This is a genomic window from Waterburya sp. (assembly GCF_058530065.1).
This window is the reverse complement of the sequence record NZ_JBZNBU010000127.1, coordinates 1-42,666: the sequence shown is the minus strand read 5'-3', so window position 1 is coordinate 42,666 and position 42,666 is coordinate 1. Positions and strand designations below refer to the sequence as shown.

35 protein-coding genes and 1 pseudogene are annotated in these 42,666 nt (G+C 37.7%); 17 read left to right on the top strand and 19 right to left on the bottom strand.

Annotation, left to right across the window (positions count from 1 at the left end; translation table 11 throughout):
• The 3 genes from AC33VI_RS08525 to AC33VI_RS08515 all read right to left on the bottom strand — a co-directional run.
• Nucleotides 1–2,098: two-partner secretion domain-containing protein (locus tag AC33VI_RS08525; protein WP_491781840.1), on the bottom strand; the 2,098-nt coding region annotated here is incomplete at its 3' end.
• Between the two features lie 91 nt (nucleotides 2,099–2,189).
• A complete protein-coding gene (locus AC33VI_RS08520) occupies nucleotides 2,190–3,875 on the bottom strand; it encodes a ShlB/FhaC/HecB family hemolysin secretion/activation protein (protein ID WP_491781839.1) in 1,686 nt (561 codons plus the stop codon).
• Nucleotides 3,876–4,429: 554 nt separating this feature from the next.
• Nucleotides 4,430–6,229, bottom strand: coding sequence for a hypothetical protein (locus AC33VI_RS08515; protein ID WP_491781838.1), 1,800 nt, complete (start codon nucleotides 6,227–6,229; stop codon nucleotides 4,430–4,432).
• Between the two features lie 252 nt (nucleotides 6,230–6,481).
• On the opposite strand from AC33VI_RS08515, the gene AC33VI_RS08510 reads away from it, so the two are divergent.
• A complete protein-coding gene (locus tag AC33VI_RS08510; protein WP_491781837.1) occupies nucleotides 6,482–6,652 on the top strand; it encodes a hypothetical protein in 171 nt (56 codons plus the stop codon).
• 67 nt (nucleotides 6,653–6,719) lie between these two features.
• Nucleotides 6,720–7,607, top strand: a complete 888-nt coding sequence (locus AC33VI_RS08505) for a cation diffusion facilitator family transporter (protein WP_491781836.1) — start codon at nucleotides 6,720–6,722, stop codon at nucleotides 7,605–7,607.
• A 76-nt stretch (nucleotides 7,608–7,683) separates the two neighbouring features.
• On the opposite strand, the gene AC33VI_RS08500 is transcribed toward AC33VI_RS08505, so the two are convergent.
• The 3 genes from AC33VI_RS08500 to thrS all read right to left on the bottom strand — a co-directional run bounded on the left by AC33VI_RS08500 (nucleotide 7,684) and on the right by thrS (nucleotide 12,345).
• Entirely contained in the window at nucleotides 7,684–8,376 is a 693-nt protein-coding gene (locus AC33VI_RS08500) for a hypothetical protein (protein ID WP_491781835.1), read from the bottom strand.
• Nucleotides 8,377–8,432: 56 nt separating this feature from the next.
• Nucleotides 8,433–10,409 (bottom strand): hypothetical protein, encoded by a 1,977-nt coding sequence (locus AC33VI_RS08495; protein ID WP_491781834.1) that lies wholly within the window; start codon nucleotides 10,407–10,409, stop codon nucleotides 8,433–8,435.
• A 127-nt stretch (nucleotides 10,410–10,536) separates the two neighbouring features.
• Nucleotides 10,537–12,345, bottom strand: coding sequence for a threonine--tRNA ligase (gene thrS / locus AC33VI_RS08490; protein WP_491781833.1), 1,809 nt, complete (start codon nucleotides 12,343–12,345; stop codon nucleotides 10,537–10,539).
• A gap of 184 nt (nucleotides 12,346–12,529) precedes the next feature.
• On the opposite strand from thrS, the gene AC33VI_RS08485 reads away from it, so the two are divergent.
• The 3 genes from AC33VI_RS08485 to AC33VI_RS08475 all read left to right on the top strand — a co-directional run bounded on the left by AC33VI_RS08485 (nucleotide 12,530) and on the right by AC33VI_RS08475 (nucleotide 13,583).
• The gene (locus tag AC33VI_RS08485; RefSeq protein WP_491781832.1) at nucleotides 12,530–12,865 is read left to right on the top strand and encodes a DUF2605 domain-containing protein; all 336 of its coding nucleotides are present in this window, start codon (nucleotides 12,530–12,532) and stop codon (nucleotides 12,863–12,865) included.
• A 71-nt stretch (nucleotides 12,866–12,936) separates the two neighbouring features.
• On the top strand, nucleotides 12,937–13,242 hold the full coding sequence (locus tag AC33VI_RS08480) for a DUF2973 domain-containing protein (RefSeq protein ID WP_491781831.1): 306 nt from the start codon (nucleotides 12,937–12,939) through the stop codon (nucleotides 13,240–13,242).
• A gap of 89 nt (nucleotides 13,243–13,331) precedes the next feature.
• Nucleotides 13,332–13,583: a hypothetical protein gene (locus AC33VI_RS08475; protein WP_491781830.1), complete on the top strand. Its 252-nt coding sequence runs from the start codon at nucleotides 13,332–13,334 to the stop codon at nucleotides 13,581–13,583.
• Nucleotides 13,584–13,644: 61 nt separating this feature from the next.
• Here the strand turns inward: AC33VI_RS08475 and AC33VI_RS08470 are convergent, their stop codons facing one another.
• A complete protein-coding gene (locus AC33VI_RS08470; RefSeq protein ID WP_491781829.1) occupies nucleotides 13,645–14,019 on the bottom strand; it encodes a c-type cytochrome in 375 nt (124 codons plus the stop codon).
• A 267-nt stretch (nucleotides 14,020–14,286) separates the two neighbouring features.
• Between AC33VI_RS08470 and petG the strand changes: the two genes are divergently transcribed.
• Nucleotides 14,287–14,403, top strand: coding sequence for a cytochrome b6-f complex subunit V (petG, locus tag AC33VI_RS08465; protein ID WP_015144708.1), 117 nt, complete (start codon nucleotides 14,287–14,289; stop codon nucleotides 14,401–14,403).
• 99 nt (nucleotides 14,404–14,502) lie between these two features.
• Here the strand turns inward: petG and tsaE are convergent, their stop codons facing one another.
• Nucleotides 14,503–14,994 carry a tRNA (adenosine(37)-N6)-threonylcarbamoyltransferase complex ATPase subunit type 1 TsaE gene (gene tsaE / locus AC33VI_RS08460; protein ID WP_491781828.1) on the bottom strand — a complete coding sequence of 164 codons (492 nt, stop codon included), beginning with the start codon at nucleotides 14,992–14,994 and terminating at the stop codon, nucleotides 14,503–14,505.
• A gap of 429 nt (nucleotides 14,995–15,423) precedes the next feature.
• A complete protein-coding gene (locus tag AC33VI_RS08455) occupies nucleotides 15,424–16,767 on the bottom strand; it encodes a gluconeogenesis factor YvcK family protein (RefSeq protein WP_491781827.1) in 1,344 nt (447 codons plus the stop codon).
• A 152-nt stretch (nucleotides 16,768–16,919) separates the two neighbouring features.
• Between AC33VI_RS08455 and ruvC the strand changes: the two are divergent.
• Nucleotides 16,920–17,416: pseudogene (ruvC, locus tag AC33VI_RS08450) on the top strand (crossover junction endodeoxyribonuclease RuvC).
• Nucleotides 17,417–17,497: 81 nt separating this feature from the next.
• On the opposite strand, the gene AC33VI_RS08445 reads toward ruvC, so the two are convergent.
• Nucleotides 17,498–17,731, bottom strand: coding sequence for a hypothetical protein (locus tag AC33VI_RS08445; protein WP_491781826.1), 234 nt, complete (start codon nucleotides 17,729–17,731; stop codon nucleotides 17,498–17,500).
• 163 nt (nucleotides 17,732–17,894) lie between these two features.
• Here AC33VI_RS08445 and AC33VI_RS08440 point away from each other — a divergent pair, with 163 nt between their 5' ends.
• From AC33VI_RS08440 to alr, 5 genes are all read left to right on the top strand, one after another.
• Nucleotides 17,895–19,868, top strand: coding sequence for an NAD(P)/FAD-dependent oxidoreductase (locus AC33VI_RS08440; RefSeq protein WP_491781825.1), 1,974 nt, complete (start codon nucleotides 17,895–17,897; stop codon nucleotides 19,866–19,868).
• Nucleotides 19,869–20,119: 251 nt separating this feature from the next.
• Complete coding sequence (gene lhgO / locus AC33VI_RS08435; RefSeq protein ID WP_491781824.1) at nucleotides 20,120–21,304, top strand: L-2-hydroxyglutarate oxidase; 1,185 nt, start codon at nucleotides 20,120–20,122, stop codon at nucleotides 21,302–21,304.
• A 387-nt stretch (nucleotides 21,305–21,691) separates the two neighbouring features.
• Nucleotides 21,692–21,856 carry a hypothetical protein gene (locus AC33VI_RS08430; RefSeq protein ID WP_491781823.1) on the top strand — a complete coding sequence of 55 codons (165 nt, stop codon included), beginning with the start codon at nucleotides 21,692–21,694 and terminating at the stop codon, nucleotides 21,854–21,856.
• Between the two features lie 44 nt (nucleotides 21,857–21,900).
• Nucleotides 21,901–23,316: a hypothetical protein gene (locus AC33VI_RS08425; protein WP_491781822.1), complete on the top strand. Its 1,416-nt coding sequence runs from the start codon at nucleotides 21,901–21,903 to the stop codon at nucleotides 23,314–23,316.
• A gap of 198 nt (nucleotides 23,317–23,514) precedes the next feature.
• Nucleotides 23,515–24,702 carry an alanine racemase gene (gene alr / locus AC33VI_RS08420; RefSeq protein ID WP_491781821.1) on the top strand — a complete coding sequence of 396 codons (1,188 nt, stop codon included), beginning with the start codon at nucleotides 23,515–23,517 and terminating at the stop codon, nucleotides 24,700–24,702.
• Between the two features lies 1 nt (nucleotide 24,703).
• Here alr and AC33VI_RS08415 read toward each other — a convergent pair whose 3' ends face one another.
• Together AC33VI_RS08415 and AC33VI_RS08410 are read right to left on the bottom strand one after the other, a co-directional pair.
• Nucleotides 24,704–26,917 (bottom strand): two-component system response regulator, encoded by a 2,214-nt coding sequence (locus AC33VI_RS08415; RefSeq protein WP_491781820.1) that lies wholly within the window; start codon nucleotides 26,915–26,917, stop codon nucleotides 24,704–24,706.
• Entirely contained in the window at nucleotides 26,918–29,353 is a 2,436-nt protein-coding gene (locus tag AC33VI_RS08410; RefSeq protein ID WP_491781819.1) for an ATP-binding protein, read from the bottom strand.
• A gap of 352 nt (nucleotides 29,354–29,705) precedes the next feature.
• On the opposite strand from AC33VI_RS08410, the gene AC33VI_RS08405 reads away from it, so the two are divergent.
• Together AC33VI_RS08405 and AC33VI_RS08400 are read left to right on the top strand one after the other, a co-directional pair.
• Nucleotides 29,706–30,557, top strand: a complete 852-nt coding sequence (locus AC33VI_RS08405; RefSeq protein WP_491781818.1) for a M48 family metallopeptidase — start codon at nucleotides 29,706–29,708, stop codon at nucleotides 30,555–30,557.
• 24 nt (nucleotides 30,558–30,581) lie between these two features.
• Complete coding sequence (locus AC33VI_RS08400; protein ID WP_491781817.1) at nucleotides 30,582–31,226, top strand: bifunctional 4-hydroxy-2-oxoglutarate aldolase/2-dehydro-3-deoxy-phosphogluconate aldolase; 645 nt, start codon at nucleotides 30,582–30,584, stop codon at nucleotides 31,224–31,226.
• 59 nt (nucleotides 31,227–31,285) lie between these two features.
• Here AC33VI_RS08400 and psb30 read toward each other — a convergent pair whose 3' ends face one another.
• A complete protein-coding gene (gene psb30, locus AC33VI_RS08395) occupies nucleotides 31,286–31,426 on the bottom strand; it encodes a photosystem II reaction center protein Ycf12/Psb30 (protein WP_491781816.1) in 141 nt (46 codons plus the stop codon).
• Nucleotides 31,427–31,593: 167 nt separating this feature from the next.
• Nucleotides 31,594–32,322 carry an ABC transporter ATP-binding protein gene (locus AC33VI_RS08390; protein WP_491781815.1) on the bottom strand — a complete coding sequence of 243 codons (729 nt, stop codon included), beginning with the start codon at nucleotides 32,320–32,322 and terminating at the stop codon, nucleotides 31,594–31,596.
• Between the two features lie 394 nt (nucleotides 32,323–32,716).
• Here AC33VI_RS08390 and AC33VI_RS08385 point away from each other — a divergent pair, with 394 nt between their 5' ends.
• Nucleotides 32,717–33,262 carry a COP23 domain-containing protein gene (locus AC33VI_RS08385; RefSeq protein WP_491781814.1) on the top strand — a complete coding sequence of 182 codons (546 nt, stop codon included), beginning with the start codon at nucleotides 32,717–32,719 and terminating at the stop codon, nucleotides 33,260–33,262.
• Nucleotides 33,263–33,323: 61 nt separating this feature from the next.
• Here the strand turns inward: AC33VI_RS08385 and AC33VI_RS08380 are convergent, their stop codons facing one another.
• Nucleotides 33,324–34,883 carry a protein kinase domain-containing protein gene (locus AC33VI_RS08380; RefSeq protein WP_491781813.1) on the bottom strand — a complete coding sequence of 520 codons (1,560 nt, stop codon included), beginning with the start codon at nucleotides 34,881–34,883 and terminating at the stop codon, nucleotides 33,324–33,326.
• A gap of 203 nt (nucleotides 34,884–35,086) precedes the next feature.
• Nucleotides 35,087–36,511 (bottom strand): NADP-dependent isocitrate dehydrogenase, encoded by a 1,425-nt coding sequence (locus AC33VI_RS08375; protein WP_491781812.1) that lies wholly within the window; start codon nucleotides 36,509–36,511, stop codon nucleotides 35,087–35,089.
• Between the two features lie 401 nt (nucleotides 36,512–36,912).
• Here AC33VI_RS08375 and AC33VI_RS08370 point away from each other — a divergent pair, with 401 nt between their 5' ends.
• Nucleotides 36,913–37,623: a response regulator gene (locus AC33VI_RS08370; protein ID WP_491781811.1), complete on the top strand. Its 711-nt coding sequence runs from the start codon at nucleotides 36,913–36,915 to the stop codon at nucleotides 37,621–37,623.
• Between the two features lie 184 nt (nucleotides 37,624–37,807).
• A complete protein-coding gene (locus AC33VI_RS08365) occupies nucleotides 37,808–39,178 on the top strand; it encodes an MATE family efflux transporter (RefSeq protein WP_491781810.1) in 1,371 nt (456 codons plus the stop codon).
• Between the two features lie 142 nt (nucleotides 39,179–39,320).
• On the opposite strand, the gene AC33VI_RS08360 is transcribed toward AC33VI_RS08365, so the two are convergent.
• From AC33VI_RS08360 to AC33VI_RS08350, 3 genes are all read right to left on the bottom strand, one after another.
• Nucleotides 39,321–39,548 carry a hypothetical protein gene (locus AC33VI_RS08360; protein WP_491781809.1) on the bottom strand — a complete coding sequence of 76 codons (228 nt, stop codon included), beginning with the start codon at nucleotides 39,546–39,548 and terminating at the stop codon, nucleotides 39,321–39,323.
• Between the two features lie 117 nt (nucleotides 39,549–39,665).
• Complete coding sequence (locus AC33VI_RS08355; protein ID WP_491781808.1) at nucleotides 39,666–41,288, bottom strand: PfaD family polyunsaturated fatty acid/polyketide biosynthesis protein; 1,623 nt, start codon at nucleotides 41,286–41,288, stop codon at nucleotides 39,666–39,668.
• Between the two features lie 20 nt (nucleotides 41,289–41,308).
• Nucleotides 41,309–42,666, bottom strand: a 1,358-nt coding sequence (locus AC33VI_RS08350) for a beta-hydroxydecanoyl-ACP dehydratase (protein WP_491781807.1), incomplete at its 5' end; no start/stop codon positions are given.

The following is a 42,666-nucleotide window of genomic DNA, read 5'->3' as shown; positions in this document are numbered from 1 at the left end:
GAAGAGTTAAACGATTTTCAATCAGAAAACTTGTTTGACCAAAGTTAATTACATTCCCAGTCAGTATAGTATTTGAGCCTCCAATTCCAGAGACTTCAACGCTAGATCCCGAAGCGAAATTGATTACATTTCCGATGATAGTAATATTATCAGAATTACCAAAAGCACCATCAAAATCGGAATTAGACGTATTGCCATCAATACCGCGATCCCCACCACTAGTTACAACACTTTGAGCATTAACTGTATCCGTAGCAGTTACAGTTACAGAACCAGCATCACCTCCGTCTCCACCGACGATACTGCCATCAACCCCCGCACCACCATCAATCCCCCTAGTATCAATATTTCCCGTACTTACCGAACCAGCATTCGCCGTTAGTTCTACAGCACCTCCCGAACCTCCATCTATCCCATCAGCAGGAGTAAGATTTGCCGATCTAGTATCAATGTTTCCTGTAGTGATACTCGCACCAGAAATAGTTACCGAACCCCCTTGAGTTTTGATAGTGTCGTCGGTAGCCATTTGGAATTGTCCAGCACCGCTATTGTCGGAGTCGGCGGTAAAAGTGACAGATCCAGAGTTATCGGCTTGTAAGGTTAATTCGTCATCTCCTAGATCGTTAATCGTAATGTTATTGGTTGCTTCTAAGGTAAGGTTGGCATTGGCAGCTAATCCTTCTAAAGCAAATTCGGAAATAGTAAAATCGCCTCCAGAATTATCCCCTGCCAGGATTTGATTGTCGCTAAGTTCGCTATCATCTGCGGCAACGCTACCCTCAATAATGGTTATATTTGCGGGATCTAAGAGTACTTCCCCTGTTTTTCCTTGAGGTGCGGAAACATCTACTTCTCCTCGATAGGCTAAGTCTTCTTTCCCAGATACTTCGACAAAACCACCATCGCCAGATTCTGCACCACCACTAGCGGAAATGTTGCCCTCAAACCTAGTATTGCCATCCGCCCAAGCAATTACTTTACCACCTTCGCCAGTTTCTAGGGCATCGGCATTAATAAAAGATTCGCTGTCGATATAAGTAATATCGGCAGTGGGTGTATCTCCCTCGCCTTTGTAGTCTCCGCCGATTAATGCCGTACCGCCACCGTTCGTACCCGAAACATCGATCGCGCCACCGATTAAACCGATTCTATCTCCCAATACATTAACTTCTCCACCAACATCCCCCGAAGCATCTAGTTCTCCTGCAACTATATTTACTCCTTCATCATTGGGAATGGTAGTTTCGGAATCTGCTAGGGTAACATTATTATTCTCGGCAACTTCTACCCCTGTTTCCAGATCTACAGGCAAACCCCGCAAAAGATTGGGTAAGTCAGTAACTTTGACTGGTAATTGTTCCCCAGATTCATTAGTAGGGATTTCTACTTCTAGATTTAAGATCTGCCCTTCTTGGGAAATACGAACCCGATTTGTACCTGGAATGGCAGCGACGGTAATATTGCCTCCTGGTGCTTGAATCGTACCTGTATTAATTACAGTTCCTGCGGTGAGGGAGATGTTATGCCCTTCAGCTATTTCTAAGTTACCTGCATTAATAATCGTTCCCCCATCGGTGGCGGAAAAATCAAAGCTGTTGGGGTTTCCTACAAGATTGAGATAGTCATTACTTCCTACCGCATTAAAGAAGCCATCTCCAATACCGATACTGGTAGCGGTAGTCGCTGCAAAATCCCCAGGTACGTTGAGACTGGCATTATCCCCAAAGACAATTCCCGCAGGATTCATTAAATAGAGATTGGAATTGCCTCCCGTAACTTGCAATAAACCATTAATTGTTGAAGGATTACCACCGTTGATTCTGCCGAGGATATTTTGAATGTTGGGATTGGAGAGAAAGTTAGCAATTTGCCCCGCATCTAAACCAAATTCCTGAAAAGAATGAAACAGGTTTTTTCCATCTTGGGATAACTTACCCCCATCAATATTAAAGCTATTGCCATCCTTGGTAATTACCGTCATCGTACCGTCATTGTTGGGTACGATTTGCTGTGCCATCACGGGCAAAGAACCTAAGATAAAGCTAAAAGGTATGGTAGCAAGAATTATATTTTTAAGATTGCGAATAGGATTAAACATAATATTTGAAAGGATAAAGAATGAAAAATAATTACCGTAGGGGCTGCTCGCTGGTAAGGGCTGTTCGCGAACAGCCCCTACAGACAAATAACTAAAATGAATATCCAGCACTAAAATGGAAACCGTCGTCTTGGATGTCGTCGCCGCGATCTTCTATATCGATGATGGGAGGTGCGTAGTCGAGGCGTAGATTGAGGTTTTCAATGGGTTGCAGCAACAAACCCAAACCCGCACTAACAATAAATTCATCCCCCAAAATTCGATTGGGATTTCCCGAAGTATTCCAGACATAACCGAGATCGGCAAAGGGCGCGATCACAAACAAAGAATCACCATTTCCATTACGGGCGACGGTAATCCGATCTTCTAGGGAAAAACGAATTCCCGCATCGCCAGATCGAACGTTTTGCCGATATCCCCTAACGGATTGTCCGCCACCAATACTAAACTGTTCGGAAGGTAGTAAAGTATCGGGAGTGGCTTGCAAATCTAATTGCAGAATTAAAAAGTTGCTGTCATTGATTACTTGCAGTCGTTGTAGTTGGGTCAAAAAGCTAATAAACTTGCCGTCGGGAATGGGAGACTCGTTATCAGTCGCCCCAAATAGCCCAGTACCAAAACGCAGTCGAGAATTCCAGCCCCAAGCACCAGTCATATCTCGCTTGGTATATTCATAGCCGAGGTGAAAAACGCTAGTGGTGCTAACACCATCTTCATCAGGACCAACGCCAAACGGGAAACCCCTTTGAAAAGTAAAGGTTTGTCCGTCTTGATAGTCGAAACCAATAGATATAGCCGATTCGATCGCAGGAGTTAAAACTAGAGGCTGCCGATATACTAAAGAAAATCTTTCCGATTCTCCGCGAATGTCAAAGGCTTCTGATTCTCCTTGAATTACCTTGTTGCGATTGATACTCCCACTAGCTTGAATAGTCCCATTCATGGAATTGATGGGTACTCTATAACTAAAATCTAAACCATAAGTACTAAAGTTTTCTAGTCTGGGACTATAGCTCAAGGCAATTTCGTCTCCCAATCCTGCTAGATTGCGATAAACTAAGCCCAAACCAAAACGTTCGCCCCCAATACTGGGAGGGGAATAGTTATCGATGCCCACACTTCCTGAAAAGCGATTCGCTTCGGTAACGGTAACTTTGAGTTGAGTCCGATCTTCGGTTTTTCCAGGTTGCAGAGTTGCTTCAATATTGTCAAATAGGGGATTGTTTTTTAACAGTCTTAACTGGTCTTCGAGTTTTTTAGTATTTAAAGGTTCAGTCGCTCTTTGTAGGCGCGATCGCACGTATTTCTTAAGACTATTTGTTCCTTCAATGACAATATCTACTTTGCCTTCGTCAACCACAATTCGAGCAATCTCGGTATCGTTATCAATGGTCGGAATAGCGCGAGAGTTTATATAACCGCGATCGATATATATTTTAGTTATTTTAGAGCTTATTTCTTTAATTTTTTCTGTATTCAAGATAATATTTTTTGCTGGTTTAAGGCTAATTATCTGCTGGGGACAAGATACAATTTCAGAAACCTTATCTTCTGTATTCTTTTGCTGTTTCTGAGAATCTTTTTCCCTATCTATTTGGAAATTAGGCAAAACTTTGTTTAATTCTCCAAGAGATAAATTAGTCGTACAAAAAATTCTTATTTCTCGATAAACTATACTCGTATTTTCTAACTTTAAGTCGATTTCTTCTATATTTTCCGAACTTTCGCTAGATATTTGGGCGATCGCTCTAGAACTGAAACAAGAATAAATATTCAAAAAAAAGATAGCAAATAACAAAGATCTTATCCTTTCAAAACGGATCGAGCTCAAATAAATATGCGACATCAGTTTATTTGCACCGAAGTATTATAGTTTTACCAATTGCGAACTATTTAACAGACAAAAATAATTTGATTTTGGACTTATTATGTTTATTTAGACAATTAAATCCATTTTCAGCAACACAGTCTAATGTAACCTCTGGAAATATACTTAAAGGTTGATGAAAATTATTTTTTTGTTAGTATAAATACGAAATTTTGAACTGTTTTTCTGATACTTGGCGAAATTTTATTCTGTATTTTTATGGTTAATAATTGTTAAGTTACGATAAAATAAATTATTACCTATTACTTATTACTTATTACTTATTACTTATTTCTTATTTCTTATTTCTTCTATTTCCCTGCCCAAATTTCTAACTGTCTAGATGCAGCAACAAAACAATTAATCCACAGCCATTCAAAGCGATCGCATACTATCTCAACATCAGCAAAGCGAGCGAAAGATTCTTGAAATGCTCGTTCTAGTTATTTTTTGAGATAGAACAATTAAAATGGAAAAGACAAACCAGCACCAATCCCAAGATTATTATCTTCGCGCACTCTTAATTGATGCCAAGTAGAAGAACCAACTCGGTTAGTTAAATATATTTCTAAATAGGGATCTCGATTGGTTTGACTAGCTTTTCTATTTAATATAGATAAGGGCAGCCAACGCACTCCCAAAGTCCAAGGAATTTTATTTTCTCGGCTTCCATCTACCAAGCTGTTTCCTTCCCCAACAAAATTGCCTCCAATTTCGGCGATCGCTCTAATTTCTTCTCCTATAGCGACTGCGCCACCAAGATTGAAGCCTCCAATTTCTAATCCAGATCTTTGGGTATAGCCTAAAATGGGAGTCAACCAAACTGCTGTACCTCGATCTATTTCGTAATGAATCGGTAATGCTAAAGTCAAGATTAATAACTTACCACGATCGCCATCGTCTCCCCCAGGGGTAAAAATAGGGATGGTTTTATCTAAATCCAAGCGATCGAAAGCATCACTATCATTTTCAAAGAAATTAATAAAAGGTTCGTTAGTTAAGCTAGCAGAGATTGCACCACTAACGGTTATGGGTGCGTTTTCTTGTTGGTTTAATAGTCTAACTTTAAGATTGACACCCTGTTCTGATTCGTCGGCTTCCCCTGCCACATAATCGAGAAAAATCCCCCCTTCTAAATCTTTGAGGAATCCATAACGCACTGCTGTTAGAAGCCCCTGACTGCCTCCCTGGAGATGAAAGATCGCATCTCTACTGGGTATAGTCCCTCCATCAAAGAAAGCAAAACCATCTGTAGTAAAAACTTCTGGCTGAGGATTAGCTCTAAAACTATCGGCATATTTTTGATTTCCCGCGATCGCACTGGGCATAAATACTAAATTAGCCCCCAAACCTACAAAGTCTCGATCTGCGGTTAAAGATAACGGTGCAAAGCTAGCAAAACTATTCGTGGCATATAATTCTAAAGCCAAACGGGGGTTAGCCAGAAAACGAAATCCTGCATTATAAGCGATCGCTCGATCTGGTTCGCCCGAATCGCGATTGACACTATTATTTCCCGTGACAGGCAAAAATACATCGCTAATTAAAAATAATTGAGAGTTAATTTTATAGTTAATTCCTCCTCCCAAACCAAATACCGTACCAAAAGAACTATCGTTGTCGTCGGGAGTGCGATAAAAAAATACGGCACTTTCTTCTTTAAAAAAAGCCACAGTGGGAGATATGGTAAATTGCCAGCGATCGCCTACACTAGTAGAAAAGGGAACGGCTAGAGAAACAAAGATATCTCGATTATTGATTTCTGTTTCTTCTCCTCCCCTAGTAAACATAAATCCGCGAGTACCCCAAGAAGCCCCAATAACTCCACTTAAAGCTTGGGTTTCACTTTCATTACTCCAGAAATTATATTTAAGTTCGAGAGCAGCTTCATTATCTTCAGTACGTTCGGAAATGAAATCTCCTTGTTTGGTAGGAGAACTACTATCTACGTGCTGAAACTGAAGGGTTAATTGCAGATCGTCGCTAATTCCCCAACTAAAACCAGTATTAAAATTAACCGCACTGTCTTCATTATCTACTGCACCAGGAACTAGATCGGGAAAAAAGAAAGTACGAGTGTCGATCTCGATCGCAATCTCTCCTTGACCAAGATGTCTGGCTGTCGGTTGACCAAATAGTTGTTCTGCCAGGGGAGTAAAAGTCAGATGTGGAGATGAGTCTTTAGTATCTTGAGCTTTAACAATAGTAGGGCTAAAGATCGGCCAAACAAATAGACAAACAAATCCCACCCAAAAGTTTTTCATGCGATCCTTTTCACCTCAATCGATCGAGAAACTGATTAAGTTTCTATTTCCCCACACAAGGCTAGATTGTATCAGTTAGTACCCTTGACTGTAAGTTATTCGATTAATTTATTTTTTGGAGATCGATCTTAAATGACAGAATTACATTTTTATGGTGATTTTAGTCACGGGTTAGGTATACAGGCAACTTTATACTAACTTTATATAACCAAAGGGAGTTTAAATAAATTTCATATAATCCAGATAAAAATTATGAAACAGCAACTATCTCTTGTCTTATTAACACTCAGTATTTTTAGCATCAATCTACTTCCAGCACAAGCAGCTACTAAAAATAGAGAAAATAGCAAATCTGTAATTTTTGGTGACGGTCAATGGTGCGTACAAGTTCCCTCGATGGGTATATTTTGTTGGGATTTATAATAATCGAGAATTATGCTTTTATTGTGGAGAATATATAATATTAAATCAAAATGTATTCCCTAAAATAATGAGTCACAATCATTCTCATTCTCACGCTCATCAAATTACTAAAAATATGAAAATAGCTTTTTTGCTCAATTTCAGTTTTGCTATTTTAGAAATATTTGGAGGATTGTGGACAAATAGCTTGGCAATTATTTCCGATGCTATACACGATTTAGGAGATAGTTTTTCTCTAGGGCTAGCTTGGTATTTAGAAAATAAATCTCATCAAGAAGGCGATCGGCTTTTTTCTTATGGCTATCGACGTTTATCTTTATTAGCAGCTTTAATTAATACTTTAATTTTATTATTTGGCTCTCTCTATGTAATTAAAGAAGCAATTCCCAGAATTATTAATCCCGAAGTTTCTGATGCTAAAGGAATGATTTTATTTGCTGTTTTAGGAGTAGCAGTTAATGGACTAGCAGCATTAAGATTGTCCCATAAAAATCATCTTAATTCTCGCGTAGTGGCTTGGCATTTATTAGAAGATATTCTGGGTTGGATAGCAGTTTTAATTGTGAGTATTACTTTGCTATTTACCGATTTTTATATACTAGATCCTATTCTATCAATTTTAATCTCAGCTTATATTTTATACAATGCGATCGGCAATCTTCGCAAAACTCTAATTTTATTTTTACAAGCCGTACCCGAAAATATCGATCTATCCCAACTGGAATCTAGCATTATTGCTTTAGACAAAGTTGATTCTCTCCATCATACTCACGTTTGGTCTTTAGATGGGGAACATCACGTTCTAACTACTCATATAGTAGTTGAAAACGACAGTACCAGAGAAGAAATTCAGAGTATAAAAAGCTCTATCAAACAGCTAGGCGATCGCTTTAACTTGGAACACATCACTCTAGAAATTGAATACTCACAAGAACACTGTAATTTGAGGGTTTGACAAGGGACTGATTAATAAGTAATAAGTAATAAGTAATAAGTTAGTTCTTCATTATCTTGAACTTAATTATTTATACTCAAGATTTATCTAGTCTTTGATAGGCTTTATATTTTACTGGCAAACTTTCATAGGTAAGATAATAATCTCGATTCCACTCATCAAGATAATTATGAAACCAAAGGCAATCGGGTATGAGATCGTGAGTATCTGCTTCACCTTGATTGTGACTTAAATGAATTGCTTTTACTGAATATGAATTGAGTAACTTTAAACAAGTTTCTTGAGTTGCTTGGGTGTTACCCTGATGCCAAATATTGACATGAGATACATCTAATAATAAGGGAAAATCAATTAACGTGCGATCGCAAGAACACCAATATTCTGGAGAAGGCATTACTTCCAAATAAATTGGTACTGGTAAAGCTTTTTGCATCTGAAGCAAAGCAATCTCTAATTCTTTTTGGCTACAGTATCTTTTTAGTGGAGGATGAATTGATATCGCTAAAACCTGATGGCGATCAATAAATTTTGCATAAGGATACCAAGTATTAGGTTGCAAAGGATTTAATTTACAACGATAGTGATGTTTATACAAACAAGAATCGTGAAGAATTAAAGGTATATTGTCGTAATCTAAGTCAACATCACACCTACTACCAATCGCCAGTTCTAAATAATCTAAATCTAACGGATTTTTGAGAGTGTGAAAAATATTCAAGCATTCATTTATTTCTCGTAAACCGATTGCTGTAATACTCAAACCTTTCATGTTTGTTAGTGGTTAGTGGTTAGTAGTTAGTAGTTAGTAGTTATCAAACTTGCTTACTAAAAGGGTCTATCGTCTAACAAATATTCTGTAAATTCATCTGTAGGTTCTGAATTATTTGATTCTGCCAGATCGAAAACAGAGTCAATCGCAATCTCTTTCGCGATCGCCCTTTTTGTTTCTTCAGTATCTAGATCTAATTTTTGTAAAAGTTCTTGTGCTTTTAATTTTTGTTTGGCATTACCGCGATCGCTTTCAATGATGTCGATTAAATATTTGCTGGCTAATTCTAAATAGTTGTTTGGTTTGAGAAATGAGTCAAGTCTTCTACGTTCTTTTTTAGATAAATCTTTTAATTCTTTCTCTACAGGAAGATAAATGGTGTCTTGGACTATTTCTTCTTTAATAAAGGCAAAGTTACCGACTCCATCTTTCCAAAACTTACTTAGCAAATTTATATTCTCTGGTAAACATAAAAAATCCAAAACTTGATGATAATTATCCCAATTATCTAAATCATAATTGCACTTTATATCATTATCTTCACACCAAGTATCTATACAATAGGGATGATAGATATATTTACTTCTTATCCAATTATCGTATAAAAGATCGTCTTCTTGTTTATAGGCATATTCTTTTATGTCCCAATCATAAACATCATAATTTATATTTTGTCTATAAGGACTAGTAATATTAACATTATTAGTTAAACACCATTGCTTGGCATCAAAGTTTGGATTTTCTTTTTCCCACTCAAACCCTCCAAAACCAAAACCTACTTTGTTAATCATTTCTCGATGTAAAGCTTCGGCTTTTGCTTCAGCTTGCTCTTTATCTATATAAAGATAAATTCTTTGACGTTTCCTTCTTTGTTCTTGTTCATCTTCTTCAATTTCTTCGTATTGTTCTTTATAGATTTGGCGACTTAGATCGTTGAGGTAATTATCAAAATATCTTTCGTCATAAAGATAATAATATTCGTCGTTAAACCACAATCCCGATCGATAAACGCTATAAATGCGATCGCCTGGATTGAGCTTTAATCCTCCAGATATAGCTTGCTGTGCTGATTCCGAATCGATTCCTGATAATAATTTATAGGCAAGATTTCTAACTTCTAGTTTTGTATGATTGAGAGCTTCTAATAAGAAATTTATTTCTGATTCTTCCGAATTATCAAATTCTTGTGGATCTTCACCCAAAGAATAGCCAAATACTTTAGTTAAATCGAACAGTTGAGAATAATAAGGATCGATTTTAAAATAAGTCGGTTTGGCAAAACTAATTTCTCGAATAGAAGTTAAATTACCTATTAAATCTTGCCACAGTTGATTTAATAGCTGAAAGTTGGAAATAGATTTTAAATATTCTTCAACAGTAGACCAATAAATTTTATCTACATTATTAGGATCGTAAGCTATACCAAAATAACGAGATACTTTATCCATTCCTATTCTGATATTTTTTTCTTGTTGAAATTCCTCTACTGCTTGTAAAATACCGTAATCAATACACCAGTTTTTAATATTCTCTAAACTATCGTTAATTTTAAAATCCGTAATGCTATATTGTGAGATTATTTGGTTATTTATTTCTTGGGCGGCTGATTCTGCTTGCTGGTAATTAATGTAGTGAAAAGCCGATGTAATTATATAGACAGACTCACCGAAACTAATAAATTTATAACCCTGTTGTTGATAATTTTCAATCGTTTTCAAGCATTTAGACTGCTCCCGATCTAAAGCTTGATACACACTATAAAAACTATCGTTAAACCAAAAACTAGGCTTGACTATATAATAAATGCGATCGCCTGGATTTAATAAAAGTCCCGTTGCAATTGCTTGCTGCGCTTCTAGGGATGCAACATTCTCTAACAATTCATAAGCTTTAGCTCGAATAGCTAATTGGCGATCGCTCAAACAATCAATTAAATAATCGATTCCTTCTCCCCCATGTTGCAATAATTGAGGAAATAAGGCTAATTTCTGTTCTATATTCCCGTTTCTAAGAGCATTCAGAAGTTTATCCATGAATAGTTTTTATCTGACCTACAATTCATGGAATGTATTGTAGATTTATATTGAATAAAAAATCAATGCAAATCTACAAAACTTGATGATTAAAGCAACAAGTTTTGAATCACTCATTACTCATTACTTAAAAATTAGTTCGATTGGAAATTGCATCCTGAAGTTTTGACATTACTTCATCTACAGCGATCGCACCAAGTTCTCCCGAAGCACGGGTACGGATACTCAAGGTGTTATTTTCTACCTCTTTATCTCCTACTACCGACATTACGGGGATTTTTTGTTTTTCAGCATTACGGATCATTTTACCCAAGCGATCGCCACCTACATCGGCTTCCGCACGAATACCCACCGCCCGCATCTTAGCAGCAACTTCTTTAACGTAGTCATAGTGGGCATCTCGGACGGGTAACAAGCGCACCTGTGTGGGGGCTAACCACAAGGGAAAATCTCCCGCATATTCCTCGATTAGAATGCCGATCAAGCGTTCCAAAGAACCAAAGGGGGCGCGGTGTAACATAATCGGACGTTGACGAGAACCATCTTCTGCCACATATTCTAGATCGAATCTTTGAGGTAGATTATAGTCTACCTGTACTGTTCCTAATTGCCATTCTCTACCTAAAGCATCTTCAAAGATAAAATCGAGTTTAGGACCATAAAAAGCAGCTTCCCCAATACCTTCAAAGTGATCCATCTCTACCTTCTCTACAGCTTTGCGGATCGCACTTTGGGCTTTCTCCCAAGCTTCATCAGAACCAATATATTTATCTGATGCTGGATCTCTAAAACTGAGACGAGCTTTAAATTTAGTTAGCTGTAAGCTTTTAAAAACAGAAAGAATCAGATCGACTACGTTTAAAAATTCCTCGTCCAACTGTTCGGGAGTGACAAACAAATGGGAATCATCGACAGTAAAACCGCGCACTCTAGTTAAACCGCCCAATTCTCCCGACTGTTCGTAACGATAAACAGTACCGAATTCAGCCAAACGTAAAGGTAGCTCTTTATAAGAACGCAATTCGCTTTGATAAATCTGAATGTGGAAGGGACAGTTCATTGGCTTCAACACAAATCCCTTGTCAGGATCGTCGCTGTCTTCATCTGCCATCAGGGGGAACATATCTTCTTTATAGTAAGGATAGTGTCCCGATATTTTAAATAAATCTGTTTTTGCCAGATGAGGGGTAACTACTGGTAAATAACCCCGTTTGGTTTGTTCTTTTTTAAGATATTCTTCTAATTGCGATCGCAAGATAGTTCCTTTGGGAGTCCATAAAGGCAAACCAGCCCCAACAGAATCAGAAAAGATAAATAAGCCCAATTCCTTGCCCAACTTACGATGATCTCGCTTTAAGGCTTCTTCTTTACGACGCTTGTGTTCCTCCAACTGTTCGGGAGTTTCCCAAGCCGTACCGTAAATCCGTTGTAGTTGGGCTTTGGTTTCATCTCCCCGCCAATATGCCCCCGCAACGCTTTCTAAAGCGATCGCTTTTGGGTTAATATCGCCCGTATTTTCTACATGAGGTCCCGCACAAAGATCCCACCACTGTTCTCCTAAATGATAGAGAGTGATCGGTTCTTCAATACTATCTAAAATTTCTAGTTTATAAGGCTCGCCCAACTCTTCGATACGACGTTTAGCTTCTTCTCGACTAACTTCTTCGCGAATTACTGGTAATTTGCGGTTGACGATTTTAATCATCTCCTTGCGAATTTTTTTGAGGTCTTTTTCCGTAAAAGCATCGGGGCTGTCAAAATCGTAATAAAAGCCATTTTCCGTCCAAGGACCAATCGTTACCTGTGCTTTTGGAAACGACTTTTGCACTGCCATAGCCATAATATGAAACGTAGTATGGCGAATTTTCTTTAATGATTCGGATTCGCTAGTGCGGAGTAATTTTATTGGTTGTTGTGCTTGTTCTGCTTCAGGCATCGATTGTGATCAAAAACTTTCGTTATACCGTTATATTCTACTAGTAGTTTTACCTAGATTTACTTTCTCACTCCACTAAACTGATGCGATCACGCGACAGATTATTAAAATAAATCAAAAATATATTAATTTTTGTAAAAAACGCTAAGATAATTACTGAGATAATAAGCTAATTTTAAATTAAATGTCACCAGAACAACCTACCGAGAAAGAGTTGCTCAAGACAGTTCTAGAACCACTCCTGGAAGATTTTCAATACTGGTTCGAGCGATCGCGAAATTTGCTTGAGTCAGAGCAAATGTCTTTTTTTGAACCTGAAGAACAAACTCAACTCTTAGAGAAAATTGTTAGAAGCCAACAAGAAGTTCAGACGGTACAAATGCTGTTTAAAGCAACTAACGGTTCGGCAGGTATCGATTCTAAGATGCTCCTTCCTTGGCATCAGTTAGTAGCTCAATGTTGGAATGTCGCTCAGAAATGGCGAGAATCTAAACACGACAGTATCCACCCAAAATCTTAAACAACCGTAAAAAAACTCAGACTTAAATCCTGAAGATTGTAGAAAAGAGTTTATTAGTCTAAAAAAAGTATATGTTACATCTAATTTATATCTTGGTATTTACCGTTATTGCTCTTTTAGCAGTAAGTAATCTCATCCGTAGTTTAATTACTCTTAGTGCGGAAACTCAGAAGTTCTATCCCCCTAACTATAACCCTAACAACCAAGAACAACCCCGTAAGCCCAAGAAAGTTCATCCCGAATTACTAGACGAACAAGGCAAAGTAATTGAAGAACCTTTGTTAGTTATGCGTTCTGTATCTGTCGATGATGCTCGGTCTAAATTAGACGCACTTTATGATGCTTCTCCTAGCAAAACTATCGACCCAGAAGAATAGATCGATAAAACCAAGATCGATCTTCTTTATATGGCATTTAAAATAGGATTTTTGGGAACTATAAATATTGCAGTTTTCCATTAATTCTTATGCCCAGAAAAGCAGATGAATATGCAGTCCACCTCTTGATTGCAGGGGGTCACCGAGAAGAAATTAGATTTCAAAACGTCCAAGAGTTTCAAAAATGGTATAGCAACGAATTGATGACCAAATCTGACTCGGAAGACTTTGTTAACGTACCAATTAAAAATATTCAGGGCGAATATATGGTTCTCAGACCAAAAAGCGTCCTGGCTATTAGAGTAGAACCCATCTTTCTGGGAAGTGTGGAAAGATTCTAACTCTCTGTTGAGAATCTAAATCACGGTCAAACCTCGCGGAAGTTAAATTGCGGGCGGAGATTCAAAGCTGACTCAAATAACTCAGTAAATCTGCCATTTCTTGTTGACTAGGCTGGAATTTTGGCATTGGGGGAGTATTGCCACTAGTTACTTGAATAATAGTTTCTTTTGGGGACTTACGTTTAGAAACGTTTTCTAATCTGGGTCCTACATTTTTGTCTTTTTGTAGGCTATGGCAGCCAGCACAATTAATTTGGAAGATAGCTAAACCCTTTTGGGAATCGCCTTCCAAGGAAAGTACTGCATTAATATAAGGGTCTGAAGTTTGTTGCCTATAGATACCCAGAATGCTGAAACCGCCAATAAGCAAGACTGCGATCGCAATTACAAGCAGGCGGTTGAACCAAGTTGGAGATTGAGCTAACTGGTTATCCACTGTTGATTTTATATGTATATAAACGTTTACTTATTTTTATTATGATTTATAAAATAACTTAAAATCTGCGAACAAGCTATATGAAATAAGCAGTTGACTTCTAAAGTCATAGAGTGAACCTCTTCCTAACAAATCTTAAAATTTGGTGAACTCTCAAGCGATTGCTCAAAAATAACATTCAAATCTATGTAAGAGCAAAAGCCAAATTATCGTAGGATATACTAATATATTCAAATAAAAAATTTAATTTACATTGGGAGACTGTCTGTGATCGAACCATTATTGTTGGGTATTGTATTGGGTTTAATCTTTATTACCCTAGCGGGATTATTTTTTGCTGCTTACATGCAATACAAGCGCGGTAACCAGTTGGGTATTGACTAAACATAAAAATTTATTTACATAATAAAATTAATCCTAAACTTGTACTGAAGATGAGAAAGAATTTTGAGCTTTCTCATCTTTTTAATTATGTATCATAAGCTACAATTTATTGGTTTTTTGGTTAGTTTTAAAGAAATTTTGCAGAGATGCTAGATCTAAACTATGTTTACCCTGTTGTTCGATCTTGGCTTCTCTGCCGTTTTGACAATGAACGAGTTCGATTTGCCAGTAGTTTGTCGGTTTAATTGTCAGTCTATCCCACCATTCGATCGCCGTAATACCAGGCTCGACTTCTCTACCTTCCCAATACATTTCGGGATAAATACTATCCACTTGACTTGGTTTTAAACGATATAAGTCTAGATGATATAAAGGCAAGCGACCATCTAAATATTCATTGATTAAGGTAAAAGTAGGACTAACTATCGAATCTTCAATCTCCAACCCCTTACCAATACCTTGAACTAAACTCGTTTTACCCGCACCTAAATTACCAGAGAGAAAAATTACACTATTAGGAGGCAAATGTTTGCCAAGCCAAAAACCAAGACGTTGAGTTGCGAGAAGATCGGACAAGAAGATAGTTAACATTCAAAAACCTTGGTCTTAAAGGAATAGAGACAGATTGAAAATTCTAAAAGTTAATTCGAGTCTAAAAGTTCATTAAAATTTTACACAATAGAAGGGCTCACAACATACTTTCTTTATATTCGATTGATACATTAATAAATAAGCCAAGTAACTTTAAGTCGGGATAGCAAAGTAAAGCAGATTAATAATATTGATTTGTTTTGCTGCTTCCCTTATCTCTTTAAATCACTATGAATATTCTTTGATGTTCGGAAGCCAATCTACACAAAACAGCTTCTGCAACATTAAAATTACCTAGGTCTTTCAACTTATCATTTACGCAAAAAATGAAGGACAAGGAATAAAAGGTAGTAGGTAGTAGGTAGTGTCGTAATAGGTTAGTTGTTGGTTTAATCTCCAAGTCACCCAGTCACCCAGTCACCCAGTCAGTTAAATCTTAGGTTGCCACTTGCCACTGTACCAACGCAATAAAACCCTAGCTAGCTGGCTAGAACTATGACGGACTCGACCTCTGCTTTGGTCTTCCTCCATCACATTTGCCATTACTATACGACGATTTAGGCTGGCAATTTCTTGTCGATCTAAATAGACGGGATGAGAATTTTCTTGGGCATATTTTTTCAGAGATTCAGGGCTTGGTGGCTTACGATGTACCAAAACAGCATCAAATAATTTTTTTTTGCTGACGCGATCGATTTCTTTAATGTGATCGCCCACGCTAAAGCCTTCCGTTTCGCCTGGTTGAGTCATAATATTGCAAACATAAATACGAGGAACATCAGCTTTGGCGATCGCCGTACTAATTTCAGGAACTAAAAGATTGGGAATAATGCTGGTGTAGAGGCTTCCTGGCCCAATAATAATATATTCTGCTTCTTGAATGGCTTTAACTGCTGCGGGTAAAGCGGGGGGATTGGCGGGTATACAGCCAATGTTTCTAATTCTACCTCCTGCAAGAGGAATATTTGACTCTCCTTCAATTATTCTGCCGTCTTCCATTTCTGCCCATAGGCTCACATCGCTGAGAGTTGCGGGTAAGACTTTACCGCTAATTGCTAATACTTTAGAACTAGCCATAACTGCTTGTTCGAGATCTCCAGTAATTTCGCTCATTACTGTGAGAAATAGATTACCAAAACTATGTCCGATCAAACCAGTACCAGCTTCAAAACGATATTGAAACAACTCTGTTAGTAGTTTTTCTTCGTCTGCTAGGGCTGCCAAACAGTTGCGAATATCTCCAGGAGGTAATACACCTAATTCTTCTCGGAGTCTCCCAGAAGAACCCCCATCGTCGGCTACGGTAACGATCGCTGTAATATTGCTGCTATATTCTTTTAAACCCCGTAACAAAGTAGATAGTCCAGTACCCCCACCCACCACCACAATTTTAGTCCCGCGATTGAGACGACGACGGGTTAACAACATATCTACTAATTGCTTGTCGCGATCGACTCCCAAAACATCGGTAATCGAGTCAACAGTCCGAGATTGCCCCCAAAACATCAGAAAAATTCCCGCAATCATGACCAAAGGTCCAGAAATATAGCTGGGGATAATGGTGGTCAGAAATTCTAGAGCCTGAGAAATCCAAGACAGCAAGCGATAAACAGGAGTAAGTTTGCTCCAAATAGCAGTACCAATGGTTGCCATTACAAAACCCGTGGCACTTAATAACAGCCAGCGTTTAATGAATAGACCAGGAGAAAGCCATTTAAACCATTTATTGCCTTGGCGAATCTTTTTTTTACTTGAAGATGATAGATTTTTCATCTCAGTTGATAAATGTTTGCTGTGTATTGATACAGAGCCTTATATGATAAACATAAACGATTCCACACAAAATGATTCTAGACACTGTAATAACTATTAACTCAATTTAACCCACAGATTTTGCCAGATATAAGAATATATTTTGCCAAAACATGGAAATTAAAATTTTAGGACTAGATCCAGGTATAGCTATTGTAGGATTTGGCATCATTATTGGCGATCTCTCTGGTAAAGGATATACACCCAATTTTAATTCGATTAAATTAGATGATTTTGGAGTTATTAGAACGAAAGCTAAAACGCCATTAAGCGATCGCTTGAATATTATTTATGACGATCTTCATACTCTGGTAGACGAAATTAAACCCGATTTAGTGGCGATCGAAAAATTATTTTTTATCGCATGAGTCATACTATTACCGTAGCCCAGGCTAGAGGCGTATTAATGTTGGTATTGGGTCAAGCTCAGTTACCCTATGTAGAATATACACCCCCAGAAATAAAACAAGCTCTGACAGGGTATGGTAACGCCCCCAAAATTGAAGTCCAAGAAGCAGTAGCGCGAGAATTGGCTTTGGATTATATTCCTCGCCCCGATGATGCTGCCGATGCCCTAGCGATCGCAATTACGGCGTTTTTTAATTATTAGTTGTTAGTAGAGGCGAAAGACTATTTTTCTATAAGTAGATTATGAATAAATGACTTATGACTTATTACTTATTACTCCAACTTAGGGAATCATCATCCATGCTTGAGTAACCAATTCACACAGCCATTTACGACGTTCTAGATCCAACAGGCGATCGTCTTGCAAGACGCTAGCAATTAAATCTTCCAAAGATTGACCCTTTTGACGGGCAATATTAACCACACCAGCGATCGCTGTGGCGACGACTTCTTCGTTTACCGAATTTTTTCCTAAGGCTAATATTTCCTCTGTGCTAGCTGGGATGGGATAATCCATAAATAGGGTTACGTTTTGTTGAGATTAGTTACTAGCTATGTACTAATATCGATCTTTGCCCGCGTTATGTTGCAAAAATATTAGTTTCGTCAGTCTAACCTATGACTAATAGATTTAACTTTGATTTTGCAATTTTTTAATGATAAATTAATAATTCCTTTATATGAAAGAATTACTTTACGCCGAAGTACCTACTCCTGAAATTGATCGAGTTCGAGATTGGTTGCAGAAGACTTGGACTCCTCCCCAGGGCAAGAAAATTGGGACTCCCGATGGTATCCGCCTGCAATTTGAGGCGATCGATAGCGAACTATCAATTTTTGTATGGCAATTACAACGCACTACTTATTTAAAAGTCTTTCAATGGGGTAATAAGATAATCGATCGGACTAAGGGAATTACAGAACAACTGTTAGCATCAATTCGTCAAGCTTTTCCCCCACACTATCCTGTTCCTCCAGAAATAGATTTATCTCAACAAGATATTTTTGCAGCACTTCAAGATAGTTATCCTGAAACGGTCAAATACTTTCAGAAAATGCCCAATGGAGAATACGATCTCAATCGGGTTTATTGGTGGGAAAAACGCTGGCGGGATAGTGTCCATAACCCCCAGCAACCCCAAGAAGTAATTTTTTCTGGCGATCGCACTTCTTCAGACAAGCCAGAATACGATTTAATTTATGTTGGCGGTGCGTTAGGAGTAATTCACGCAGCAGTCATGGCGCAAAAAGGCTATCGAGTATTGTTAATTGAAAGATTGCCTTTCGGTAGAATGAATCGAGAGTGGAATATTTCCCGCGATGAATTTCAGAGTTTAATTAATCTGGGTTTATTTACTCCCCAAGAATTTGAGTCGGTAATTGCAGCAGAATATATCGATGGGTTTAGTAAGTTTTTTGATGCTTATAACCCCAGCCATCTCAAAGCCAAAGTCTTACATACCCCCAAAGTTTTAAATGTGGCGATCGATGCAGAAAAACTATTACGAGTATGCGGAGATAAATTATTACAAGCGGGGGGAGAAATTTGGGACGAAACAGAATTTATTCGTGCCGATATCGATCAAGGAAAAGTTACCGTTAAACTAACTCATTTACCCTCTAACACTAGCAAAGAAGCAACAGGAAGACTGTTAATCGATGCTATGGGTACTGCTTCTCCGATTGCTTGGCAACTAAATGGAGGGCGTACTTTTGATAGTGTATGTCCTACGGTAGGTGCGGTAATTGAAAGGGGATTTGCCCCAGAAGTCTGGGATGAAGACTATGGTGACGTACTGAATTCTCACGGAGATATATCCAGAGGAAGACAATTAATTTGGGAACTATTTCCTGCAGGAAATGGAGAACTAACTTTCTATCTTTTTCACTACCATCAAGTACATCCCCAAAATCCTGGTTCTTTATTAGAAATGTACGAAGACTTCTTTACTATTTTGCCAGAGTATCGTCGTTGCGACATGGATAAATTAGTTTGGAAAAAACCTACCTTTGGTTATATTCCAGGACATTTTAGTACTAGTAATAGCGATCGCACTGTGGCATTCGATCGCTTGGTTGCCATTGGCGACGCTGCTTCTTTGCAATCTCCCCTCATCTTTACGGGTTTTGGTTCGTTAGTCCGTAATTTAGAAAGACTGACAACTCTTTTAAATACTGCCTTGCAACACGATTTACTAACCAAAGAACATCTCAACCAAATTAGGGCATATCAAAGTAATATTTCCGTTACCTGGCTATTTTCCAAGGGAATGATGGTGCCTACGGGTAAAATATTGCCCCCACAGCGCATTAATTCTATGTTAAATACCTTTTTTGGTCTCTTAGCCGAAGAACCCCCCGAAGTTGCCGATACTTTTATTAAAGATCGCACTGACTGGTTTACCTTTACTAGACTAGCCCTCGTTGCCGCTCGTAAAAACCCCGCTCTTTTAATCTGGATCTGGCAAATGGCAGGAAGCAAGGACATGATCCGTTGGTTGGGTTCTTATTTATCCTTTAATAAAGATGCTTTACGCAATCTATTTCTGAGTGGTTGGTTTCCTGGCTGGCTAAAAAAATCACAACCTTGGTTGGAAAAACAAAATCCTGGTTTGTGGCTGAAGTTGTTAAGTTTGAATTATCAATTGAGATGATATAACAATATATTAGACTTGTTGCGAATTAAGCTAAAAAAATAGGTAAAACCCTTGTCAATCAAGGCATCCAGCGATTTTTAACTGCAAGTATCTGTAAGTCTTATATGGTAAGCTTTTCAGCAGTTTTAAATTTTATTTCGCAACAAGTTTATTCTAAGACTGTTTTTGTCTGGGAGACTTAAATTTACCTCCCCTTGTATGTTATTTTGCTGGTTTTAAAGATAGAAGGCGATCGAAATCAAAATTTTATGTACGACTATATTATTATTGGCGGGGGAATTGTCGGACTATCTACGGCAATGGCTCTCAGTCAGCGTTTTCCCGAGGGGAAAATTGCTTTGTTAGAAAAAGAAGCAGTTTGGGCTGCCCATCAGACGGGACATAATAGTGGCATCATTCATTCGGGTATTTATTACAAACCTGGAAGTTATAAAGCGAAACTGTGTCGCGATGGCAATCAGTCAATGGTGAATTTTTGCCAACAACATAATATCGACCATAAAATCTGTGGCAAGGTAATCGTCGCCACAGAAGAATTTGAATTACCTTTACTAGATAATTTATCCGATCGCGGGATTGCTAACGGTATCGAAATCAAGAAAATTAGCCCCGAACAGGTTAGAGAAATCGAACCCCACGTTAGGTGCTTGGCAGCAATTTGGGTCAAATCTACGGGTATTGTCGATTACCAGCAAGTTTGCGACAAGTATGCTGCGATCGCAGAACAACAAGGAGTAGACCTCAAGCTCAATACTCCCGTTAGGGTAATTAAAACTACTGCGTCAGGTCACATTATTGAAACAGATCGAGAAGAATACCAAACAAAATTTATCATCAATTGCGGGGGATTGTATAGCGATCGCCTGACAACTCTAGCCAAAGCCAAAGCACCAGCCAAAATAATACCCTTCCGAGGAGAATATTATGAACTAACCCCAGAAAAGAATTATTTAGTCAATGGGGCAATTTATCCCGTACCCAATCCCAATTTTCCTTTTTTAGGAGTGCATTTTCATCCTGGGGTAGATGGTAAAGTTCATGCGGGACCTAATGCAGTGCTGGGCTTCAAACGAGAAGCTTATAAAAAGTTCGATTTCGACTTGAAAGACGTTCTGGATACTTTAACCTATCCTGGTTTTTGGAAACTAGCGGCAAAATATCCAGGGGAAGGTTTACAAGAAATGATTCGTTCCTACAATAAAAGCATTTTCGTTCGTAGCTTGCAAAGATTAATCCCCGAAGTGAGGGCTGAAGATATAGTTCCTTCCCCTGCGGGAGTTAGAGCGCAAGCTTTAAAAATAGATGGTTCAATGGTAGATGATTTCTTGTTCGTCAACGGCGACAAAGCACTGCACGTATGTAACGCTCCTTCTCCTGCTGCAACAGCTTCCATTGAAATCGGTAAAGAAATAGTTTCTCAATTACCTGATTAGTTATTTATAATTCTTAGAAAAAAGTTTGGTTTTGGAGTAAACATTTTTAGTTATTAAAAATTTAATAGACAGAAAATTCTTTGGATAATGATTTTTGTTATTTCAATATTTTAGCAAGAATAAATCAAATTACTTTGACATGGTATGTCACTCCGATCTAGATTTTCAATGACCTTTACGAATAGCGTTCGCGATTCTTTCTATATCTTCTCAATATTCGCCACGCTTTACCCCAAAAAATGGTGAAATAACAGTTTTTATTATCTATTTACTTACTTCTAAATTTCAAATAAGTAGATTGTATTGTAGAATGTTATACCATTCATTAAAAACTCTAAAAAAACCACTAAAATGGTAGCTCAAAAAAGTATTTATTACTCAATCATATTGCTTGCTTCTCTAGTTTTAGTCTCTTGTAGTGGCGGTAGCTCCAGCAATGGAGGTAGCTCTAATAATAACGACAATAATTCCGATAATACGGTAGATATTCAACAAGAATGTTCGGAAGAATTCGGCGATGCTAGTCGTTGTGAAATTAGAGAAGGACTATAGGAAATCTACTAATAAATATATAGAAAAAAAGAATAATATACATTATGACTGTAGGAAACTTTACGCCTTTTTTAGGTACTTTAGGTAGCGATCCTCTTTTTGATAGTTTTTTTGCTGAAGACAATAACAATAATCTACAGGCAAGCAGTCTCGATATTGTTTATGGTTTACGGGGGGCTGATAATTTAACTACCAACGACCTCAATTTTACTGCCAATGATGCGGCAATTTTAGTTGGAGGGGAAGGAAGCGACCAATATTTAGTCAGAGCAGATAGCACTGTAGTTATTTTGGATAATGGTCTTTTGGGCTCGGATACATTGGTTGCTCCAGGGATTACTTCAGATAACAACCAAAGTTTGACCATTGACAATGGTCGTCATTTATACGTGTTTGACACTACAACAAATACTTATATTCTGATACCTGACTATCGCAGTCCAGAAAATCAATTAGAGTTTTTTGATATTGCTGGGGAGTCTTTAACTTTTGACGAACTAACTGAAAGAATCGATACTGTCATAGCTGCCGATCCTGTGGATGCAGCACCTTTTTTTCTGGGTGACTTTACTTTCGACCAATTACAAAACGATTCCAATATTCCCGAAGCGGCAAGGATAGATTTGGCATTGGTGGGATTATCTCCCGAAACCATAGATGAGGATCTGCAAACCATAGTTGATACGGCAAATAATTTTGAAGATACGATTTTAGTTGCAGAAAACGGACAGTTTGATGGGAATTTAAACGACAGCGATAATTCTTATATCTTCGATGACGAGCCAGTTTTCTATGACTTTTATTCCCTAAGTAGTGATTTTTTTGATGTTGGGGATTTAGTAACTATTGATGTCACTTCCGATGACTTCGATCCATTACTATTCCTTCTCGATTCTAGAGGTAACGTACTAGAATTTGATAACAATACCGAAAGTGATAATAGTGGTGAGTTATCTTTTTTAATTGGTTCTGGAGAACCTTTACTATTAGCAGTCGAAAGCCTCAACCTAGAGGATTTGGGCGATTACACCATTTCCTTTGATACACCATTTAATTTTGACGTGGATGATGATTTTGATCGAGATAACACTAATCTCGATGATATTCCTATTGGCAACCTTGACCTTATTCAGACTACCGATAGTTTAACTGGTAGTTTAATTGAAGGAGATCTAATTAATAATAATAATTTTTTTCAAGACATTATTTTGCTAAATGGAAGTGATGTAGGAGAAGAAGTACAGGTCATTTTGGATAGTAATTTTGATGCTGAAGTGCTTATCGTCGGACTAGATAGTGATGGTAATGAGGTTATAGGTCTAGAGATTGACGATTTAACTGGCGCTGGTATTGAACAGGGCAGTTTTACTGTTGAAGCAGATCTTACTTATCTCATAGGTGTTTTGTCAGTAGAACCTAATATCACTGGCGAATATACCTTAACAACCGAATTGATTTAATCAATAATCAATTATTCGGATTTATGTGAAGTCTCGACTATAGATTTCTTGTCTCCGCATAAATATATTTTTTGGCGATCGCTCTAACTTTTTCCATACCAATACAACAAACTCATGAAAAACTGTGCGTTTATCTATTTCTGAACTAATATTTGTGAATAATACAAGCAAATAAAAGTCACAAATCAAATTTTGGATATGGCGATCGCTCATCTGTATCAAGGAGCAAATCTGGGAAAACAGCAAAATAGCTTATCTTTGTTGGTCAATCGCCAACGTGCCTGGGTGGAAATTGACTTGAGAGCATTGGCGCACAATGTTAGGACGCTGAAAAAGTTTATTCAACCCCAAACTAAACTAATGGCTGTAGTAAAAGCAGATGCTTACGGTCATGGTGCTGTAACGGTGGCGGAAACCGCCCTAGCTCATGGTGCGGATTGTTTGGCGATCGCCACCCTGGCAGAAGGGGTAGAGTTGCGACAAGCAGGAATTGACGCGCCAATTCTTATTTTGGGTGCGATTAATGCTGTAGAAGATATGAAAGCCGTTGCTGCTTGGCAATTAGAACCAACTATTTGTGATGCGGAACAGGCATTGATTTTTAACGATACTTTAGCTGCTGTCGGAGAATTTTTATCAGTCCATCTTAAATTAGATACGGGAATGTCTCGTTTGGGGACAAATTGGCAAGATGCTAATTCTTTTGTCGGTTTGGTAAGATCTTTGCCTAATTTAAACATAGCTAGTGTTTATTCCCACTTTGCTACTGCCGATGAAAGCGATCGCACGATTATGGACTTGCAACACCAACGTTTTCAAAAAACTTTAAGTAAATTAGAACAGACTGGTTATGTGCCACCCAAAATTCATTTAGCTAATTCTGCTGCTACCTTGTGCGATCGCTCTTGTCATTATGATTTAGTTAGGGTAGGGCTTGCTCTTTATGGTTTATATCCCGCTCCCCATCTACAAAGCTGTATAGACCTCAAACCAGTATTACAAGTTAAAGCTAAAATTGCTCAAGTTAAAACTATTCCTCAAGGGGAAGGAGTTAGTTACGGTCGTAAATTTATTACCAAAAAGGATACTAAAGTAGCAGTAGTCGGTATTGGCTATGCCGATGGCATTCCCCGCAATCTATCCAACAATTTACAGGCGATAGTCAAGGGAGAACTAGTCCCACAAATAGGCTCGATTACCATGGATCAATTAATCTTGAATGTAGACAGTCTGCCCCCATTGCAAGCGGGAGATATTGTTACTCTTATCGGTCAGGAAAATAATTTAGCGATCGCTGCTGAAGATTGGGCGACTAAACTAAATACTATTTCTTGGGAAATCCTCTGTAGTTTCAAACATCGACTCCCCAGAATTTATCTTCATTAATTTATTGAGTAGCGCGATCGATTAATAATGCAGCTGATTCGCAGTCTACTGCTTCGGAAAAAAGATATCCTTGACCTAATTTGCAATTGAGAGTTTTTAAAACTTTTAGCTGTTTTAAATTTTCCACTCCTTCAGCAATTACATCGATTTTTAAAGTTCTTGCTAGAGCTACTATAGTTTTAATAATTTCAAAATTTTCTTTTTCTAGTAACATTCCTTTAGTAAAAGAGCGATCTATCTTGAGAATACTAATGGGAAAACGGTTTAAATATTGTAGAGATGAATAACCAGTCCCAAAATCATCAATATTAATTTCAATGCCTCTGTGCCTAATCTTATTAAACAAACTAATCGTTTTCGGTTCGTAGTTCATTAGAGTTCCTTCAGTAATCTCTAAATGTAGGGCTTTTCCCGACAAACCAGTCTGCTCTAAAACCCCATCTAAAACACTTAGAAATTTGGGATCTTTTATTTGCTGGGTGGCAACATTTACTCCAACTTTGAGATCTGCTGCCCCAGGATATTGAACTTGCCAAATACGTAATTGACGGCAAGCTGTCTCTAACACCCAGCGACCAATAGAATTAATTAAACCTGTTTCTTCTGCAATGGGAATAAATTTATCGGGAAGAATTAAACCTTTGGTACTATGCTGCCAACGCAATAGTGCCTCAAAACCATACAAAGTATTGTTATCTAAAGATACTATAGGCTGATAATACAAAACAAATTCATGACGTAAGATCGCTTGATGCAGGTCGTTTTCAATTTCTAATAATTCTTTAGTTTCAGCATACATTTGAAGATCGAATACTTCATGTCTGGCTTTGCCATCAGATTTAGCGCGATACATGGCAATATCGGCATCTCGCAAAATTTCCGAACTATTTTGATAGCGATCGCTGCCTAAAACTATACCAATACTGGCACTAGTAAAAACCGTATGACTCTGTAAATTAAAAGGAGTTTTTAACTCAGTTAAAATTCTTTCGGCAATAGCATGACCATCTTCGATCGATTCAATGTCAGTCAGCAAAATTGTAAATTCATCTCCTCCCAAACGAGCTACCAAATCTCCATCGCGAGAACAATTAATTAAGACATTAGCTACAGATATTAATAATTCGTCGCCAATTAGATGTCCCAGGCTATCATTAACAATTTTGAAACGGTCTAGATCGATAAATAAAACAGCAAACAAACGATCGGGATTTTTGTGACTGTATTTGAGAGTTTCCTCTACTTTCTCGATAAAAGCTGCTCGATTAGGCAAGCTAGTCAGAGAATCGTGTTTGGCTTCGTAGCTCAATTCCTGTTCGATTTTTTTACGCTCTGTGATATCGCAAATAATTCCATCTCTACGGTTAGCAATCCCTTTAGGATCGCGAACCAGACGGCTGCGCTCCCAAACCCAACGAATTTCTCCATTGGGTTGAACGATCCGATATTCTAGTTCATTTTTATAATTGAGAGAACTAGCTAAAGATAATTCCACGCGATCGCGATCTTCAGGATGAATCGACTCCAAACGCAAATCGGGATTTTGTAATAATTCTTCCACGGAACGACCGTACACTTTGGTGGCTGCGGGATTGAGAAATAATAAGTTACTAGTAGCCATTTCTGTAGACCAGACTACTTCTTCTAAGGAATTAAGAATACTTTCTAATTTTTCTTCGCTTTCTTGAAGTAATTTAGCAACCTCCTCTCGCTCTTGTATTTGATGTTTTAATTCTTGATTGGCTTGTTCTAACTGAGCCGTACGTTCTTGAATGCGTAATTCTAATTCCGTGTTTAATTTTAAAACTTCCTGTTGAGCGATTTTCAGTTGTAATTGGTTTTGAATTCTTAATAAAACTTCATCGATCTGAAAAGGTTTATCGATATAGTCTGCACCACCAACATTTAAAGCATGAATGCGATCGGTTGAATGGTTGTTGGCACTGAGAAAAATAATCGGAATATTTTTGGTCTTCTCTTCTGATTTGAGTTTTTTGCATACTTGATAACCATCTAAACCAGGCATCATCACATCCAATAAAATCAGATCTGGTATGGCAGAATTAGCAACTACCAATGCCATTTCTCCACTCACCACGCATTTCACGTCGTATCCTTGACTGCTCAAGGCATCTGACAAAAGCTGGAGATTTTCAGTTTTGTCATCCACAACCAGAATTTTAAAGTTAGTTGGCTCTAGAGGAAATACGCTCATTTAGTTAACTGATTTGGTCAAGTCAATAATTTTGTCACAACGAAAATGCTCTACTAAACTCTCTAATCCTTTAGCTAAAGACTCATATTCTTCAGGAATATCGGCTAATAGCTGTAATATTTCATGGTCATCTACTTTAGCTGCGGCATTGTAGAGTTGCGATCGCCACTCCAAAGACATTACTTGTAAACTTTCTCTGGTTAATTCTGCCGAAAATGCTGGTTGATCTGTTTCTAGATCCACCATCTCTTCATAAAGGTAATCAATATTTAGATATTGACCTATTTTTTCTAAAAGTTCGGTTTCATAAAATGGCTTACGCATAAAATCATCGCAGCCAGCAGATAAGATGATTACTCTTTCTTCTTCAAAAGCACTAGCTGTTAGGGCAATAATTATTGTTTCTTTTCCTTGGGGCAAAGATTTAATTTTTTTAGTTGCCTCATAACCGTCAACTACTGGCATTCTCATATCCATTAAAATTAGATTTGGATTCCAGGTAGAAAAAAGATCGATAGCTTGTTGACCGTCTCCTGCTTCCTTCACCAGAAATCCGATCTCAGTCAACATTTTTTTGAGTAAAAGCCGACTGGCTGGAACATCATCTACTGCTAAGATTTTATATTCTGGTTGGTTGGTCGCTATTCCTAAAATCTTACGAGTTTTATCAACTGGTTGACCTGCAAAAACTGGAGCGACATTGACATCTTCAACTTTAATTAAAATTTCAAAAAAGAAAACACTTCCCTTGCCAACAATACTTTCAACGGATAGTTTTCCTCCCATCAACTCCACAAATTTTTGACAAATTGATAGACCCAAACCAGTCCCTTCGTTAGAAACCCGACCGACTTTAGTTTGTTCAAAAGGAGAAAATAGCTGTTCCATCTCTTCTTCAGGAATACCTGGTCCTGTATCTTTCACGGCAAAGTAAAGACCATAAGTATCGGAAAAGAGAAAGTCTATATTGTTTTTTTCTAAGGGTATATTCTCTTTTAGTTTGGCTATTAAACAAATTTCTCCTCGTTCGGTAAATTTTAAAGCATTACCTAATAAATTGATCAAAATTTGTCTGAGCTTACCTTCATCAGTATAAATATATCGAGGAATATTTTGAGCGATATCAAAAGTCAAATTAATTTGTTTGGCTTCTACTTTTAAACGCAGCATATCTTCAATGCTTTTGAGCATCAAAAATAGATCGAATTTAGTTTCATTTAAAGTTATTTGACCTACTTCAATTTTAGACATTTCTAAAATGTCATTGATTAATTTTAATAAATGCTCCCCACTACGATTAATAATTTGTACATTTTCATAATGCTCTGGACTTATAGATGAAACGCGACACATTAGTTGAGTAAAGCCTAAAATAGCATTGAGAGGCGTTCTTAGTTCGTGACTCATATTCGCTAAAAATCTACTTTTAGCTTTATTGGCATTTTGTGCTTCGGTTAAAGCTGCTTCTGTATTTTGAATACTTTCTTCTAATTGGGAAGTTCTTTGTTCTACTTTAGTTTCTAGCTCTTGGGTAAAGCCTTCTAAGATTTTAACTATTTTACGATTAGTTTTAATTAAATGATTGATAATTTGTTGGGCGACAATAATTATAATTAATAAAACTAACAAGCAACTTAATAATCTATAAAGATAAATTCTTCTATGGGTACGAAATACATATTCTACATAAGTATTTTCATATTCAAATAACTTATGGCTAAAATCTGACAGCTGAACTTGAGTAGCTGCTGCTTTTATTTGTTCTAAATCGGCAAGTATATTGCGAGTTTGTTCTATAGAATCTTTAACTAAAAAATCCTGCTCTGTTAAACTATCTGGTTTGTGAGTGAGAACAATTTTTTGCAATTGTTCTTCAATAATTAACATTAGTACTTTATCTTGCTGATAGCAATATAAAATGACATTATCTAATAAATCATTTAACGCAAACCTTAAATCTTGGGCAATTCGGTCTGGTTGATAATTAAGATTATTACTTAATTTAGGAATATACCTACAAGATTTAGTTAAATTAATTTTATAATTTTCGATTTGCTTAATGCGATCAATTTGCGATGTTAAAAAAACTTCTTGTATCTCTAAATTACTAGTTAATAATTCACGATCTTTTTTGGATAATGAATCGGGCAGACTCTTGAGTCTAGTAAAAGAATCATGAATATTTTTTAGTTGAATTTCAAAATCATTACCACTAAAACCCAAAGAATAAAATAACCGTAGATTTTTTTTTTGTAAATGATAAATATCTTGTTGAAGTTTCTGAATATCTTGGTGATAATTCCTAGTTTCTTCTTGCTCTATTGGTAGACTCTGCTTAACTAAAAAAAGCAGCAATAAGCTACCAATAGCACCAGCGATTGTATAAATAAATATTTTTAGAGTTTGACTGGTATTTTTTTGAGTGAATAAATTCACAATGCTTCCCTCAGCCTGTGCTTAGAATACAAGATAATTTCGTATTGTTGCTTGGTGTAGCATGGTTTTTGGATATTTAAAATAAACTTAAGTGTAATTAGAATAATAAATTTTAGATTGTATAGATTGATTTTTATCAACTTGAGATAAACCGATCTCCAAAATAACCCTTAAGTTAAAAAAATGTAAATACGAAAAAATTCTGAGACTAATTTGAGCTATTGCTAGCCTATTTTTCATTTTTTTTCATAGCAGACCATCAAGTTGCATTTTTTGAGAAAATAAATATAGGTAAAGCAACTCAGTGAAAGAATTAATCGTCTTTTACCCAATTATTGTTATTGATTGCATAATGTTTCAAAAAATTTTCAGTTTTGGTTTTCTGAGTTATCGACGTATAGTGTATGCTGCGATCGCTCTGATTGTTGCTTTGAGTCTTAATCTCAGCACCATTCAAGCAAGCTATGGTTTTTCTTGGCTGGAGTTGATGATTCAAGGAATACAGATAATTCAACTATCCAATATTTCTAGTGCCCAAGAGCTAGAGTTAGGTAAAGGAATCAATCAAGAAATAGTTGCTTCTGGTCAGGCTAAAATCTCTAATAATGCTTCGATAAATCGTTATATTAATCAAATCGGACAAAGATTGGCAAAAACTAGCGATCGTCCCGATCTTCCCTATACATTCCAGGTAGTCGATGATGATGCCATTAATGCCTTTGCTACTATGGGAGGCTATGTATATATTAATACGGGTTTGATTGTAGCAGCAGACAACGAAGCGGAATTAGCCAGTGTCATCGGACATGAAATCGGTCATATTGTGGGTCGTCATGGAATCGAACAAATGAGAAATAGAGCTTTATCTCAAGGACTCCTCTCCGCAGCAGGGTTGGATCGCAATGATGCCGTTCAAATTGGCGTAGAGTTAACCATTAGTCGTCCTAATAGTCGTGCGGATGAGTTAGAAGCAGACCGCTTTGGCTTAGAAAATATGGTTAGGGCTGGTTATGCTCCCGCAGGGATTTTGGGTTTTATGAGCAAACTTTTAGAACGAAGTGGCTCGACTCCTAGCTTTCTTAGCACTCATCCTGCAACTAGCGAGCGGATTAAAATCTTAGAGGAATTAATTAATCCACAAACTGTTAATGTAGGTAATGGTTTAGATAGTAGAGCTTATAAAAATCGGATCGGATCTTTATAGGTAGTGGGAGTAATGAATTAATTAATGGAAACGATCGCGGGAAAATGGTTAGCACTTTTAGCACGGCATAAAGCGATCGCTGTAATTCGCTGCGACAACTTAGACTGGGCTTATCATATGGCTCTATCTGCTGCTGCTGGGGGAATTAAGTTAATTGAAATTACCTGGAATAGCGATCGCCCTCAGCAGTTAATCCCTCGACTTAGGATGGAATTGCCCCACTGTATTGTTGGGGTAGGGACTATATTGCATGAAAATGAATTAATCGATGCAGTGGCAGCAGGAGCGCAATTTGCCTTTGCCCCTAATTTTAATCCCCATTTGCTAGATCTAGCTTTAGAACGATACCAGATACCTTTTGTGCCAGGAGCTTTTTCTCCTACAGAAATTGTCAATGCTTGGCAGCAAGGGGCAAAAGCCATTAAAGTATTTCCGATTAAATCTTTAGGGGGTGCAGATTATCTTAAATGCTTGCAAGCACCCTTAAAAGAAATTGCTTTAATTCCTACTGGCGGTATTACTCTGGATAACGCTACCCAGATGTTAGATGCAGGAGCGACTGCTGTTGGTATATCTAGCAGTTTATTTCTTCCAAAAGATATCGCCCTTCAGGATTGGCAGGCTATTACTAATAGAACTAAGTTCCTGCTCAAAAAACTACATCAATAATATAAATCTGCCCTTTCACATCGAGCAAAAGAGCAGGCAACAAAAATATATCAAGTTATTTAAAGATCGCCACCACGTAAAGCTAGCAAAAAGATTACTACGGGGCCAGAAATCATAATTAATGCCACAGAAAGTAGTTGAAAAACTACGGTGAAATTAATATTGCCGAAAACGCTAAAAAGATTGGTTACGAAATCCATTTTTTCTCCTAAAATTTACCAAAATCAGATCTATAAAAAGTGGCTAAATTCTATGTGCCAACATCTATGATACCTGGGAAATATCCGCTGTTTTTAAGAAACGATATAAAAATATATAAACTTTTATTACGCCACATCAATAATCTTAAATGAAGACTGCCACAAACTCAATCAGCTTTATAAGCTGCTCCGAGATATAGCTCTCCCACCTTAGGATCGTTTAGTAAATCAACTCCTCTTCCCTCAAAGCGATCTGTTCCATTTTCTAAGACATAACCTCGATCTGCCATAGCTAAGGCTTTTTTCGCATTTTGCTCTACCAAAACAATTGCCGTTCCTGTTTGGACGATTGCTTTAATTTGCTCGAATACCGAAGTAACTAAAATAGGAGAAAGAGCAGCAGAGGGTTCGTCCAAAAGTAAGAGATCTGGCTCTAGCATTAGAGCTTTTCCCATAGCTAACATTTGTCTTTCTCCTCCTGATAGAGTTCCTGCTTTTTGGCGACGACGAGAACTCAATTTGGGAAACATAGTGTAAATTTTATCTTTAAGAGATTTAAGAGAACCTTGACGAATAAAAGCTCCCATTTCTAAATTTTCATCTACAGAAAGAGAGGCAAAAACATTAACAATTTGAGGAACATAGCACATTCCCCGCTTGACTATTTTGTCCGATTTAAGCCCTGCAATATTTTGTCCTTTAAACAAGATCTGTCCTTGGTTGGGCGCAAGCAAACCAAAGATAGTTTTAGCTAAAGTTGATTTACCCGCCCCATTTGGTCCAATTACAGCCACTAATTCTCCAGGAGCAATACGAAAGTTAATTCCTTGCAATATATTCAGGTCTTTGATGTATCCCGCATAGACATTTTGGACTTCTAAAATATTTTTACTCATGGTTTTTATCAGACAAAACTTTATATCGCCCCAATTAATGATAGACTTCACAATCTATTAGGTGAAATTGACTCTTATTATATTGAGATAAATTAATTGAAGTTCGAGCTAGTTTTATGAAACTTGTGTGAAGTTTATATTTTAATCTCATAAAGATTTGCTCTGGGAAAATATTTTTTTTATACTACTAGTAGTAAATCCAAAAGCCCACAACCCTTGCTACAAAAAGGACATATGTCTTAACTTAAAGTAACTTATTTTTACCGATTGAAGTGTTTACTTAGGAAAGATCGAGTTGCATACACCTTAAGATTGGGACGTATACTTACACATATTTACTAGTATTGAGAAAACAGCCAGTGGATTTCAAAATTCAGGAGGCCTATATACAACTATGAAAACAAAAAACTTATCCGCACTTTTAATTACAGGAGCTATCTCCTTGGGGGCTGCTCCTGCAATGGCAGAATCTTCTAATGCACCGCAACTCAGCTTTGCTTGTCAAATGACTGACGGCGTGCCTACAACTGTTGCTCAAAATGAACAAGGACAAACTAAAACTGTTTTTAGTTGGAAAGAAGACGCACTAGCATATAAAACACCATCCACTCCCAAAGAATTATGCGATAAGGTGACTGCTAAGTTAGACGCTTATTCGGCTGATTACGACTTTTCTAAAGTGACTTTTGTTGGCACTCAGGAATTAGGTTTACCTGTTATCTGTGCTGCTACCGAAAGAAATGAGTGTAGCAAAGTACTATTTACTTTAACTGCCAGCAATCAGCCAGCGATCGAAGCTGATACCGTAGTTACGGCGATTCTTAGTCCTGAATTACAAGGTAAGAAAACAATCTATAACGATCGAGGAGTCCAAAGTACTTCTTACGAGGTTAATTTTTGGGACTTATTTAGATTTGCTCCCAAAGGCATCTTTAAATAAATAATGGCATTTGCTAAGTCTATACTGCGAAGAATAAATTAATGAGAGTGAAATTGTTAAATTAGTTATTTGACTGTTGCAGTTTTGCCTCTATTTTCTCAAGTAAAATTTGGCTAGGACTGTAGTCTGGTACTAAGTTTAATGATTCTTCGCAGTGAGCCTTCGCATCCTGGTATTGTTCGAGAGTGTATAAAGCCCGACATAATTGAGTCCATGCTAAATGGTAATCTGGCTTTATTTCCAATACTTTTCTAGTCGCGTCAATCGCTTCCCTCGGTCTGCCTAGTTTTAATAACACTTCTCCTTTATTCAACCAGCCATTATAATAACGATTGTCAACAGTGATGGCTTGATTATATTCTTGTAAAGCCCGTTCGTATTGTTTGAGGTCCGATCTTGCTAATCCGCGACAATTCCACGCTCCAGCAAAGTCGGGGGCGACATCGGTAGCTTGAACGCAAGAAGAGAATTTTTCCAAATGACGACCTAGTTGACCTTGAGCGTATCCTCTATTTGTCCATGCTTGAGCGAAATCTTGATTATTGGCGATCGCCAAATCGAAACTAGCGATTGCTTGCTCGAAATCTCCAGCTTTAATTAGAGCATTCCCCTCATTGTAATGATTCAAAGCCTGTAGAGATCTCCAGATTTTGGGAGCGAGAAATAATAAGATCGCGCTTAAGGGTAAAACCGCGAACAATACAAGCCTCTTCGTTCCCGAACTTTTCTTGGGTTTGGGGGGAACTGGAGGTTTAGGGGGAATAGGGGGAATGGGAGGAACGGGTTTTTGAGGACTGCGAATATCCTCTAAAACCTCGTTGGCATTTTTATACCGTTGTAAGAAATCGTTCTTGACCATTTTATCCAGAATATTAGCCAATTCCTTGCTACATTCTGGAGCGCGATCGCGCCATTTAATTTCCCCCGTATCGCGATCGCGGGGCAGTTGATCGGGATGAAACCCCGTGATAGCTTGAATAGCAGTAACACCTAAAGCATAAACGTCGCTATTAAACCTGGGATCGCCTCTTTGCTGTTCGCTTGCCATATAACCAGGAGTTCCTACTGCAACAGTCAAGACATTACCTTGCCCTTCTGTCAGGGTCATATTGGTAATTTCTTTGACCGCACCAAAATCAATTAAAAAGATCTTGCGATCGCTAGCGCGACGCATTAAGTTGGAAGGCTTAATATCTCGATGAATGACATTTTGTTGATGGACAAATGCCAAAATTTCTAAAACTTCAATCAAAAAGTCTTTTACTTGAAATTCACTCCAGCGTTTTTCTGGTGCTATTTCTTCTTGACTTAAATCTTTGCCTTCAATAAATTCTTGAACCAGATAAAATTCTCGATTTACCTCTAGGTGAGCTAGTAAGCGAGGAATCTGTGGATGACCGTTCAGTTTGTAAAGCACTTTCGCTTCGTTATCAAACAATCTCCTGGCAGTATTCAAGTAAAACTCTTCATTAGATTGAGGTTGTAGTTTTTTGACGATACAACGAGGGTGTTCGGGGTTTTTGGGGAGATGAGTATCCTCTGCTTTATAAGTTTCACAAAAGCCTGTGGTTCTTATGATTTCGAGAACTCGGTAGCGTCCTCCTATTAGCTCATCAGACATAAGATTCGAGAATTGAATAAAATAAACGGAGCAAAGAAATAATCAATTACCAATTAGTCAAGAAATAATTGGTAACCGATATACAAGACTATATCAAAGGATTTTCCAGAAAACATCCCCTAAATTGTTCTGTAGACTTAAAACACAAAAACTTTGTAATTAATACAAAAACATTTTAGCTACTAGATTGGTTTGGGCGATCGCTAGGCAAAATTATTAATAATTGCTGCGGCAAACTCCGAACACTTTAAAGGAGGTTTTACAGGAGGATTCATCAACCGAGCGAGGTCGTAGGTGACTTCGCGGTTGGCGATCGCCTTAGCCAATCCAACTCGAATTAAATCCGCAGCTTCTTGCCAACCCATAAACTCTAACATCATCACTCCAGAAAGAATTACCGAACCAGGATTGATTCGATCCAAGCCAGCGTGTTTGGGCGCAGTGCCATGAGTTGCCTCAAAAATAGCACAATTATCGCCAATGTTTGCCCCAGGACTCATACCCAAACCGCCAACAATAGCAGCAGCAGCATCGGAGAGATAGTCTCCATTTAAGTTCATGGTAGCCAAAATTGAATATTCATCGGGACGGGTTTGGATCTGTTGAAAAATACTATCGGCAATGCGATCGTTGATCATTATTTTATTTTGCCATTTTCCGTTGCCGTGACTCTCCCAGATCTTATCCAAAACAGTTTGCACTTCTTGACAGATTTTCTGCTGTTTTTCAGGAGTTAGAGAATCATAACCAGGATCTATTTTACGAGCATTATCTTCAATGGTTAATGTCGAATCTGCTTCTTGATTACTCAAAATCCAAGACTCTCGCTCGGTAACGCATTCGTCGCGAAATTCTGTAGTAGCCAATTCGTACCCCCAATCGCGAAAAGCCCCCTCGGTATATTTCATAATGTTGCCCTTATGCACCAAAGTAACTTGCTGTTTGGCTGGAGGAAGTTTGAGAGCTTGTTCGATCGCTTTTTTGACCAGACGTTGCGAACCAGTTTTACTAATGGGTTTAATACCAATTCCTGCATCTAAAGGAATTTGCTTGTTACCATGTTCGGGGGTGTTAGGGATTGCGTCTTGATTGAGAAAATCGATTAATTTTCTGCCTATTTCGTCTCCCTGTTTCCACTCAATTCCTAAATAAATATCTTCTGTATTCTCGCGGTAGACAATTACATCTAGTTTTTCAGGATATTTGTGGGGAGATGGCGTGCCTTGATAATAGCGACAGGGACGGACGCAAGCGTACAATTGAAATATTTGACGTAAAGCTACATTCAGCGAGCGAATTCCGCCCCCTACAGGAGTTGTTAGAGGGCCTTTAATTGCCACTCCATATTCTTTAATGGCATTGAGGGTATCTTGGGGCAAATATTGGTAAGTACCATATTTATCGCAAGCTTCGTCTCCTGCATATACTTTGAACCAATTTATTTTGCGCTGTCCTCCATAGGCAGTTTCTACAGCAGCATTAATTACTTTTTCGGTAGCGGGCCAAATATCGACTCCAGTACCATCTCCACGAATAAAAGGAATAATGGGATCGTCAGGAACAATAGGTTTTCCGTTTTGAAAATCGATCTTAGAACCGATACTGGGTGGTGTTAATTTCTCGTACATAAAATTTGGTTGGGAAAAAAATAAATATAGCTACAGTACAAGTGACTTATTTAATCGCTAAATAACCGACTTGGCTATCTTTTGCTCATCGCTCGTAGCGGGATATCGCTCGTCAATTTCTTGCTCCGATAGACTTATCAGTAACTTACCGCAATTTATAGGTAGAGTTCTGTCATTTTAGGGAATTTTATAGCTTCTAAGTGTTTATGGTCTGAAGAACCCACAAAAACATCCTAAATTGAGTGATATGTTTTAAACTACAAAAGTCTTGGAAATTAACAGCAATTAAGATTTAAGCTATCGGGAAAAATACTAAAAAACATCTTTGATAGAAGTATAGTATTCAATGTTACTGTTGCTTTGTGACTATTGCTTTCGATCGCACGAGAAGGAAAAATAAGATGAAGAAGATATTGATAGTAGACGACGATCCTCTATTACGTAAAGTTTTACAAAATTCTTTAGAGCAGAAAGGATATCAGGTAGTTGCAGTAGACTCGGGCAAATCTGCTTTGATTCAGTTTAATCAAGATGTACCAGATATTATTGTGTCTGATGTTTCTATGCCTGAAATGAATGGCTTTGAATTCTGCCGTCAATTAAGATCGCAACCTTCTGGTAAATTAATTCCGTTTATTTTTTTATCTGCCAAAAACGATCTTGACGATCGCATTCAAGGACATACCATAGGTGCTGATAGCTATCTATCCAAACCTTTTGAAATGAAAGAGTTATTGGCAAATATAGAAGCCTTAATCGAACGCTCGCGCCGAGTTCATTCCGAAATCGTTCATTTAATCGAGCAATTAGTTAGTTCCCAATCGGCAAATGTTTTAGCAGATATAGATCGCAACTCTCATTCTCCAACAAGATCCGCACCCCCAAACGAATCCCAAAAATCCCCTCCTAAACCTTTGCCCCTCACTCCAGCGGAAGAAAGAGTATTTTGGGAAACCATTCAGGGATTTACTAACAAGCAAATTAGCGAGCGATTATTTATTAGTCCTCGTACGGTACAAACTCATTTGAGCAATATTTTAAATAAACTCAATTTAAACAATCGAACTCAGCTAGTACGTTTTGCCTACGAACAGGGTTATGAAAAAGTTTGATTTTAGGTGGGAAAATTTACTTTAAGAACATACAAATACCGAATATAACTTAAATAGCGATCGCCAAGACTTAACAATAACCATTAACAGCAAGATTTTGATATTCGAGCAAAGTTTTGAGAGATTGAGCTAAGGCTAGTTGCTGTCATGATGTGCCTAAACCAATCAAGAAAAAGATTAAAAAATGACTTTAACTATTGCTAGTTCTCCCGTGGTTCGGGAAGCCAAAAAATTCTTACAATTAGCTATTCCTCTAGTTAGCGCGCAGTTAGCTCAATCTCTCACGGGTTTCTTTGACACGATTATGATGGGAAGGTTGGGTGCAGAAACCCTGGCTGCTGGGGGATTGGCTTCTTGGACGTTTATCGCCATCCTCAATACTGTTGCAGGGATAGTTATGGGAATTAGCCCGCTAATTGCTGAAGCTTATGGTGCGGGGAAAAAAAGCAGAATCGAACGGTTAACCCGTCAGGGATTTTGGTTGGTGTTGCTCTTATCTATACCGATGACGATCGCGATCGCTAATTTAGATTCGATGATGTTGTATTGGGGACAAGCCGAAACTACTGTTACTCTGGCTAGTAGTTATTTAGATATTATTCTCTGGGGCTTTTTTCCTGCTTTGGGTTTTGCTATGTTGCGGGGGGTAGTATCGGGTTTATCTTTAGGTCGTCCGATCATGGTAATTGTTGCCTTTGGCACGGTATTTAATATTCTCGGTAACTATATTTTGGGCTTTGGTAAGTTCGGCTTTCCTCGTCTGGAGTTGGCTGGTTTGGCGATCGCTAGTGCTTTATCTTTGTGGGTAATGTTTATTGCTTTAATTATTTATATTCTCAAACACGATCGACTGGGTAAATATAAGTTTTTCCAGCAACTACACCAACTAAAACCTAATGTCATAGTGGAATTGCTTAAAACAGGTGTTCCGATTGGTATTTTTATGGCTTTGGAATTGGGATTATTTACCGTCGTTACTTATCTCATGGGAGTTTTGGGTACAGAAAATTTAGCCGCCCACCAAGTAGTATTCCAAACCATGATGGTCACCTTTATGATTCCCTTTGGAATGTCTTTCGCCACTACCACTAGAGTCGGACAATGGCTGGGGCGCAAAGATAGAGGCGGAATTAAACGGGCGGGATATATCAGTATTGCGATCGGTTTTGTGGTGATGTTTTTACTGGCGATCGCCATGTTCTTTTTTCCTCAAGGGATCGTCGGTATCTATCTCAATTTAGACGATCCTGCTAATACTGCAATTATCAATCTTGCTATTCCCATGCTGAGAATTGCTACCCTGTCGCAAATATTAGATGCAGTGCAAAAAATTAGCTATGGTGCATTACAAGGAATTCAAGATACTCGCATTCCTGTATTGCTTAACCTGTTGGCTTTTTGGGGGGTAGGTTTGACGGTGGGTTATTTCCTCGGTTTCAATTTAGATTTGGGTGGTGTGGGCTTGTGGTTGGGACAATCTATTGGTGTGGCTATAGCTGCTATCTTGTTTGTTTGGCGGTTTTGCGATCGCTCAATAAAGCTAAAAAATCTTTAACTATTAAAGATCGATACTAAACTAAGAAATATTACCAAAGCGATCGCTTTAGAGAAAAATCAGACCTTTATTCACCAACGCCTACTTTGTTATTAACTAAAAATATTTTTTTATCAAAAAGTTTGAATATTCAACTACACTTTCAATAGTAGAAAAATTCAAAATTTCTCCTACTATGTAATTTATCTTGTAGATATATTTCGCTTCTCTGGGTTAATTCTGTAAGGGAACGATCGCAATATTTACGATAAAACAAGCGATTAAACTTTTGACGACTGCTCGAATCCAGGAAAATATAGTAGGGTATTTCTGAAGCAATTTTTGCCCACAACAACCAGCGTTTTAATGGTGAAATATAAGGAGCAGTCAAATTCTAATAGTGGGCGATCGCATTGCTCTTAAACAAAGTGCCATCAAAATCGAAAAAAGCAGCAGTCTTAGGCATTTCTTTACTTTTATTAAAATAAACAATTTACTCATTACTTAACTACGGTTGATAATTCCAATACTCCCCAGGCATTGATATACCTTGTAGTTTGAGATTTTGCATTCGATATAAATAAGCAGCACCAATCATTAAATGCTCGGCTATATCTATTACTCGACGATTGCTGGGTTCGGCTAAATAAGAACCTCGTACCCAGTCATTAAACGCACCCATCGCTGCACCACACCAAATTTGATAGTCAATTTCTCTTCCAGGTTCGCCAATATTCGACCAACGGGAAGATAATCCTAAATAAGAGCGAAAAACTAACGCCATTTTGGATTTTGAATCTTTTGTAGCTCTTTCTATTTGTTTGGGGTTGCGTTGCTCGAAATATCTAATTGTATCTTGCCACACTTCTTCCAAGCTTTTACGAAATATTTGTCGTTCTAATTTAGTTTTTTCTGGCAGTGGGATTTCTTCAAGGGAATTGTAGCTACGATAGTATTCATAGAGTTTTTGCGATCGCATCCCGAACATTGTGCCTCGTTTGAGTACCTGTAGCTTGACTCCCATTTCAAACATATCCGCAGCAGGTGCCATCATCACATCTGCCATTTCTGCTTGTGCCAGAAGCTGTTTGGTGTGCTGGGAAGCACCAGCCTCAACGCAGGATTGATTGATCGAACCCGTTACTATATATGCCGCACCCATCATAAATGCTCCCAATGTCGATTGGGGCGTGCCAATTCCCCCCGCTGCACCGACTCTAATGGGGGTTTGATAGTTGTATTTGGCTTGTATTTCGTCTCGCAGGGCGATGATTGACGGTAGCAGAGATACCAACGGGCGATTATCGGTATGTCCTCCAGAATCGGCTTCTACGGTAATATCATCAGCCATTGGTACTTTTTTGGCTAATTTTGCCTGTTGTTCGGTAATTAATCCTTGGGATAGTAATTGCTGAAGTATTTTGTCGGGTGCGGGTTGCATGAATTGGGTAGCAACTTCTCGACGAGAAATTTTGGCAATTACTTTATTTTTAATTTGAATTTCGCTTTGATTATTTAAGCTCAAACCCGCCACGCGATAGTAAACAATATTGGGAGTTAAAGTTAGAAATGCCGAAGCTTCTACGGTAGTTATTCCATACTTGAGATATAAATCTACTGTCTTTTGTTCGATCGCAAGTTCGCTAGGACTATGGATTAAATTAAAGCAATAAGGCTTATCAAATAAAGCAGCTTGAATCTTATTAATTGCTGCTTCGATTCTGTTAGGTATTAAGCCTCCCGCACCAAAAGAACTTAAGATGTTTTCTTTGCCTAAAGCAATTACTAATTCTTCCGAAGCAATCCCATTTGCCATCGCCCCAGTCATATAGGCGTATTTAACATTATGGAAATCTAAAAAACTCGAATCTCCTAACTGTTGGGGAAGCAAGGGAGCAATAGCAGTTAAAGTTTTAAAATCGCGATCGCTACTATTATTACTATTACCTAAATAACCTTCATTGGTAACGCCAATGCGATCGCTTTTCTCTAGAAAATAACAAGGTCTATCTAAATTTAATAGTTTAGATTTTATCTCTTTGCTATTAAAAGTAATTAGATCTTCAGAACCAATCCAAATAGGATCTTGACTGCGCTTTCCTAAAAATTTAATTTGATTATTATTAGTCATTAGTCATTAGTTATTAGTTATTAGTTATTAGTCAAACAAATTGCTATATTTTTAACTTCATAAATTCTCATCTTTGGTTTCCATAAACTGGCATCGCCGATAATAATTATTTTGTCCGATTGAATATCGATTTTAGAAAGATGAACTTCTAAATATATTTCTGGATATTGGGGAGGAATTTGTCCTCGATATTTCCAGATAATTTTATGGTTTAGAAGTTGAATAAAACGAGGATTTTTTAGATGTTTTCCTAAATCTGAATGTAAGGCGTAAACTTGCATTGCTTGAAGCATTGCTTCTACCCCTAAAGAACCAGGCATGACGGGATCTTCATGAAAATGGCATTTGAAATACCAGTCAGTAGGATCGATTTGTTTTTGGGCGTAAATATAACCTTGTTGGTATTTTCCTCCCTTCTCGATTATTTTTACCTCGTCGAGTAAATCTAATTGATGTTGTGCCAAACGATAGTAAGGTTTATGGGGATGGATTTGGTAATATTTATTTCGGCTCGATTGACTGGATAAATTAATATCAGCTTCAGGGAGATTTAAAGTATTTTCTCGTTCGTACCAAGGGGGGATATTTTCACCTCGATCTAAACCTACTTGATTGGCTAAAGCTTCGGGACTAAAATGACCGAAAGATGCCGAACCTTGATAGAATATTTCTCTTTCACAACTAACTTCAAATTTAAAACTCTGTAAAATCATTCCTTGGATATTGGAATTGGAAAGTAAGGTGGATTTATTAGTAATAGTTTTGCCACGAAGATCGATCGCTTTTAAAATTGTGCCATCTCCATCGAGATTGCGGAAATATAAACTGCGATCTGGGTAAAGTAAAGTTGTTCCTAAATAAGCGGAAAGAAAACCACAAGGTTGAAGGGCTATTTCCATTAAAATTGAGTAGGGAATTGTTGACGATGAGTTTTGACGGCAAAACCAAGGATTACTCGGAAGATCGTATTCGGTAATAATAGTAGAGCCTTCAGTGAATTGATGTCGTTTACCTTGTACTTCTAAAACTCGACTGACTAAATTAAGATGACTGTTGGGCATTCGCGATGCTTTGATCTTGCCTTCTTCATAGATTGCAAAGTCTTGACCAAAGCATTTTACAATCGAACCAGTACAGAATTCTTGTATTTGTTTTGCTGTTAATAAAGCTGGTTTTTTTAGTATATTTTTGGAAGATTGCGATCGCTTTTCTTGAAGTGATATTTTATAATCTTCTGGATTCTTTTCGACTAGTTGTAAGCCTAAATCTTGGAAATGAACGACAGTTTTTTCTTGTAAAATAATATCTACATTACAGATAGCATAGGGATGGGGAACTAAACCAATTTCTTTGACTTCCAAACGATAGATTAATTTAG

What these genes read in the sequence shown, in the direction of transcription:
- AC33VI_RS08515 (WP_491781838.1), bottom strand. Translation starts at nt 6,229, where the DNA reads ATGAAAAACTTTTGGGTGGGATTTGTTTGTCTATTTGTTTGGCCGATC.
- AC33VI_RS08510 (WP_491781837.1), top strand. Translation starts at nt 6,482, where the DNA reads ATGAAACAGCAACTATCTCTTGTCTTATTAACACTCAGTATTTTTAGC.
- AC33VI_RS08505 (WP_491781836.1), top strand. Translation starts at nt 6,720, where the DNA reads ATGAGTCACAATCATTCTCATTCTCACGCTCATCAAATTACTAAAAAT.
- AC33VI_RS08500 (WP_491781835.1), bottom strand. Translation starts at nt 8,376, where the DNA reads ATGAAAGGTTTGAGTATTACAGCAATCGGTTTACGAGAAATAAATGAA.
- AC33VI_RS08495 (WP_491781834.1), bottom strand. Translation starts at nt 10,409, where the DNA reads ATGGATAAACTTCTGAATGCTCTTAGAAACGGGAATATAGAACAGAAA.
- thrS (WP_491781833.1), bottom strand. Translation starts at nt 12,345, where the DNA reads ATGCCTGAAGCAGAACAAGCACAACAACCAATAAAATTACTCCGCACT.
- AC33VI_RS08485 (WP_491781832.1), top strand. Translation starts at nt 12,530, where the DNA reads ATGTCACCAGAACAACCTACCGAGAAAGAGTTGCTCAAGACAGTTCTA.
- AC33VI_RS08480 (WP_491781831.1), top strand. Translation starts at nt 12,937, where the DNA reads ATGTTACATCTAATTTATATCTTGGTATTTACCGTTATTGCTCTTTTA.
- AC33VI_RS08475 (WP_491781830.1), top strand. Translation starts at nt 13,332, where the DNA reads ATGCCCAGAAAAGCAGATGAATATGCAGTCCACCTCTTGATTGCAGGG.
- tsaE (WP_491781828.1), bottom strand. Translation starts at nt 14,994, where the DNA reads ATGTTAACTATCTTCTTGTCCGATCTTCTCGCAACTCAACGTCTTGGT.
- AC33VI_RS08455 (WP_491781827.1), bottom strand. Translation starts at nt 16,767, where the DNA reads ATGAAAAATCTATCATCTTCAAGTAAAAAAAAGATTCGCCAAGGCAAT.
- AC33VI_RS08445 (WP_491781826.1), bottom strand. Translation starts at nt 17,731, where the DNA reads ATGGATTATCCCATCCCAGCTAGCACAGAGGAAATATTAGCCTTAGGA.
- AC33VI_RS08440 (WP_491781825.1), top strand. Translation starts at nt 17,895, where the DNA reads ATGAAAGAATTACTTTACGCCGAAGTACCTACTCCTGAAATTGATCGA.
- lhgO (WP_491781824.1), top strand. Translation starts at nt 20,120, where the DNA reads ATGTACGACTATATTATTATTGGCGGGGGAATTGTCGGACTATCTACG.
- AC33VI_RS08425 (WP_491781822.1), top strand. Translation starts at nt 21,901, where the DNA reads ATGACTGTAGGAAACTTTACGCCTTTTTTAGGTACTTTAGGTAGCGAT.
- alr (WP_491781821.1), top strand. Translation starts at nt 23,515, where the DNA reads ATGGCGATCGCTCATCTGTATCAAGGAGCAAATCTGGGAAAACAGCAA.
- AC33VI_RS08415 (WP_491781820.1), bottom strand. Translation starts at nt 26,917, where the DNA reads ATGAGCGTATTTCCTCTAGAGCCAACTAACTTTAAAATTCTGGTTGTG.
- AC33VI_RS08405 (WP_491781818.1), top strand. Translation starts at nt 29,706, where the DNA reads ATGTTTCAAAAAATTTTCAGTTTTGGTTTTCTGAGTTATCGACGTATA.
- AC33VI_RS08400 (WP_491781817.1), top strand. Translation starts at nt 30,582, where the DNA reads ATGGAAACGATCGCGGGAAAATGGTTAGCACTTTTAGCACGGCATAAA.
- psb30 (WP_491781816.1), bottom strand. Translation starts at nt 31,426, where the DNA reads ATGGATTTCGTAACCAATCTTTTTAGCGTTTTCGGCAATATTAATTTC.
- AC33VI_RS08390 (WP_491781815.1), bottom strand. Translation starts at nt 32,322, where the DNA reads ATGAGTAAAAATATTTTAGAAGTCCAAAATGTCTATGCGGGATACATC.
- AC33VI_RS08385 (WP_491781814.1), top strand. Translation starts at nt 32,717, where the DNA reads ATGAAAACAAAAAACTTATCCGCACTTTTAATTACAGGAGCTATCTCC.
- AC33VI_RS08380 (WP_491781813.1), bottom strand. Translation starts at nt 34,883, where the DNA reads ATGTCTGATGAGCTAATAGGAGGACGCTACCGAGTTCTCGAAATCATA.
- AC33VI_RS08375 (WP_491781812.1), bottom strand. Translation starts at nt 36,511, where the DNA reads ATGTACGAGAAATTAACACCACCCAGTATCGGTTCTAAGATCGATTTT.
- AC33VI_RS08370 (WP_491781811.1), top strand. Translation starts at nt 36,913, where the DNA reads ATGAAGAAGATATTGATAGTAGACGACGATCCTCTATTACGTAAAGTT.
- AC33VI_RS08365 (WP_491781810.1), top strand. Translation starts at nt 37,808, where the DNA reads ATGACTTTAACTATTGCTAGTTCTCCCGTGGTTCGGGAAGCCAAAAAA.
- AC33VI_RS08355 (WP_491781808.1), bottom strand. Translation starts at nt 41,288, where the DNA reads ATGACTAATAATAATCAAATTAAATTTTTAGGAAAGCGCAGTCAAGAT.